The following is a 55,484-nucleotide window of genomic DNA, read 5'->3' on the forward strand; positions in this document are numbered from 1 at the left end:
CGTCGACCTAACCGCAATCGATGAACAAACAGACATACCAGTCATCAAAAGCTGGATAACCGAAGACGGACACGTCATCTCAACAATCGGACACCAGCAAACATTCATCGAATTCGGAATCGTATAACAAAATGAATACAATAAAGAAGAAAACATGCGGCGTCATAATAACATATAACCCCAACATTAAAATTTTACATAAACTCATTGCCTCAATCAAAAGCCAAGTAGATTTTCTACTAATAATAGACAATGGCTCAGATGAAGATCTTAAAGATATTTCAAACGAGAATAATATCACATTTATTCCACTGAGTGAAAATTTTGGAATTGCACACGCTCAGAACGTTGGTATCAAACGAGCCCGTGACTACTGTGCAAACTACGTTCTTCTGCTTGATCAAGATAGTATTCCCGCCCCGGATATGGTAGAGCGGCTTATGAGAGCAGCGGAAAAACTGGAGGCAGAAGGCCAGAAAGTTGCAGCCGTTGGGCCGTCCTACAGCGACGTGCGTCAAGGAGAGATTCCGTCTTTTGTTTATCTAAAAGGCCTTTCGCTACATCGCCGCGCCTGTTCTGATCCTGAAGCAACAGTTCCAGTCGACTTTCTGATTGCTTCGGGCAGCCTTCTCCCCATGCCCAGCCTTGATTTGATCGGCGGGATGGCTGAAGAGCTCTTCATTGACTATGTCGACATTGAGTGGGGGTTACGGGCGGCCAAACTCGGTTTTTCCTCCTTTGGGGTCTGCAACGCGCATATGGAACATGCCTTGGGAGACGACTGGATACCCTATAAGGGCCGGAAAATTCCCCTTCACAGTCCTCTGCGCCACTACTACCACATGCGCAATGCAATCTGGCTGGCGCGCCAGTCCTGGATCTCCCGGGCCTGGACCACCGTTTTGATATGGCGCGTGATCCGCCAGTTCGCATTTTTCTCCCTGTTCGCTCCACAGGGCTACCGACATGCCCAGATGATGGCCATAGGCCTCTGGCACGGTATTGGCGGCCGCATGGGGAGAAAGTGAATGACTGTGTCCAGTCCGGCAGAGGGTCTCAGTCCAAAACCGCTGCTAACCATCTCGATTGTAACCTACCAACCCGACATACCCGTGTTGCGGAAAACCTTTGAGACACTTGAACGCGCCTTGAGGCACTTCGACAGTCAAAGCGTCAGGATTTTCATCATCCAGAATTCAGAACACGATGCGGTAAGACGGGCTGCCGCTGAGGCAATGAATGGCTATCCATATGAGCTGATCTCCGGCCATGGCAATATTGGGTTTGGCCGTGCCCATAACCTTGTTTTGCAGCGGACTGGTCATTTTCATCTGGTCCTGAATCCGGACATCGAGATGGAGCACACAGCACTAAGCTATGCCACAGAGTTTCTCCTGACAAATCCGGACTGCGGTCTCCTGACACCGGAAGCGAAAGGACTGGATGGAGAACGCCAGTATCTATGCAAACAATATCCGCCTCTATTTGACCTGCTCCTGAGGGGCTTTGCGCCCAAATTCATAAAATCGCTCTTTTCGGAACGCCTGGCACGGTATGAGATGCGAAGAGAGACATCAGAAAGCATTTTTTGGGATCCACCAATTGTTAGCGGATGCTTCATGTTCTTTAGAGGTGATGTATTCAGAAATGTAAATGGATTCGATCCAGATTATTTTCTCTATTTCGAAGATTTCGATTTATCATTAAGAACAGCGCAAATAGCACGGATTGCTTACGTGCCGCATGTGAAAATTTCTCATGCTGGTGGTCATGCAGCAAGAAAAGGTCTATGGCACATCAAGCTTTTCGTAAAATCAGCGAAGATATTCTATAAAAAGCACGGATTACGTATTATTTAGACCTAGTGAATAGAATCTAATTTTCCTTGTGCTTGTCCAATATTTTCAGTTTCAGAAAAGCCGCCGCACATGCCAATAGGTCGATACGTTGCTGCGGCGAGGATCAGCCTCGATTTGACTTCAGACCTGCAAGAACGAAAGCCCCGCCGGCAAAGAACACGAGGATCACCGCCATGCCTGCCGCCTGACTGGCGGTGGCTGTGGTGACAAGCGCGACGGCCAGCGGGGCAAGGAAGCTGGTCACCTTGCCCGACAGCGCAAGAAGGCCGAAGAACTGGCCCTGACGGCCCTCCGGTGCCAGATGCACCAGAAGGCTGCGCGCCGCCGACTGCAACGGTCCCGCCAGCGCGCCGATACAGCCACCGAGCACGAGGAACATCAGATCCGGCAGGGACCCGAACAGGGCGCCGGGGGCGGCAGGCGTTACATCGAAGACGAAGAACACCGTGTCCCGGTCCACCGAAACAAGGCCGAGGCCGCACAGGATGAGACCGCCAAGCGCCCCCAGAATGACCTTGCGCGAACCGATAAGGTCGTCCAGCCAGCCGCCGGTCAGCGCGCCGATGGTGCCGGTGATGGTGAGCAGGATGCCGAAGGTGCCGATCTGGATCGTGCCCCAGCCGAGCACACCGGCCGCATAAATGCCACCAAAGGCAAACAGCGCCACCAGCCCGTCGTTGTAAAGCATGTTGGCGATGAGGAACCGCGCCATGCCGGGCACCTGCCGCACGTCTGCAAGGCTGCGGCGCAGGGAAGCAAGGCCCTGCCGGACAGCGGCCCTCACCCCCATGCGGCGCGGCTCATCGGGCGTGAAAAGGAACATCGGCAGCACGAAGACGAGGAACCACAGCGCCGAGAACGGCCCCGACGCCCTGTCCCCCTCGCGCGCGGCCGGATCAAGCCCGAACAGTGGGTCCGCACCCAGCAGGGTCTTGCCCGTTTCCGGATTGGCCGCCATGAAGCCGAGCACGATGACGAGGCTGACGAGCCCGCCCAGATAGCCGACCGCCCAGCCTGCGCCCGACAGGCGTCCGAGCCTGTCACGCGCCACCAGCGAGCCCATCATGGAATTGTTGAAGACCGTGGCGAACTCGATCGCGAGCGTGCCCAGCGCATAGCCCGCCAGCGCCACGGCAATGCCGTAGCCGGTACCGGGAACGGCCCACCACAGGGCAAGGCAGGACAGCACGTAAGGCACGGCCAGAGCCGCGATCCAGGGCTTGCGTGCCCCGCCTGCATCGGCAACGCAGCCAAGGAACGGGGCGAGCAGCGCAATGGCAAGCCCCGCCGCCGAGGTGGCATAGCCCCAGAGGGCCTGCCCTTCCGCCGGGGTGGCGGCAAGGGCGGAGGCAAAATAGGGCGCGAAGACGAAGGTCGTCACCAGTGTGAAGAAGGGCTGGGCTGCCCAGTCGAACAGAACCCAGCCAGCGACGCCGGCAGCCCCTGCCTTCCGCCCTGCGATGCTCATCAAGCGGCTCAGTAGTCGCCGAGCTTGATATCCGGGGTGTAATCGCCCGGCACTTCCTTGGTCACGGCCTGGCCGCAGACGACGATGCCGCGGGTGGCGTCAAAGGTCAGCTGCGGCGCACCGGCCAGCTCCCAGCCCTTGTTGAGGGCCTGCGTGACGCGGTGGCAGAACTGGCTGTCATCGGGGCCGGTGATGAAGCGGTAGAGTTTCATGGCAATCTTTCCAGGAACAAGAACTGCTCCGGCATATCATTCCTGCGCAGATGCCGCCATGGCCTTGGCGATGGCCAGCACCCTCAGCCCCATGTCCGCATGCAGCCGCTCGACCATCTTGCCGTCGATCTGGATCGCCCCCTTGCTGGCATTTTCCGGCAGGGCGAAGGCATCGTTGATCTTCTGCGCCCAGGCGATTTCCGCCTCCGAGGGCGAAAAGGCAGCGTGACAAGCGTCGATCTGCTTGGGGTGGATCAGCGTCTTGCCGTCCATGCCCATCTCCGCCCCTTGCGCGCATTCGGCGGCAAAACCGTCCAGATCGTTGAAATCGTTGTAGACACCGTCAAGGATATCAAGCCCGCCCGCCCTTGCTGCGGCCACGCAGGTCATCAGCCAGGGCATCATCACGGCCCGGCCCGGCAGCAGGCGGGCGCGGGTTTCCTTGGCCAGATCATTGGTGCCCATGACGAAGCAGGTGAGGCGTGTTTCCGGGTCCCGTCCCGCCGAGGCAATGCTGGCCGCATGCAGCATGGCGAGCGGCGTTTCCATCATCGCCCAGAGTTTCACGGAGGCAGGAGCACCTGCCAGCTTCAGCCGGTGCGCCACACGTTCCACATCCGCAAGGGACGAAACCTTGGGCAGGAGGATGGCATCGGGGGCTGCGGCAATTGCCGCCTCCAGATCCGCCTCGCCCCATTGGGTATCGAGGCCGTTGATGCGGATCACCGCCTCGCGCCCTGCAAAGGCACCGGCCGCCACGGCCTCGCAGACCTGCTGGCGGGCGGCTTCCTTGGCATCGGGCGCCACGGCATCTTCCAGATCCAGCAGCAGGCAATCCACGCCGAGGCTGCGCGCCTTTTCCAATGCCCGTCCGTTGGAACCGGGCATGTAGAGCGCCGAGCGGCGGGGCTTGAAGCTTGCGGTCACGGGCGGTCCTCCTGCGGGTCTTTGCGGCACTGCGTTTCTGCAGTGCAAAAGCTAGACGGTGGCAGCCGCTTTTTCCACTCGCCTTTCGGCGGGTATCTCCCGGGTATCTTTTGGGGGCTCTCAGGTGCAGCAGCGCAGAGCCGCCCAAAATAAAACCCGGCGAAAACGCCGGGTTCACACATGCCAGAGCTGCCGCGTCCAGTAAGACAGCAGATTGACCGCTCAGGCTGACAGGCGGCGCTGTTCGCGGACGACGCCGTGGATGGCGTCACGCACGGCCTGACGGATATCGGCCAGCGAGAAGGGCTTGGTGATGACATCATGCACCAGCTCGTCGAGGCCGTTGGCCCGTTCACGCTGGTCGGCAAAACCGGTCATCAGCAGGATCGGCAGGCTCGGCCAGTCGCGGGCGGTGGCCAGCGCCAGGGCGATGCCATCCATCACCGGCATCTTGATGTCGGACAGCAGCAGATCGAAGCTGCCTCTCTCGCGGACAAGCGTTTCCAGCGCCGCTCCGCCATCTTCTGAGGCGCAGACGGTGTGGCCATCCAGTTCAAGGGCGCGTTTCACAAAGCTGCGAACCGCCTCGTCATCTTCCGTCAGAAGAATCCGGGCCATATCACACTCCCGTTGTTTCGCGAGGGGGTGTAGCCTCTTCCCCGGCCACATACCCGATGAAGGGCAACTGCCGCCAGGCGTGCCCCATGTCCATCCCGTAACCCACCACAAACTTGTCCGGACAATTAAAGCCCACATAGTCAGCCTGAATATCGGCCTTTCTGTGATACGGTTTGTCCAGCAGTGCGGCGACTTTGACCGAACGCGCGCCCCTTTCAAGAAGCCTGTCCTTGGCGAACTTCAGGGTACGTCCGGATTCCAAAATATCATCCGCCAGTATGATATCGCGATCCTTAACAAGACTTTCAACGTCACGCAGAACCTGAACATTTCCAGAGCTTACGGTCCCTGCCCCGTAGCTGGATAAATGCATGAACTCCATTTCGAGTTCCAGGCCGGCACGGTGCATGGCACGCACCAGGTCGGCGGCAAAGATGAAGCTGCCCTTGAGCACAGCCACGACCAGCAGCTGATGCGGACGGGAAGAAGCCACTTCGCTGGCAAGGCTTTCGACCCGTGCGGCGATCTCGGCTTCATCGTAAAGGGTATGGATCACCGGCTTCATCTTGTTGCTTCTGCTGCTTGTCCTGAGCGGCGGTCCACAAAGCGGACCTGAATATCTGCGGCGTCTGCGGGAGGATCTGTCAGCCTGGTCCTGAAGCGCGTGTTCGCGCCCGGCTCCAATGCCACCGCACGCGGTTCGAGGGTCCAGGCGTAAATCTCCTGCTGATCCTCGCTTCGCAGCGACAGGCGCACCGCGGGTACTGCGGCAGGCTGTTCCGATACGCTCTGGATTGTCCCCTCGACAACCAGAACGATGGTCCCCTCGTCGACTTCCCTGAATGTTCTCAAATCACGGAACTCAAGTCCGCGCAAGTTCACCGGAAGTCCCATCATGTCGAACAGACTGGCAAGGTCCGGAACGTGTTTGACCACGAACTGGCGGTTCGTGAAGATGAGCGCGCTGAATCCCGCCGCTGCAAGAAAGATCAAAAGGCCGCCGGTCCGGCGCAGGTTGTTCACCGTCACGTGACGGGTCAGGAATGACCAGTCGCGCTCCCGCCTGGGTTTTTTCGTGTTAACCTTGATCTTCTTACGCTTGGCAAGGGACTCGATGTCAATCGTACGGCGAGCATTTTCCTCCTCGTCCGTTTCATCATTTGCATCGGAGGCCACTACATCTGGGTATTCCGGCGGCGCATCTCTACCAGTCTTTGATTTACCCTGAGTATCCACAGATCCTTTGGCAGGTTCGGGCTCCTCGTCCTCAAACGCGCGCCCCTTGGCAAGGGCTTCTTCCTCCGTGGCATCCTCCACCCATGCCGCTTCATCCTCGTCCTCGTCTGTCTCCGGCTCATCCTCGATGGCCATGGCAGGCTTTGCTGCCGCCTTTGCAGCGCCTCCGGATGAGGCAGCCGGGGAAGCAGGCGCGGGGATATCTTCCTTGCGCGGGCTGATGAACCAGCGGTTTCCGCAGCGCGCGCATTTCACGCTACGCCCTTCCGGGCCAACCATTTCCGGCTTGATGTCATAGGAGGTATCGCAGTCCGGACAGGTGATCTTCATGTTTGGGAGACCCTCGCTCCACGGCCTCACGGGGCCTTGATGGTGCCATCCATGACGCGGATGATAGCAGTCCGGTGCTGAATTGGGGGGAAGACCTGCGTCAGAGCTCCCCCAATTCTGGTCCAGAGGACATTCATATGTTTAATGAAGCGTTAAAGGGATGGCTCTAGGGTGAGCGCCGTCCACGGAGGTTTTGCGTGATCCGTTTCGAGAACGTCGGGCTGAGATACGGCATGGGGCCGGAAATCTTGCGCGACCTGACATTCAGCATCGAGCCGCAGTCGTTTCAGTTCCTGACCGGGCCCTCCGGCGCGGGCAAGACAACGCTGATCCGCTTGCTGTTTCTGTCGCTGCGGCCCACGCGCGGCCTCATTCGCGTGTTCAACCGGGACATGGCGACCATCGCCAAGAAGGAACTGCCGGAGCTGCGCCGCCGTATCGGCGTGGTGTTTCAGGATTTCCGTCTGCTGGACCATCTGACGACTTACGAGAATGTCGCCCTGCCGCTGCGCGTTCTGGGCAAGGAAGAAGCGAGCTACCGCTCGGACGTGGTGGAACTGCTGAAATGGGTGGGCCTTGGCGAGCGCATGCATGTGCTGCCGCCGGTTCTCTCGGGCGGTGAAAAGCAGCGCGCGGCCATCGCACGGGCACTGATCACCCGGCCGGACATGCTGCTGGCGGATGAGCCGACGGGAAACGTCGACCCTCCCCTTGCCCGCAGGCTGTTGCGGTTGTTCATTGAACTCAACAGGCTTGGCACATCCGTCGTGATTGCCACCCACGACATCACCCTGCTTGAACAGGTCGAGGCGCGCCGGATGGTTCTGGCGGACGGGCGCCTGTCCATTTTTGACTGAGGGCATGGGGAAGGCACCGCGCATGGCATCCAAGGCCCCGCCACCAAAGAAGACCGGCACAAAGGCGCCGCAACAGCAGAAGAGCCGGCCCAAGCTGCCGCGCCCTTCGCTGAAGCTGTCCCTGCGCGGCAAGGCCAAAGCTGCGGCAGGCGGGCAGGACGCACGCCTGCGGCCGTCAGCGGCCATCGTCCCGTCCCAGTCCGTGGCCGGACGTGCCCTGACGCTCGTCGTCGCCATCATGAGTTTTCTGGCCTGCCTCACCGTCGGCTCCGTCTCTGTCGTCTGGGAGGCGGCGCACGACTGGAGCAATGACCTCGTGCGGGAAGTGACCGTGCAGATCCGCCCCGCTGACGGGGTCGACATGCTGCGCGAGATCGACAAGGCCGTGGCGCTGACGCAGGAGTTTCCCGGCATCGGCACGGTGCGCGCCCTGTCGGACGAGGAAACCCGCCAGCTGCTGCAACCCTGGCTCGGCGCAGGCCTTGACCTCGAAACGCTGCCCGTGCCGCGCCTGATCCAGGTGACGGTCAGCAGTCCGCAGGAGCTGGATCTTCCGGCGCTGAAGCAGTCGATCGAACAGAACGTGCGCGGCGCCAGCCTTGACGATCACAGCATCTGGACCTCCCGCCTTGCCGCCATGGCCGGGGCTGTGGTGGCCGGGGGCTTCGGCATCCTGGCACTGGTGCTGTTTTCCATGGTGCTCAGCGTGATCTTCGCCACCCGTGCGGCCATGGCCGGAAACCGCGACGTTGTGTCCGTGCTGCATTTCGTCGGCGCCAGTGACGGCTTCATCGCCCGCGAGTTCCAGCGCCACTTCCTCGTGCTGGGTCTCAAGGGGGGAATAGCCGGCGGGCTTGCCGCTTCCTTCTGCTTCATTCTGCTCGAAGTCTTCACCCGGCAAACATCCGGCATGGCCGGTGCCGACCAGATGTCGGCGCTGTTCGGCTCCGTGGCGGTCGGCACGCCGGGCTACTTCGGAGTGGTCGGCATTGTCTTCATCGTCGCCGTGCTGACGGCGCTGACCTCCGGCCTTGCAGTCAAATCCCACCTTGCCAAAATCGACTAGCTGCAACATCCATCCAAGAAACAGCGGAATTGGTCTATAATCTTCGCACGATGAAACCTGCGCCTTCGGACAAACAGCCTGATGCTGCCGCCCCTGCACCGGTCCCGGAGGACCGGGTGCGGGCTGAGGCTTTGCTGGCTGCGTCCGGGGAGCGGGCAAGTCACGAGCCAGATCAGACCCTTGCGCCCGAAGCCGGACAGCCGGCAGGAGAGCCGGCCGGGGAACAGGCAGAGCAGCAGCCAGGGCCTGCGCCGCAGGCTCCGCAGACGCGCCGCCGGGGCTACAAACGCTGGCTGGCGCTGAAGGTACTGGGGATTGCCGCTGCGCTGGTGTGCCTGTGGCTGCTCATATCCTTCATCCGCTTCACCGTCGATGTGGTCACCATCGATCAGCCGGAAGACCCGCGTGCCGATGCCATCGTCGTGCTGACCGGCGGCCAGGAGCGGATCGAGACCGCCGTCCAGCTTCTGCAGCAGGGCCGCGCCCAGCGCCTGCTCATCTCCGGCGTCTATCCGGCCACCACCGCACGCCAGCTGCGGCTGCGCACGGAGGCCGAACGCGACCTCTTCAACTGCTGCATCGACCTCGACAAGAAGGCGCTCAACACCATCGGCAATGCCAGCGAAGCCGCCATCTGGGCCAAGACGAACGGCTATGCCTCGCTCGTGCTCGTCACCAGTGCCTATCACATGCCGCGTGCCGAGATGGAGCTGAACGCGGTCATGCCGGATCTGGTGGTCATTCCCTATCCAGTGTTCGCGGGCGACTTCAATGTGGAGCGATGGTACGCGGAGCCGCGGACCTTACGTCTTCTCCTGAGGGAATTTGTGAAGTATACCCTCGCGCGGCTGCGGGTGAGCACGCTGGGTGTCTCGGCTGCGGGCTGAGGGCCTGAACCCGGCCACACCGCTCAGTCTGCCCGGCTTCCAGCCCGTTCCTGTCTCCAGTCCGGTTTCCTGATGATCTATCTGCGCTCGCTTCTCTTCCAGATTGCCTTCTATCTGCTGACACTGGTCCAGATGGTGATCTACAGCCCCTTCGTCTTTCTGGCCCCGCGCCGGATCGCCTGGGTGGTGGTGCCAGTCTGGGCGAAGGTCAATCTGGCGCTGCTGCGCTGGATCGCCGGACTCAAGGTGGAGTACCGGGGCGTTGAGAACATCCCGCAGGGCGGCTTTCTGGTGGCATCCAAGCATCAGTCCGCCTGGGAGACCTTCGCTCTCATCCCGTTCTTTCCGGACCCGACCTACATTCTGAAGCGCGAGCTGCGCTGGATCCCGATCTTCGGCTGGTACACGGCCAAGATGAAGCAGATCCCCATCAACCGGGGCAAACGCTCTGCGGCACTCGCCGCCATGATGGCAGCCGCGCGCGAGGCGATTGGCGAAGGCCGCCAGATCCTCATCTTCCCGGAAGGCACGCGCCGTCCGGCTGGTGCCGAACCGTCCTACAAATACGGCATTTCCCATCTCTACCGGGATCTGGCCTGCCCGGTGCTGCCGGTGGCGCTCAATGCAGGGCTTTACTGGCCGCGCAAGGGTTTCCTCATTCATCCGGGCACGGTGATTGTCGAGTTCCTGCCCGCCATCGAGCCTGGCCTTGAGCCGGCCGTGTTTTTTGAGACGCTGACCGGGCAGATCGAAACCGCGTCCAACCGCCTCATCGAGGAAGCCCGGCAGGCTGAGCGGCCCTCGCCGGTGTTGAAGACCATTCCGCCGCGCGCGGCCTGATCAGGGGAAAGCCCCGGCAGGCTCAGGCCATTTACCTCAGCCGCTGGGCCAGCCAGGACACGCGGGCATCATGGATGCCCAGCTCTTCCAGATGGCTCGCCGTGTTCAGCACATATTCCGGATTGGCGCCGGATTGGCCCACAGCCCCTTCCACCAGCTCCAGCTGACGCTCCAGCGGCAGCACACCCGCATATTGCGGGTGCTGCCGGTCAACAAGATAGGTGAGTGCAGTGGCATTGGTGCCATCGGCAAAGCGCACCGGGCGCAGGGCTTCCAGATAGACCATGGTCGCCTGTTCGCGGGCGCGCAGATATTCGATCGTGCCGTCCCGGTCCTGTTCCCGGACGCGGAAGGCCATGCCCCGGCAGGCGCCGCCCCGGTCCAGCCCGAAAACGAGGCCGGGCCGCTCCGGCGTGCCCCGGTGCACCCAGGAATAGACGCAGAGCGAGCGGTGGGCACCGTGCAGCAGCGCCGGACGCTTCTCCTCAAACGGGAAACCGGGCTTCCAGATGAGAGAGCCGTAGCCAAAAACCCACAAATCGCCCATATCGGTCACGATACCTTGTTTTGCCTGAGCCGCGCACTTAGCAATGCGCCGGGCAAGTTTCAATGGCCGTGCTGCAAGTGGACTGCGGCACCAGAGGACAGACATGACCGAACCGACTTCCGCGCCGCGCAAATCTTCCAGCCGCAAGTTCATCTATCTCGCCGGAGCCGTGGTGCTTGTGGCCGGTGGATGGAGTGCGGCCTGGGTTGCGGCCCGCAGCTTCGTCAACAGCCAGATTGATGCCGCCCTGCAGACTGCAGCGGCCATGGGCTTCGAGATCGCCTGCAGCGAGCGCGGCCTCGGCGGCTATCCGTTCCGCTTCGAGCTGACCTGCAAGGACTTTGCCCTGCGCACGCCGGTGGGCCATTTCGTCAGTGTCGCCGAGCTGCGCGCCGTCGCGCTTGCCTATAATCCGCAGCACATGATCATCGAGGCGGACAGCCCGATGGCCTCCTTTGCGCCCGGCGACGGCCCGATCCAGGAAGGCACATGGGACAGCCTGCGCGCCAGCCTGCGCTTCAGCGGTACAAGCCTGCGCCAGCTGGATGGGGTGATCGCAGCCCCTCGTTTCTTTGCGTCCGAGAACCCCGATGCAGGTGAAGTGTCTCTGGCAGGCGGAGAATTGCACCTGCGCCCCAATCCGGCACAGCCGGACGATCTGGATCTGGCCGTCAGCTTCAAGGGCCTGAAGGTGACGGCGGAGGATCAGCCCGGTGACGGCAGCTTCATCGGCCAGATTTCCGGCGGCGCACCACTGCTGTCAGGCACCGTGCCGCAAGGCCTGTTCGCCAGCACGAACGGCCAGCCGGCGCTGATCGTCAGCGCCCTGAAACTCACCACCGGCAGCACCAGCCTCAACACCACCGGTCAGATCCGGCTGGAAACCAACGGCACCCTCTCAGGCGAGTTGCCGCTGACAGCGGTGGAACCCGATGGCATCAAGGCCGTTCTTGCCCCCTTCTTCCCCTCCGATTCCGGTTTCCCCGAAGCGCTGCAGGGCGCCGTCATCAGCTTCGGCAAGGCAACGCAAGTGGATGGCAAGGCGGCGGTGGAAGCAAAGGTGCAGCTCACCAACGGCTCCGCCCGCATCGGCATCCTGCCGTTCGCACAGATCGACCCCGTGTATTGAGGGGGCAGACGTCAGGAGGATAAGGCCTTTGCGCCGTCATCCCGGCCGAGCAGCGCGAGAGCCGGGACCGGTGAGCCCGGGTCTCCCGGCTGTCATACCAAACACCTCAAATGCTTGCGCATCACCAATCAGCACCCCGGCTCACCGGTCCCGGATCGCGCACGCGCGTCCGGGATGACGATGGAGGGGTTGGATATGCAATCGCAATCCAGCTGCTGCGTCAGGCCGACGCCAGCCGGTCGATGGCGATGATGTAGCTCTTGTGATGATCGGGCTCGGCGATCTGGTCATAGAGGGCGAGTGCAGGAGCGTTCTTGCTCGGCACGATCCAGCGCAGCTGCAGCCAGCCCCGGCTCTGGCCCTCGGTGACGAGGGTCTGGATCATCTTGCGGGCAATGCCCTTCTGGCGGAACTCGGGGCGCACGTAGATGTGGTCCATCTGGCCGGAGCGCAGGCCCGTGATCAGTTCCGGCAGATCGAAGAAGACCGCAAAGCCGACAAGCTGCCCGTCCACGAAGGCGCCGATCACTTCGGCGGAGCGGTCACCCAGAATACGCTCGGCATAAAACTGGTCCGGACGGCGCGGGGCGCCGCGCTTGAGGGCCTGGGCATTTTCAGCAATCAGGGGCGCAAGGTGCAGGGCATCGTCGGGGCCAAGAGCCTTGATGTCGAGCTTGGTCAATTCGGTCTCCGCTATGGATCGGATCATCGTTACATGCGCAACATGTCCCGAACCGGCGGGACGATCAAGCACCTGATGAGGCGGCATAACCAGCCCATGGGCGCTTGAGCCTTGTGAAAGCTGTTACAGCTGCACAATGCACGCAGATGAGGCATGCCTGTCCTTGCGCCACCTCAAGGACTATGCATTTCTGTCATGGCCAGACCTGCCGCACCATTTCCTCAGGATGCCATGACCGACCAAGCCGCCCGCTTCCGCGCCACACTCATTGGCCTCACGGCCGTGCTCATGTGGGCCACTCTTGGCGTCTTCGGCGCCGGGTCCGGGGCGGTGCCGCCATTCCTGCTCAATGCACTCTGCTTCGGTCTGTCGGGTCTTCTCGCCTGCCTTTGGCTCGCCTTTCGCGGAAAGCTCTCCGCCCTGCGCCAGCCGCTGAAGGTCTGGGCCTTCGGCACCGTGGGGCTATTCGGCTTTCACTTCTTCTATTTCACCGCAATCCGCAACGCGCCGCCTGTCGATGCCAATCTCATCAACTACACCTGGCCGCTGCTGATCGTGGTGTTTTCCGCCCTGCTGCCGGGTGAGAAGCTGAAGCTGCATCACGTCCTGGGGACCGTGCTCGGCCTCGGCGGCGCGGCGCTGCTGGTCAGCAAGGGAGAGGGCCTCAGCCTCGATCCCGCCTTTGCCCTCGGCTATGGCGCGGCGGTCGCCTCTTCCCTGTTCTGGTCCACCTATTCGGTGCTCTCCCGCCGCCTGGGCGAGGTGCCGACGGAAGCAGTGGCCGGTTTCTGCCTGATGACGGCGCTGCTGTCCGCCATCTGCCATCTGGTGCTGGAAGACACCGTCTGGCCCTCCGGCACGGTGGAATGGGCCAGCGTCGTGGCGCTTGGCCTGCTGCCGGTCGGCCTTGCCTTCTTCACCTGGGACATTGGCGTCAAGCGCGGCGACATTCAGGTTCTGGGCGCGGCCGCCTATTCGGCCCCGCTCCTCTCGACGCTGCTGCTCATCGCCTTCGGCTTCGGCACCTTCACCTGGATCGTCGGCGCCGCCTGCATTCTGATCACCATCGGCGCGGTCATCGCGGCAAAGGACATGATCTTCAAGCGCGCTGCAGGCTGAGGAACGGGGCTGAAGAACCGGGGCGCACATCCGCCCCCCGGCACCCGTCAATAGCTGCGCAGCAGCCGCTCCAGATAGTCGAGTTCCAGTCTCGGGCGGGCCGGATCGGAAAAGCGGCGGCGCAGTTCTTCCAGAATGCGGCGGGCGCGCTGCACGTCGATCTCGTCCGGCACCTTCACCTGACTGCCAAGATCCGGCCCCTGATTGCGGCGCGGACGGCCGAGCGGGTCCGTATCCATGGGCGAGCGCTGGCTCATGCCCTGCCCTTCGCCCATGCCCATCATCTGCTCGCCCAGCTGCTGGGCGCCGCGGCGCAATGCGTCGAGGGCATCACCCTGCTGGCCAACCGCCTGATCGCCCTGTCCCTGCCCGAGCGACCGCTGGGCCTGTCCCATGGCGTCGCCCGCCTCGCCCAGTCCCTCGTTCTGCGACAGGCCGTTGCGCTCCATCTGCTCCATCAGCTGCTGCAACTGCTGGGCCAGATCGCCCTGGCCCTGCTGCAGCTGGTCAAGCAGGTTGCGCAGCTGCTCTTCGGTCATCTGCTGGCCCTGCCCGCCATTCTGGCCGCCCTGCTGATCCCCTTCGCCCTGCTGCCGTTCGCCGTTCTGACCGTTCTGGCCCTGCTGCTGTTGCTGCTGGTTGAAGCGGTGGGTCTGGTCCATCAGCTCCTGCTGGCGCTGGATCATCTGGCCAAGCTGGTTCAGCATCTCCATCATTTCGTTGGTGAGGCCGTCAGGCGCCATCTGCGGGCGGCCGGTCTGCAGGTTCTCCAGCATGCGCTGCATCTGCGCCAGAAGATCACGGGCTGCATCGCGCGAGCCGCTGCGTGCCAGTTCCTCGATACGCCGCAGCATCTCGTCGAGATCGCGCGTGCTCAGGCTTTGCTGATTGGGATTGAACGGCTGCATGGCCTGCGGGTTCTGGCGCAGCTGCTCGGTCAGCGCCTGCATGTATTCCTGCAAGGCCTGCCGCAGCTCCTGTGTCAGGCGGGCAATCTCCTCATCGGATGCCCCCTCTTCCAGCGCCTTGCGCAAAGCCTCCTGCGCATCGCGCAGGGCGCGCTCGGCCATGGAGAGGTCGCCATCCTCGATGGAGAGCGCCAGATCCCACAGCAGCGGCAGCAGCTCCTTCAGCTGCTCGTCGCTGCGGGCGGCCACCAGATTGCGGTAGGCGAAGGCAAGGCCAAGATGCACACGCGGCTGCACATCAAAGGCCTCGGGCGCCAGCAGCAGCGCATCGAAAGCATCGATCACCCGCAGCTGGGAATTGGCATCCAGCGCCAGATCCCGGCGCTGCTCCACCACGGCCCTGGCCAGCGGCTTGGAAAAGCGGCGCTGCGGCAGGGTGAAAACCGCCGGTTCCGACGTGCCCGTCTGCCCCGCCTCATCGCGGGCAATCAGGGTCAGCAGCACCTCGGAACCCGCCCAGGGATGAGACGTCAGGTCGCGGATCGTCTCGCCGGGCTTGGCCGAGCCGGGTGCCTGCGGCGGAACGGACAGGGGAAACTGCGGCGCCTCGACCAGCGGGCGCGGCTCTTCATTGGTGTCGGACGCTTTCGGCGCGGGCTCGATCTGTGCCTCTGCGCCGGTCACCCTGTAATCGTCCTGCGCCAGATAGCTGAGCTTCAGCGCACCGCTGAGCTGGGCTTCCGGATCATCCAGCAGGCGGATGGTGGGCGGCAGATCCGGCTGCACGTCAAACGGCCAGGTGGCAATGACGGTGCCGCCCTGTTGCAGCGCATAGGAGCCGCTTTCGGAAAGCGTCAGCCGCTGCTCTTCAACACCGGTGTTCTGGGATGCTGCGGCCTCATCCTCCTGCGCCGGAGTGACCACCTCGCCGTCCTTGTAAATGGCAAGGCCGGACGTACCCTGCGCCCGCAGGGTCAGCACGCTGCCGGCCGGAACCTTCAGCGGCACGGAAGGATCGCGCAGGGCAGCGCTCTCCCCGGTGAGATAGATGGGCGCGCGGGCCGTGTAGAGCGGCGGTGTCACCCAGGCATCAATACGGCTGGCAACCTCCTGCAAATCGAGCGGCGAGGTGAAAGCCGAGCCAAGCCGGTTCAGTCTCGTGCCGTCCTGTGTGACCGCAAATCCGGTCACCAGCAGCATCAGGGCAACCACGCGCAGCGCATAGGGATCGCGGCGGAAGGCTTGCGGGTGGGCAAGGCCGGAGCGCATGGAGCGCAGCGCTTCGGCCATGCGGCGCTTGTGCATCTCCCACAGGGCCAGCGTTTCCGGGCTGGCACTGCCGGGCGGCAGGTCATCCTCGATCGCCGTGAGCGGCCTGTGGGAGTGTCCGCTGACCAGTTCCACCCGGTGCAGGGCATCCTGACGGCTGGGCCAGCGCAGGCCCAGGAGCGGGCGCAGCGACCAGAGGAATGCCCCGGCAAGAGCCGCCACCAGCACAAGCCGCAGCCAGACCGGCACGACGAGCCAGGTCCCGACCAGCGAGAGACCGGCAAACAGGGCAAGGAGAATGAAAGGCAGATAGAGCGCGGGCCAGAGCCGTTCCCAGAACAGCGCAACGCGGCTGCGCCAGACCACGGCCTTGAGACGCTTGTCCACCGCCGCCCGCGTCAGATCCTGCGGCAGAGACAGTCTGTCGCTATCCGTCACGGCAATCTCCTGCCCGGATGGAAACGTGCGCTCAACTGGGTCCTGTTCCGCCAAACCGTATCTCTCCGCGTTCAGCCCTCAACCCCGCAGTATCCTAGAGTGGGGCAAAGCGGGTCTGACGGCAACCCGCCCCAGTGATCAAGGGCGATCAAATCCGCCGTGATCGTCTTGCCCGCGTCAAAGCCAGTCCGGCATCCTGTCCAGTCCCAGCAGGTCCTCATAGGACGGGCGCGGGCGGATCACGGCATATTGCGAGCCGTTCACAAGCACTTCGGGTACCAGAAGGCGGGTATTGTAGCTGGAGGATTGTGTCGCGCCGTAGGCACCGGCTGTATAAACGGCCAGCAGATCCCCCGCCTTCACCTCCGGCAGATCGCGGCCCAGGGCGAGATAGTCCCCCGTTTCGCACACCGGGCCCACCACATCGGCAATGATTCGCCCGCTGTCTGCGGCCGGTTCCACCACCGGTCCAACCTCGTGCCAGGCATCATACAGCGTCGGCCGGATCAGATCGTTCATGGCCGCATCGACAATGACGAAGGACTTGTCCTCGCCCTTCTTCACATAGATCACCCGGGTGACCAGAATGCCGGCATTGCCCGCAATCAGGCGGCCGGGCTCGAAAATCACCTGACAGTCCAGCCGCTCCACATGTTTGCGCACGACAGCGGCATAGTCATCCGGGTGCGGCGGCGGGGTGTTGTCAAACACATAGGGCACGCCCAGGCCGCCGCCGAGATCGACGTGATCAATCTCATGCCCGTCGGAACGCAGCTGCGCCACAAGCTCGCCAAGCCTTGAGAAAGCTGCATCGAAAGGCTCCAGCTCGGTGATCTGCGAGCCGATATGCATGTCGATGCCGCTGACCTTGATGCCCGGCAGGCGCGCGGCCACCGCATAGGCCTCGCGGGCGCGCTTCCAGGGAATGCCGAACTTGTTCTCCGACTTGCCGGTGGAGATCTTGGCGTGGGTGCGGGCGTCCACATCCGGATTGATGCGCAGCGACACCCGCGCCGTCTTGCCCAGCCCTTGCGCCACACGCGAGAGCTGGATCAGCTCCGGCTCGGATTCCACGTTGAAACAGAAGATGCCCTGCTCAAGGCCAAAGGCATGCTCGGCTTCGGTCTTGCCGACGCCGGAGAACATGATGCGCTCCGGCGGCGTGCCTGCGGCCAGCGCCCGGCGGGCTTCGCCTTCCGAAACCACATCCATGCCTGCGCCAAGCCGGGCCAGCGTGCGCAGCACAGCGAGATTGGAATTGGCCTTCACCGCGAAGCAGACCAGGGACGGAATGCCTTGCAGCGCCTGCGCAAACACACGGTAGTGGCGCTCCAGCGTTGCCGTCGAATAGCAGTAGAACGGCGTGCCAACGGCTTCCGCCATGGCAGTCAGGCTGACATCCTCCGCATGGAGAACGCCGTTTTTCATCTCGAAATGATGCATGGCAAATCCCGGAACACCGCAGGCAGCACGCCCTTACGGCAGAAGCATCAGGCCAGCTGAGCGGCGGCCAGATGCGGCATGACCTCGATCGCAGCCGCAGGACGCGGCTTTTCAAGGGAGCCGCGGCGGCCACAGGCCGAAACGGCCAGACCAAGGCAGAGAATGCAGGTGGCAGCAGTCAGAAAGCGGCGGTTCTTCAGCATGTCGGACCTCATTGCATGAAACATCTCAGGTGCGATGTCGTCGCACGCCTTCCGGCGCGCGGCAAGCCCCGCGCCGGATGCAAGTGCGGGCGCCCAGACCGCAAGAGACAGGCGCCCGCACCGGTTCCTCAGCCCTTGGCCAGCTGCTTCAGCCAGCGGCGGGCCTGCTTGCGCACATTGGCCGGAGCCGTGCCGCCGTAGCTGGTGCGGCTCTTCACCGACTTGTCGACGGTCAGCACGGAATAGATCTCGCGGGTGATGCGCGGCTCGATTTCCTGCATCACGGCCAGCGGCACCTTTTCAAGCTCAACGCTTTCGGCAACCGCATAGCCGACGATCTTGCCGGTGACGTGATGCGCATCGCGGAAGGGCATGCCGAGCACGCGCACCAGCCAGTCGGCCAGATCCGTTGCGGTGGAGTAGCCGGAGCCTGCGGCCTTCTTCAGGCGCTTCACCTGCGGCTCCATGTCCCGCACCATGCCGGTCATGGCGGCAAGCGCCAGCGACAGGGACGGCAGCGCGTCGAAGGCCTGTTCCTTGTCTTCCTGCATGTCCTTGGAATAGGCGAGCGGCAGGCCCTTCATCATCACCAGCAGCGCCATCATGCCGCCGTAGATGCGGCCCGTCTTGGCGCGCACCAGTTCGGCTGCATCCGGGTTCTTCTTCTGCGGCATGATCGAGGAGCCGGTCGAGAACTTGTCCGACAGCTTGATGAAGCCGAACTGAGCCGAACACCACAGTACGATTTCCTCGGCAAAGCGCGACAGATGCATCGAGCAGATGGACGCAGCGGAAAGCGCCTCGATGACGAAGTCGCGGTCGGACACGCCGTCGAGCGAATTGGCCATCGGCCGGTCGAAGCCAAGCGCCTTGGCCGTCGCCTCCCGGTCAATCGGGAAGGACGTGCCGGCCAGCGCCGCAGAGCCCAGCGGAGACTCGTTCATGCGCTTGCGCGCATCGGCAAAGCGGCTGCGGTCGCGGGCAAACATCTCCACATAGGCCATCATGTGGTGGCCGAAAGTGACCGGCTGAGCCGACTGGAGATGGGTGAAGCCCGGCATCACGTCGGCGGCGTGGGTCTCGGCCTTTTCGGCCAGCGCCACCAGCAGCTCGGCCAGCTGGCCATCGAGCGTATCGAGCGTATCGCGCACCCACAGACGGAAATCGGTCGCAACCTGGTCATTGCGCGAACGGGCGGTGTGCAGGCGTCCGGCCGGCGCACCGATCAGCTCGGCAAGGCGCGCCTCGATGTTCATGTGGATGTCTTCAAGGGCGCGGGAAAAGGTGAACTTGCCCGTCTCGATCTCTGACAGGATCGTGTCGAGACCGTGAACGATCTTTTCTGCATCCTCGCCCGCGACAATCTGCTGCGCGGCCAGCATGCGGACATGGGCCTTGGAACCCTCTATATCCTGCTTGTATAGCTTCTGATCGAAGCCGATGGACGCGTTGATCTCTTCCATGATCGCGTCCGGGCCTTCGGCGAAACGGCCGCCCCACATGCGGTTGCTCATATGACTGCCTCTTGATAGACGCCCCGGAGAGGTGCCCTTGCCAGGTGAAGAAGACATGAAGCCGACAAGACAGACCCGCTCCGGTTACAGACGTCCGCTGGTTGCGGTCGCTGCGGCCGGTCTGCTTTCAGCCATTGCGGCGGTATACGTGATTGGCAGCCCCGGTGGCAACACAAGCGCAGGGAAAAGCTGCCAGGCCTCGCTGGCAGCAGCCTCTGCGGCCAAGCCCTTTGCCCGGGGTGATGTCGCCGCCTTCCTGCCCGCGCAGAAGCCGCTCGACCTCAGGAGCCTGAAATTCAAGGGACCGAACGGCGAGGACGTCAGCATTGCGCAATTCACCGGCAAGACGGTCCTGCTGAACCTCTGGGCCACCTGGTGCGCCCCCTGCCGCAAGGAAATGCCCGCGCTGGACCGGCTGGCGCAGGCCCGCAACGGCGATGATTTCGCGGTGGTCACGGTGAACCTCGACCGGGGCGGTCCTGAAAAGCCCAAGGCCTTCCTTGACGAAATCGGCGTTGCCTCGCTCACCTATTATTCGGATGCGTCGAACGCGGTGTTCCAGGACCTGCGCAGCAAGGCCCGCGCCACCGGCCTGCCGACAACGATCCTCGCCGGACCCGACGGCTGCGAGATCGGCACCATGTACGGCCCGGCTGAATGGGACCATGAGGACGCGCTGCAGCTGATTGATGCGGCACGGGCAAAGGCGCCAGGGCAGACTACGGGCCAGAGTACGGGCCAGACGGCAGGATAAGCGGCAGGTGGGTGGTTGCGGAAACAGCCCTCAAAAAGACAAAGCCCCGCCGGAGCGGGGCCATGGATCTGCTGATGAGGCCGTCCACCGTCAGGCGGTGATGTCCACCGCATTGCCGAGACCGGGAATCTTGCGGCTTTCGCGCTGCTCTTCCTGGCGGGACGTCTCCTGCACGGTCTCGCGGCGCTCTTCCGTCTGACGTTCTGCGGCCTGACGCTCAACCCGGGCTGTTTCCTGCGCAGCCCTGGCGGAATAATCAGGACGCACGCCCGACGCAGCGAGGTCAGCCGATGCAGTTCCGGAAATTGCAACCATAACTCAAGCCCTTTCCAGTTGATGCCTGCGCCAGCCGGAGCCCGGAGAATGCCGGGATCAGACCGTCACATCGACGCGGTTGCCCATGCCAAGGACGGCACGGCGCGCGATGCGATCAGCATCATCACTCAATTGCTCTGCGCGGTTCGCCTTCCTGTCCGCTTCGCGGTTCACCGCTTCGGCCAGCATGGCGCTGCGCCGGGCGTTGAATTCCTCGAACCGTTCAGTGCGGCGTTCCGAGAGGTTTTTCTCCTCTCTCAGCGCAGAGGCTGGAACACCGCGGTAGCTTTCGATCTCCGCCATGTGAACCTCCATCGTGAGCATCGGCCGGCGAACGGCCAGATAGCTGGAATGCCACGAAGGATAAGATAGGCCATGGAGCCAAAGCAAACATTACAACGAATCAGGCAAATTATCTAAAATTTTATTAAAAAATCGAATTACGCTAGGTTAGATTAGAAATAGCTCAATAAAATCAGCCACCCCGAATTCATAAATTAACTATTGATTAACCATAGACTCAAGGTGCCAAAATATTACGAAAGCCCTACCCTGAATTTCGTCAGATGATTTTATCAGAGGAAAACTTGGTAAACGGCCGCAAGGCTGCAGCCTGCACCGGGCTTGGCCCGTGCTCGCACCAGCGGAATGAAGCGAATCTGAAGGTGGTCAGACGGTAACGTCCACGAAACCGCCAGTCCCTGCGGCAAGCGGTGCAGACCCTGAACCGGAAGAGGCCGCCTGATCCAGCATGGCGACAACGGCCTGATCCGGCTGCATCGACATCTTCAGCATTTTGGCCTGAAGCTGCTGCTGGGTCTGGGCCTGTGTTGCCCCGACAAGCGCGGCTGCGATGGATGCGCTGCTCATGGATCTGCCTCTCTTCGAGACCGGCAGTGTCGCCGCAGAAAGTTAATGTGGCGTTAATAGTTTTCAGGAGTTTTCCCGCCACAGCGCCTTGCGCTGTAGCTTTCCGGAAGGCGTGCGCGGCAGATCCGGAACAAGGCGGTAGACCTTGGGCCGCTTGTATTCCGCCAGCCGCTCCACCACGAAGGCGGCGACAGCATCTGCGTCCAGCGCTGCGCCCTCCCGCGGCACAAGAAAGGCCGTAACAAGGCTGATACCATTGGCGGCCGGCACCGCCGTCACAGCCACATCCGCCACGTCCGGATGGCTGGCAATGACGCGCTCCACCTCTTCCGGCGCAACGCGGTAGCCGAAGGCATTCATCACATCGTCGGCCCGGCCCTCATACCAGAGATAGCCATCCGCATCCTGCCGGGCGCGGTCGCCGGTCAGAAACCAGCTGCCGCGCATCACCTCCGCCGTATCCTGCGGCCGCCGCCAGTAGCCCAGCATCAGGCCCGGATCATCACGCGAGACGGCCAAGAGGCCTGTTTCACCAAGGGGCAGCGGCGTATCGCCGCCCTCCTCCGGCAGAATGGCGATGGAGCGACCGGCCTGCGGCTTGCCGGGGCTGCCGGGCCGCGTGGGCACCTGCGGGCCGCTGGAGACATAGGTGGAAATCTCGCTCATGCCCAGCGCCTCATAGAGCGGCCGGCCGCTGCGGCGGGTCCACTCCTCATGCAGGGCTGCGGGAAGCGCCTCGCCGGCCGTCAGCCCATGGCGCAGGCGCGGGAAGCGGCGGGGTTCAACATCGCCGTATTTCAGGATCCGCCGGTAAAGACTGGGCACCGCCGCAAACAGCGTGGCGCCCGTGGCCTCCAGCAGATCCGGCCAGACATGCGGATCGCGCGGACCATCATAGACAATGCTGGTGGCGCCATTGGCCCAGGGGTCCATCAGGCCAACGCCGAGGGTGTAGGTCCAGTTGAAGGCGCCTGCATGCAGCAGCCGGTCCTGCGCGGAGATCCCGTACCAGCCCTGATCCATGGGCCTGCGGCCAGAAGCGGCGCGCTGTGCGTGCAGCACGCCCTTGGGGCGGCCACTGGTGCCGGAGGTGTAGACGATGAAGGCCGGATCGTCCGGCTGCGTGTCCGCAAATGCGCCCTGCGGCGCGCCTTTAAGCGCGGCGATGCCCTCCGGCCCGATGAAGCGCACCCCATCACGCGGCTGCGGCAGCGGCGTTGCCCCGTCGTGAATGACGGCAACAGCCCCGCTGTCGGCCAGCAGCATGTCGCATTCCGGCCCGGTCAGCAGCGCGGAGCTGGGCACCGGCACGAAACCGGCGGCAATGGCACCAAAGAAGAAAAGCGGAAAATCGCTGGAATGGCCGATGCGCAGGAGGATGCGGTCGCCCCGCATCAAGCCTTCGCCCGCAAGTCCGCCTGCAACAGACAGCACGCTTGCGGTGAGATCGCCGTAGGTCCAGCGTTCCAGCAGCGCCCCGCCCGGCCCCACCACCTCCAGCGCCACCGCGCCCGGATCGGGCGCAGCGCGGGTTAGGCAGTAGCGGGCGAGGTTCATGCCGCCGTCAGCGGGTCGGAACCGGCGTTTCGCCGCGATAGTCGTAGAAGCCGCGGCGCGTCTTGCGGCCAAGCCAGCCGGCCTCGACATATTTCACCAGCAGCGGGCACGGGCGGTATTTGCTGTCGGCGAGGCCCTCATAGAGCACCTGCATGATGGACAGACAGGTGTCGAGGCCGATGAAGTCCGCCAGCTGCAGCGGGCCCATCGGATGGTTGGCGCCAAGGCGCATGGCCGTGTCGATGGATTCCACCGAGCCAACGCCCTCATAGAGCGTGTAGATGGCTTCGTTGATCATCGGCAGCAGGATGCGGTTGACCATGAAGGCCGGGAAATCCTCGGCCACGGCCGTGGTCTTGCCCAGACGCGCGACGAAAGCCTTGGCGGCCTCGAAGGTCTCGTCTTCGGTGGCAATGCCGCGCACCAGCTCCACCAGCTCCATGATCGGAACCGGGTTCATGAAGTGGATGCCGATGAAACGCTCCGGCCGGTCGGTCGAGGCGGCAAGGCGGGTGATCGAGATGGACGAGGTGTTGGTCGCCAGCATCGCTTCGGGCTTCAGCACCGGGCAGAGCTGGGAGAAGATCTTGCGCTTGACCTGCTCGTTCTCGATGGCGGATTCGATGACAAGGTCCACATCGGCCAGCATGTCCAGGTTTTCCGCACCATGCAGCCGGTCGAGAGCTGCGGAGCGGTCTTCCTCGGAAATCTGGCCTTTGGACACCTGACGGGCCATGTTGCCGTTGATCGACGCCAGACCGGATTCGATCCGGTCGCGGGACAGGTCGTTCAGATAGACCTGATATCCGGCCACAGCGCAGACATGGGCAATTCCGCTGCCCATCTGGCCCGAACCGATCACACCGACTTTCTTGATCTCGACCACCATCGTCTCATCCGATCCTGTTGCAGGCCGTGCGGTACATGCACGCAAACCGCGCTATTCTTTACAAGGTTCATCGCATCGGGCAAGGACCACGGCCATAAAACCGGATCATACCTTCTGCCTGAACCTTCAAAAACAGTTCAGGCTGCCGGGATGTCCTCAGCAGCCTGAACCTCTTGATGTGCCATCAGGCCTTTTCGAGTTCCGCCTTCAGCTGCGGCAGGATTTCGAAAAGATCGCCGACAAGGCCGTAGTCCGCCACCTGGAAGATCGGGGCCTCCTCGTCCTTGTTGATGGCGACGATGACCTTGGAGTCCTTCATGCCGGCCAGATGCTGGATGGCGCCGGAGATACCGCAGGCGATGTAGAGCTGCGGGGCAACCACCTTGCCGGTCTGGCCAACCTGCCAGTCGTTCGGGGCATAGCCTGCATCGACCGCGGCGCGCGAGGCACCGACAGCCGCGCCCAGAGCATCCGCCACCGGCATGATGACTTCCTGGAACTTCTCCGAAGAGCCCAGCGCACGGCCGCCCGAGATGATGATCTTGGCCGAAGCCAGTTCCGGACGGTCGGAGCGGGACAGCTCCTCGCCGGCGAAGCTGGAGAGGCCGCCGTCCGCAGGAGCTGCCACGTCCTCAATGGCCGCCGAACCGCCCTCGCCTGCAGCGGCGAAGGAGGCGGTGCGCACGGTGATCACCTTCTTGGCATCGCCCGACTTGACGGTCTGGATGGCGTTGCCGGCATAGATCGGACGCTCGAAGGTCTCGCCGTCGATGACGGCGGTCACGTCGGAGATCTGCATCACGTCGAGCAGGGCTGCAACGCGCGGCAGGATGTTCTTGCCGCTGGCGGTGGAGGCGGCAACGATGGCATCGTAGCTTCCGGCCAGCGAAACGATCAGGTCTGCCACCGGTTCGGCCAGCTGATGGGCGACGGCGCCGCCTTCAGCCACCAGAACCTTGGCAACGCCGGCAAGCTTGGCCGCAGCCTCAGCGGCAGAGCGGGCGCCCTCACCGGCCACCAGCACATGCACATCACCGCCGAGCTTCACTGCAGCGGTCAGGGCCTTGCCGGTTGCATCGTTCAGGGCAGCATTGGCATGTTCGGCCACAAGAAGTGTCGTCATGGGTGTTTATCCTCCTGTGACGGGTCCTCAGAGGACGCCGGCCTCGTTCTTCAGCTTGGACACAAGCTCGGACACCGAGCCAACCTTCACGCCCGCCTGGCGGGATGCCGGCTCGACCGTCTTCAGCACGGTCAGGCGCGGAGCGACGTCAACGCCGAAGTCTTCCGGGGTCTTCTCGTCGATCGGCTTCTTCTTCGCCTTCATGATGTTCGGCAGGGACGCATAGCGCGGCTCGTTGAGGCGCAGGTCCGTGGTGACGATGGCCGGAAGCTTCAGCGTCACGGTCTGCAGGCCGCCATCCACTTCGCGGGTCACATCCACGCTGCCGTCACCGACGCTGACCTTGGAAGCAAAGGTGCCCTGGCCCCAGCCGAGCAGCGCCGCCAGCATCTGGCCGGTCTGGTTGCAGTCGTCGTCGATGGCCTGCTTGCCGAGGATCACGAGACCCGGCTCTTCGGCTTCCACGACCTTCTTGAGGATCTTGGCAACGGCCAGCGGCTCCACCGTGGCATCGGTCTTCACCAGAATGCCGCGGTCGGCGCCCATGGCCAGCGCGGTGCGCAGGGTTTCGGTGGCCTGAGCCGGCCCGATGGACACCACCACCACTTCCGTCGCCTTGCCCGCTTCCTTGAGGCGCAGGGCCTCTTCAACGGAAATCTCGTCGAAGGGGTTCATCGACATCTTCACATTGGCCAGCTCGACGCCGGAACCATCCGGTTTCACGCGAACCTTGACGTTGTAGTCGATCACCCGCTTTACGGGCACAAGGATTTTCATGGGTCTTATCCTCCCGCTTCGGCGGCTTTTTTGCCGCACTGCGTCAACAGGTCGAGCCGGCTTAACATCCCGCGAAGAAAATGGCGGGTTTCAGCCAATACTTGCATTCGGCGCGCGACGGTAAACACCCGGACGCCGGGTGTCAACGATGGCGCTACGGAAGGTCCGCCCAGTTCTTGCTGCAACGCAAAGGCTTGGGCAAACCTCATCTGCGTCCGGCCTCCATATCCCGGTCGAACAATCTCACGCCCGGACGGCGCATCACCAGCACAAGAACGGCACCGGCCATAATGCCTCCGGCATGGGCCACCCAGGCCACCTGGCTCTTCTGGAACAGGAAGAGGCTGGCGATCTGCACGATGATCCAGCCGCCCAGCAGCCACAGGGCCGGCAGGCGCAAGGGGATGCGCCCCATGAACAGCACCCAGACCCGCACCCGTGGGTGCAGCATGAGATAGGCCGAAACAATGCCCGACACCGCACCGGACGCGCCGATCAGCGGCACATCCGAAGCCGGATCCAGCAGCGCGAAGGCAAGCCCGCCTGCCGCCGCGCACAGGAGATAGAAGGCAAGGAACTTCACATGCCCCATGGCGTCTTCAACGTTGTCGCCGAAGACCCAGAGAAACAGCATGTTCCCCGCCAGATGCATGACGTCGGCATGCAGGAAGGCATAGCTGACGAGCGACACCTTGGCGGGCAGGACGATCAGCTCCGGCGCCAGATCCTTCGTGTCGAAGAACACGGACGGGATCAGCCCGTAGGAATAGGCGCTGGCAATGGCCGCATCGCCAAAGCCCCCGCCCTGAATGAGCAGATAGACCAGCACATTGGCGAGGATCAGCGACCACGTGACCACGGGCTTCAGCACGTGGCGCAAGGGGTTATGGTCGTAGAGGGGAAAGAACATCCGGCTCTGCCTGATCCTGTTTTCTCTTACGCCAGGTCTTGAGATGCTGACGCATCAAGCCCTGAATTGCTCAAACGCCGCACGGGCTTGGACCCTATTCCGATGAGTCCAGCTCATCGGAACAGGGTCTTACCGGTTCTTGCCGGGCACCCAGAGCACGTCGCCTGCGCCCTTGTCATTCAGATACCGGGACGCGACAAAAAAGAAGTCGGACAAACGGTTCATATAGCGCGTGGCCGCCGGGTTGATTCGTTCCTCCGCCGCCAGATGCACCATCAGCCGTTCAGCCCGGCGCGACACGGTACGGGCCAGATGCAGATAGGTGGCCGCAGGCGTGCCGCCGGGCAGGACAAAAGAGCGCAGCGGCTTCAGATCCGCATTCAGAAGATCGATGGCATTTTCCAGCGCGGTCACCTGCGCATCGGTGATGCGCAGGGGCTCATAGCCCAGATCCTTGTCCGTTTCCGGCGTCGCCAGATCGGCGCCGAGGTCGAACAGATCGTTCTGGATGCGGCCCAGAATGGCGTCCACCTCAGCATCCACACCCGCAAGCGCGAGGCGGACGAGGCCAACCACCGAATTGGTTTCGTCCACCGTGCCATAGGCTTCGATGCGCAGGTCATACTTCGGGCGCCGTTCGCCCGAGCCCAGCGCCGTCGTGCCGTCATCACCGGTCTTCGTGTAGATCTTGTTCAGAACAACCATGCTGCAATGCCTCCCGGGCGCTCATGTCTTGAAGCCGCGCTCAGACGCGCTTCAGGCGCGCGTCAGGGCTTGGACCCAAGAAAATAGAGCGCCGCCATGATGATGACGATAGCGAGAAACTGCAGGCCAACGCGCCAGCGCATCAGCTGTTGCGAGCGGTTGGACGAACCGCCGCGCATCATGTTCCAGAGCCCGAGCAGCAGCACGACTGCCACCGCGCCAACGGCCACGGGAACCAGATAATAAAAGAAACTGCCCATTTCCTGTACCCCTCAGGCGGCAGGATGCCCGCCGCCGCTGTGCCCCGTTTACGCAGACCTGCGCAAGGGGGATGATCTCACTCTTCCCCGTCCGCCGCCTTCATCAGCACCCTGTCGAGGGCGCGCGTGGTCAGGAAGCGGCGGGCGATGTTCATCCAGATGGTGGGCTTGGTCACCCGGTAGCGTGCCCTGGGACGGCTGGCCTCGATGGCATGCACCAGCTTCTCAACCACGGACTCCGGCGGAAGTTTCCAGGGGCCCGGCTCGCCGTTTTCCATCCGTTTCAGCCGCCGCTCATAGGTGGCGTGATGCGGCGAGGCCATCATGCCTTCCTTGCCGATCCAGTGATGGAAGTTTGCCAGCGCATTTTCGGTAAAGCGCGTGTCAATCGGCCCCGGCTCGATCAGGCTGACATGGATGCCCGTGCCGTGCAGCTCCTGCCGCAGCGTGTCGGAATAGGCCTCCAGCGCGAATTTGGACGCCGTATAGGCGCCCCGGTATTTCATGGCGATGAAGCCAAGGATGGACGAGCATTGCACAATGCGCCCTGCTCCCTGGCCCCGCATCACCGGGATGACCTGCCGCGTCAGATCGTGCCAGCCGAAGAAATTCGCCTGAAACAACGCCCGCAAGGCCTCGACGGGGAGATCCTCCACCGCGCAGGGCACGGCATAGGCGCCGTTGTTGAACAGCGCATCAAGCCGCCCGCCGGTCTTCGCCAGCACGCTGTCCAGCCCGGCATGAATGGTTTCGGGCCGCTCATAATCCATGAGCACCGCCTCGAACCCTTGTGCGGCCAGGGCTTCCACGTCCTCCGGCTTGCGCGCGGCCGGAAAAACCCGCCAGTTGCGCCCCCGCAGCAGCCGGGCAGAGGCTGCGCCAATGCCGCTGGAGCAGCCCGTGATCAGGATGGTGCGCGGGCCAGCTTCGGCACCGGCAGACACTGTTGCCGTCATCTTCCCCCCAGATGCCCAGTTATCCCTGATGCCCGCTCAGATCGCTTCGCCGGTCAGCAACCGGGGCGCAGGCCCGGCAAAACCGGCGGCCTCGCGGATGAACATGCCCTTGAGCTTCGGCAGCCGGTCCACCAGACCGAGGCCAAAGTCCCGGATGCCGCGCACCACATCAAGATCGTTGGAGAACAGCCGGTTCAGCACGTCGGTGACAACGCCCATCTGGAACGTGTCGAACCGGCGCCAGCGCTGATAGCGCTCCAGCACGTCGAGACCGCCGATATCCTGCCCCAGACGCCGGGCTTCGACGATGACTTCCGCCAGCGCCGCAACGTCCTTGAAACCGAGGTTGAGCCCCTGCCCGGCAATCGGGTGAATGCCATGGGCAGCGTCGCCGGCAAGGGCAATGCGCGGGCGGACGAAATCACGCGCCAGCGTCAGGCCCAGCGGATAGGCATGGCGCGGGCCATCCAGTTCCAGCTTGCCCAGGTGGTGTCCGAAGCGGCGCTCCAGCTCCAGCTCGAAGGTGAAATCATCAGCGCGTACAAGCCGGTCCGCATCGCCCGTGCGCTCTGTCCAGACCAGCGACGAGCGGTTGCCCGGCAGCGGCAGAATGGCGAAAGGCCCGGCGGGGAGAAAATGCTCTTCCGCCCGGCCATTGTGCGGCCGCTCGTGCTTCACCGTGGTGACGATGCCCGACTGGCCGTAGGACCAGTGCACCGTGCGGATGCCCGCAAGATCGCGCAGGCGCGAGCGCACGCCGTCGGCTGCCACCAGAAGCTTGGCCCTGATGCGCCCGCCGCTGGCCAGCGCCACGCTGACATGATCCCCCGCCTGATGAAAATCGCGCGCCGTATCGGGCGCATGGAACCGCACGCCCAGCGCCAGCGCCGCCTTGTAAAGCGCCGGCAGCATGGCACCGTTCGGGATCATGTGCGCGAAGGGCTCGTCACCCTGGGCGCTGCCGGTCTCGCCCGCAAAGGTCAGGAACACCGGACGCACCGTGTCACGCAGCTTGCTGTCGGTGACGATCATCTCGTTGATCGGCTGGGCGGTGGCGCGGATCTCATCCCAGATGCCGAGCTGGTCCAGCATGCGGCAAGCCGCCGCAGCGATGGCGGACGCGCGCGGATCCCTGGCAAGGCTGTCCATGGGCTTGGGATCGACGACGGCCACTTCCATCGACGGATCCGCCTGCTTGAGCGCCAGGGCGAGGGACAGGCCGACATATCCGCCGCCGGCGATCACCACATCGGCCGCACTCTCCTGAGCAGGACTGTCAGCGGCTTGGGACTCGCGCATCTTCATCTCCTTCATCGCCCGGCCGTTTCGCAAGCGCTGCGCAACAATTCCGGGCTGTCTTCCCTTTGGTCAGCATTGACACGGACCGGACACCGCGTCCAATCAGGCATTCACGGACGGTGCGCCACGGGTGCATCCCATGCACTCATTTAGCCCCATGCGCTCATTTAGCAAGGAATGCGGCAATGAACACGGCCATCAACTCACTTTTGTCCATTCTTGACCTCGAACAGCTGGAACACAACCTGTTCCGTGGCCGCAGCCCCCAGGCGGGCTGGCAGCGGGTCTATGGCGGACAGGTGATCGGCCAGGCGCTCGTCGCCGCCTCGCGCACCGTGGTGGAAGAGCGGCACATCCATTCCCTGCACGGCTATTTCCTGCGGCCCGGCGATCCGGCGGTGCCGATCATCTATGACGTGGACCGCATTCGCGACGGCGGCAGCTTCACCACGCGCCGCGTTGTGGCGATCCAGCACGGACAGGCGATCTTCTCCATGTCCGCCTCCTTCCAGACGCTGGAGGACGGGCTTGAGCATCAGATCGACATGCCGGACGTGCCGATGCCGGAAGACCTGCCCAGCGAGCAGGACCTGAAGGAGAAGTTTCTGAAGGTGGCGCCGGAAAACGTGCGCCGCTACTGGGAACGGGAACGCCCGATCGAACTGCGTCCTGTCGATCTCACACACTATTTCAGCGAGAAGAAGCTGGCGCCGCAGCAATATGTCTGGGTCCGCGCCACCAGCCCCCTGCCGGACGAAACCCGCATCCACCAGTGCGTTCTGGCCTATGCCTCGGACATGACGCTGCTGGATACTTCGCTCTTTCCCCATGGCAAATCGGTGTTCAGCCCGCAGATCCAGGCCGCCAGCCTTGACCATTCCATGTGGTTCCACCGGCCGTTCCGGGCCGATGACTGGCTGCTCTACGCCACCGACGCGCCCTCTTCCTCAGGCGGGCGCGGCATGAACCGCGGCCTGCTCTATGACCGCAGCGGCCACCTCATCGCCTCAACCGCCCAGGAAGGCCTGATCCGGCTGAAGCGCAGCTAAGGTGATTAAAACAGTGGCGTCTGCACAGCGCCACAGCTTGCAGAACAATGCAGAAAAAGAACGCATCTTTTCTGGCTTGCAAGGAGTGAAAGACGTTTCAATCCGGCCGCAGCGCCCCCCTCCCCCTTGAGGGGCTACTGCATACACATCGTGCTGGAAGACGAAGACAGATCAGGAAAGCCTGAAATCTGGCCGCTCTGGCACAGCGTTTCAGCCCCCCTCCCCCTTGTGGGGAGGGGTTAGGGGTGGGGGGGAAAAGTCTCTCCGGCTGGCAGAATGTCCATTGATTGTGGGCAGATGCTCCTCATGATGCCTCATCAGGAAAAGATCCATTTTTCAAATCTTTGCAGGCTCAGAGCCCCCCACCCCTTACCCCTCCCCACCAGGGGGAGGGGGGCGGAGAGGCCCTGCCAAAGATCAGATGCATCAATGTGGGCAGTGTCCGGACCTAATGTGTGAAGCCAGTAGCTCAAGGGGGGAGAGGAGTTGGAGCCTCACTGACAGTCCCTGTAAACACTGCCCCCACGAGCGGGAGGGGCCTGAAAGCGCCGTAACGGAGAGACCAGCCCCCGTCTTTTACCTCACCCCGGCTTGAAGCCGGAGATGGCCAGCGGGTTGTCCATCATGGCCTGAGCGTCCGGCGTGTCGCTGACCATGGCGCCGGTGAAGGCATCGAACAGGCGGCGGACGAAGCCCTCGGCCAGATCATAGGTGATGAAGACCAGCCGTGTGCGCCGGTCGCCGTCCGGCCAGCCTGCCAGCGTGACCGGCGGATGGAACACATGCTGCACCCCGTGAATGACCACGGGCCGGTTCGGGTCTTCGGCGATCTGGATGATGCCCTTCACCCGCAAGAGCTTCGGCCCATGGGCGGAGCGCAGCAGATCAAGGAACATTTCCAGCGCCGAGGCAGGCACCGGGCGGTTCGCGGTCAGGGTGAAGGCACGGATCTTGTCGTCGTGACGGTTCACATCGTGATGATGGTGCCCATGATCGTGGTGATGGCCGTGGGCGTGGTCATGTCCGTGATGGTGATGCCCGTGAGCTTCATAGGCCTCCGCATTCAGCCAGCGCGCCACATCGGGGATCTTGGTGGCGGGATCATAGAGCCCGGCATTGAACAGATGCGCGGCATCGGCCTCGCCCTTCTGCCCGTTGAGAAGCTGCGCACCGGGATTGAGCGCCTTGAGACGCGCCGTCAGATCCGAAAGCACAGCAGCTCCCGCATCGCCTTCAAGAAGATCGGTCTTGGTCAGCACCAGACGGTCGGCCACGGCAGCCTGACGCAGCGCCTCCTGATGGGCATCGAGCGTCGCTGAGCCGTTGACCGCATCCACCAGCGTGACGACACTGTCCAGCCGGTAGCGCAGCATCAGATAGGGATGCAGCATCACCGTGTGCAGGATGGGCGCCGGATCAGCCAGACCGGTCGTTTCGATGACCACCCGCGCCAGACGCTCCATGCGGCCGTTATCAAGCCGCCGCAGCAGGTCTTCCAGCGTGTTGATCAGATCCCCCCGGATGGTGCAGCACAGGCAGCCGGAGGAGAGTTCCAGAATACCCTCGCTCGACTGGTCCACCAGCAGATGGTCAAGCCCGACGTCGCCGAATTCGTTGATGATGACGGCCGTATCCGCCATCGCCGGATCCTTGAGAATGCGGTTCAGCAGCGTCGTCTTGCCCGCCCCCAGAAAGCCCGTGATGATGGACAGGGGAATGGGCGGCTTCGGGCCGCGCTGCGGCTGTGCAGCGCCATCCTGAGCTTCGGTCATCTTGAATATCCTTCGCGCAGCTCTGCGTCAGTTGCCGCTCTTGGCTCTGGGGACGGCGGAAGCCGGCACATTGCCGTTGAAGAGGGAGCCAAAGGCCGGGGTGGTCTGGGCCGCACCCTGTGCCGCGCCCGGGACAACCACGGAAGGCCTGAGATCCAGCGGCTTGGACGCAGGAAGACGGACGGAGGGCAGCTCAGCGGCCACCGTGGCGGCAGCTGCCGCCGCCGGGGCGATGGCCGCAGCAGCAGGGACAGAGCCTGGTGCAAGGCCCGTGCGCACGGTGATGGGCGCATAGGCCACCAGCTCGGTGCCGACCGTGCGGTCGAGGATCATGTTCCAGTCAACCTTGCCGGATTTGGACGAAAATTCCGCGCCCTCTTCCCCCGGTTCCGCATCGCCTGAGGGAACCGCAATGACCGGACGGCCCTCGCCCGTGGACTGGAACATCACCGCAGAGCGGGTCTTGCCCGCAGCTTGGCGGATGTCGTAGCGGGCCAGAATCTGTTCCGGTCCGAGCTTCGGGTTGCGCTTGCAATAGCCATCCGCCGGAAGCCCTGCGCCGCTCGGCGGCAGGGTGGAGACATGCTGGCCGCGCCCGCCAAGGCGGAAACCGCGGTCGATCACCTCACGGGTAAAGGCCGTGCGCTCCAGCCCGGAGCCCGCGCCCAGCACGACGGCAATGACGGTGCGGCCGTTGCGCGTGGCGGAGGCAGCAACATTATAGCCCGAATTGCAGATGTAGCCGGTCTTCAGCCCGTCGGCGCCAGCCACACGCTGCAGGAACTCGCGGTTGGCGGAGCGCAGCGTCTGCTTGCCGAACTTCAGACCCGGATGACGGTAGTACTTGTGGGCATCGGGAAACTCGCGCTTCAGCGCCATCGCCAGGATCGCCAGATCGGCAGCGGAGGAGACCTGCCGGTTGTCGGGAAGCCCATGCGGATTGACGAAATGGGTGCTGCGCATGCCAAGGCGGCGCGCTTCCGCATTCATCATCGCAATGAAATTCTCTTCGGTGCCGCCAACGGTCTCGCCAATCGCCACCGCCAGATCATTCGCGGACTTGACCATCAGCATGGTGAGCGCCGTTTCCAGCGTCAGCTGCGTGCCCACCTTGAAGCCCATCTTGCTGGGCGGCTGGGCGAGGGAATTGGCCGACTGGGTGACCGGACTGTCCAGCTGCAGCCGCCCCTCGCGCAGGGCGCGGAGCGTGACATAGGCGGTCATCATCTTGGTCAGCGACGCCGGATACCAGGGCCGGGTCGCCTCATGCTCTTCCAGCACGGTGCCCGTGGCTGCATCGATCACCAGATAGGGACCAATGTCCGCTTTGGCAGGAACGGCCAGCCCGCACAGGGACAGCCAGCCGGAAATGGCAGCAAGGCCCAGCAGGCGCTTGTCAATCAATCGCGAAAACACGACACCCTCGTCATCCGAATGCCCCGGATCAGCCCCGGAACGCAGCCCCCACTTCTCCATACCCGATCAAGGTTAAGGAATGCAAAGCCTCGACACGGGGATGTGAAAGGCCGTGAGCAAATAGATTGCATGCGTTCTGGGCATTTGCCTGATTTTTGCACATTTTGAGATCAAGTCCAAACATCACAGGCACGGGCGCACAAGGCGCAGGCACATGGCCCCGGCTTTGCTAGTGTCTCCCTTCGGGGCCGGAACCGGCTTACGGGAGCACCCTTGCGCAAGACCGCGCTCCCGGCACAAGATCAGACAATGCCCCGAAGGGCGCGGGGATGGAGAAAACGGTCAGCATGCGGGCGGAAACGGGCATCGAAGGCGGCGGAGCAGGCAGCGGGATTTCCCTGCCCGCGATGCAGCGTGCCCGTGGCACGGCGCGCGTCTCCTTTGCCCTGCGTGATGGCCAGACCCGCCTGGATGGGCTTTATCAATCGGGCTCCGCCAAGATCCGCCTGCCGAAGGTTTACGACAGCGTGCCGCTGGCCGTTCTGCTGAACACCTCGGGCGGCATCACCGGCGGCGACCGTCTCAGCTACACCGGACACCTCGCCGCAGGAACCCGCGCCATCCTCACCTCGCAGACCGCCGAGCGCGCCTATCGCAGCTCCGGCGGCACGGGCGAAGTGCTGAACAGCCTGTCCGCAGAAGACGGCGCGCATCTGGAATGGCTGCCGCAGGAACTGATCCTTTTCGAGGCCAGCGCCCTTTCCCGCAAGATGGATGTGCGGCTGGAAGGCTCTGCGAGGTTTACGGGCCTGGAAATGGTGGTGCTTGGCCGCAAGGCCATGGGCGAGAGCGTGAAGACCCTTTCCTTCCGCGACCAGTGGCGCATCTGGCGCGGCGGACGGCTCACCTTTGCCGACAATCTCGCCATCGGGCCGGACACGCAGATGCTGGACGGCCTCGCCACCGCTGCAGGCGGCTGCGCCTTTGCCACCTTCATCGACAGCGGACCGGATGCGGAAGGCGGCCTTGCCCGCGCGCGCCGCTGTCTGGAACAGATCACCCCCGAGGGCGGCCCCTTGCGCGGCGGTGTCAGCGCCTGGAACGGCCAGCTCGTGGCCCGCTTCGTCAGTGCAGACAGCCGCAGCCTGCGCGATGGTCTCATCACCTTTCTTGAAACCTGCCGGCAGGCCCCCCTGCCCCGCCTCTGGTCCTGCTGAGCAGACCAGGGCCACATAACGGAGGACCCACGTGAACCTGACCCCGCGCGAAAAGGACAAGCTGCTGATTTCCATGGCCGCCATGGTGGCCCGGCGGCGGCTGGAGCGAGGCGTGAAGCTGAACCATCCCGAAGCCATCGCCCTGATCAGCGATTTCGTCGTCGAAGGCGCCCGCGACGGGCGCACCGTGGCCGAGCTGATGGAAGCCGGCGCCCATGTCCTCACCCGCGACCAGGTGATGCCGGGCATTGCCGAAATGATCCATGACGTGCAGGTGGAAGCCACCTTCCCCGATGGCACCAAGCTCGTCACCGTCCACCAACCGATCCGCTAAGGCAGCATGAACAGGCTTTTTTCTGAGACTGGACTGTTCAGCCCCTGCGCCGGGTCCGGCACCCGCTCCTCTCCCCCCTTGAGGGGGAGATGCCCCCGGCAGGGGGCAGAGGGGGGTCTGGGCCACTCAGAACATACAAGAGGCGTGCCGTGTTGAGGCGCTGCCCACCCTCTGTCTGCTGACGCAGACATCTCCCCCTCAAGGGGGGAGAGGGGCGCTACAGCGTTTTTAGAGTTTGGCTTTCCGTCCCGGACGAAGGCCACAAGGAGATGAAACGATGATCCCTGGAGAGATTTTTCCCGCTGATGGCGAGATCGAGCTGAATGCCGGGGCGCCGGTGACCGAGCTGGAAGTCGCCAACACCGGCGACCGGCCCGTGCAGGTGGGCAGCCATTATCATTTTGCCGAAACCAATCCGGCGCTCGCCTTTGACCGGGAGGCGGCACGCGGCCAGCGGCTGGATATTCCGGCGGGCACCGCCGTGCGCTTCGAGCCGGGCCAGACCCGCAAGGTGCGGCTGGTACCCTTCACCGGGGACCGCACGGTCTATGGCTTCAACCAGAAGGTCATGGGACCGCTCTGACAACCCGAGATGCTGCGCCTGTCCCTGACGCCCTGTTTTCACACGTGATTTTCGAGGTTCTCCCATGTCCTTCAAGATGCCCCGCGCCGCCTATGCGGACATGTTCGGCCCCACCACCGGCGACCGGCTGCGTCTGGCCGACACGGATCTGATCATCGAGGTGGAGAAGGACTTCACCATCTATGGCGAGGAAGTGAAATTCGGCGGCGGCAAGGTGATCCGTGACGGCATGGGCCAGTCGCAGCATCCCCGCTCCGCCGGTGCGGTGGATACGGTGATCACCAATGTGCTGATCATCGACCACTGGGGCATAGTGAAAGCCGACGTGGGCCTGAAGGACGGGCGGATCTCCGGCATCGGCAAGGCCGGCAACCCGGATGTGCAGCCGGGCGTCACCATCATCGTCGGGCCGGGAACGGAAGTGATTGCCGGGGAAGGCCGGATCCTCACCGCCGGGGCACTCGACGTTCACATCCACTACATCTGCCCGCAACAGATCGACGAGGCGCTGATGTCCGGCGTCACCACCATGCTGGGCGGCGGCACGGGACCGGCGACAGGCACCAACGCCACCACCTGCACCCCCGGCCCCTGGCATCTGGCGCGGATGCTGCAGGCGGCCGACAGTTTCCCGATGAACCTCGCCTTTGCCGGCAAGGGCAATGCCTCGCTGCCGGCCGCCCTCGAAGAGCAGATCCTGGCAGGCGCCTGCGCTCTCAAGCTGCACGAGGACTGGGGCACGACACCGGCGGCCATCGACACCTGCCTGTCCGTGGCGGACGAGTATGATGTGCAGGTGATGATCCACACGGACACGCTGAACGAAAGCGGCTTTGTCGAGAACACCAAGGCCGCCTTCAAGGGCCGCACCATCCATGCCTTCCACACGGAAGGCGCAGGCGGCGGCCATGCGCCGGACATCATCAAGGTGGTGGGTGAGGCGAATGTCATCCCCTCCTCCACCAACCCGACCCGGCCCTATACGAAGAACACCATCGATGAGCATCTCGACATGCTGATGGTCTGCCACCACCTCGACCCGTCGATCCCCGAGGACGTGGCCTTTGCCGAAAGCCGCATCCGGCGCGAAACCATTGCGGCAGAGGATATCCTGCATGACATGGGCGCCATGTCGATCATCTCCTCCGACAGCCAGGCCATGGGCCGCGTCGGCGAAATCCTGATCCGCACCTTCCAGACGGCGCACAAGATGCGGGTGCAGCGCGGCCGCCTGCCCGAGGAGACGGGTGAGAACGACAACATGCGCGTGAAGCGCTACATCGCCAAGGTGACGATCAACCCGGCCATCGCCCACGGGCTGGACGAGCATATCGGCTCGGTCGAGGTCGGCAAGCTGGCGGATCTTGTGCTCTGGTCTCCTGCCTTCTTCGGCGTGAAGCCCGACATGATCCTGAAGCTCGGCACGATTGCCGCAGCGCCCATGGGCGATCCAAACGCCTCCATCCCGACACCGCAGCCGGTGCATTACCGGCCCATGTTCGGCGCCTTCGGCAAGGCAATGACGGCGAGCCGCGTCACCTTCGTTTCAAAGGCTGCACATGACCATGGCATCAAGGACCGGCTTGAGCTGGACAGCCTTGTCCTGCCGGTGAAGAACACCCGCGGCGGCATTTCCAAGCGCTCGATGATCCACAACAGCGCCCTGCCCCATGTCGAAGTTCATCCCGAGACCTATGAAGTGCGGGCGGATGGCGAGCTGCTGACCTGCGAACCGGCAGAGGTTCTGCCCATGGCCCAGCGCTATTTCCTGTTCTGACACAAAATGTTGCGCGCGCAAAAAGCGCGCCGCGGAGACCCTCACATGAGCACACCCTTGCGCGCAGGTCTCGTCCGGCCGGCCGGCACCTGGCCGGACTGGTCGCTGGACACCATCACCCTGGGCGGCGAAGACCGGCACCGGCGCCGGGCGCTGCTAACAACGGATGGCGGCACCAGTTTCCTGCTGGATCTTCCCGAGGCCGTCTGGCTGCGCCATGGCGACGGGCTGCAGCTGGAGGACGGCCGGATCATCAAGGTTCAGGCGGCGCCGGAGGCTGTTACCGACATCACCGCGCCCTCACCGGCCGCCTTGATGCGGATCGCCTGGCATCTGGGCAACCGCCACCTGCCGACGCAGTTGATGGACGGGACCTTGCGCATCCTGCATGACCACGTGATCGAGGACATGGTGGTCCGCCTGGGCGGAACCATCACCCATGCGATGGCGCCCTTCGACCCGGAAGGCGGCGCCTATGGCCAAGGCCGCACGCACGGGCATGATCATGGGCATGGCCATTCTCATGACGGGCACTCGCATGAAGGACATGAGCATTCGCATAGCCACAGCCACTCGCATAGTCATGCACACGGGCATTCTCATGCTCATGGCCACTCGCATTCCCATGAGCATGATCACCCGTCCGGTGGCGGGCACGGCCGTTGAGCGCTGACATCCACCCTGATTCATGTGAAACACCCCTGCTGATGCCGGGGCTGGCAGAGCTTTACCGGCTGCAGGCCTTCTTCTCGCCGGCCTTTCCAGTGGGGGCCTTCACCTACAGCCACGGGCTGGAACAGGTGATCGAGGATGGCGAAGTGAAGGATGCCGCAAGCCTGCGCCTCTGGCTTTCCGGCATTCTGCGTCATGGTTCCGGCCGGACGGATGGCATCCTGCTGGCGCAAGGCTGGCGCGCCGCCATGGCAGGCGATGCGGCTCACCTGCGCGAGCTGGCCGCCCTTGGCCTTGCCCTCTGCCCCTCGCGCGAGCGGTATGTCGAGACAAGCGCCCAAGGCACCGCCTTTCTGGCAACTGTCCGCAATGCCTGGGGCCACGGTCTGCCGGGCGCTGCCCCGGCGGCGACCGCGTTCCAGGACCTGGCACAAGACGGTGCAGCGGCGGAACCATGGCCCTATCCGGTTGCCGCCGGGCTTGCGCTCGCCGCGTCCGGCGTGCCGCTGGACGTGGGCCTTGCCGCCTATCTCCATGCCTTTGCCGCCAACATCATTTCCGCCGCGGTGCGCGCCGTGCCCTTGGGCCAGACCGATGGCCAGCGGGCGCTGGCGGGGCTGATGCCTCAGGTTCTTGAGACAGCCCAGACCGCCGCAGCCAGCGGGATCGAGGGGCTTGGCAGCTGCACCTTCATCGCGGACATTGCGTCCATGCGTCACGAAACCCAGTACACAAGGCTGTTCCGCACATGACTTCTCCCAACGGACCCTTGCGCGTCGGCATCGGCGGCCCGGTCGGCGCCGGCAAGACAACGATCACCGGCCAGCTCTGCAAGGCCCTGCGCGACCGCTATTCCATCGCCGTCATCACCAACGACATCTACACCAGCGAGGATGCCGAGGCGCTGATGCGGGCGCAGGCGCTGCCGAGCGAGCGGATCCGCGGCGTCGAAACCGGCGGCTGCCCGCACACGGCCATCCGCGAGGACGCCTCCATCAATCTGGCCGCCGTGCAAGACCTCACCCGCGCCTTCCCCGATCTCGACCTGATCCTGATCGAGTCCGGCGGCGACAATCTGGCAGCCACCTTTTCGCCCGAACTCGCCGACCTGACGCTCTATGTGATCGATGTGGCCGCCGGTGAGGACATTCCCCGCAAGGGCGGGCCCGGCATCACCCGCTCGGACCTGCTCATCATCAACAAGACCGAGCTTGCCCCTTATGTGGAGGTGAGCCTTGACGTGCTGGAACGGGATGCCGCCCGCATGCGCAGGACGCGGCCCTTCGTCTTTGCCAATGCCAAGACCGGCAAGGGCATTGCGGATGTGGCGGAATTCATCATCCGCGCGGGCGGATTGCCGCAAGCCTGATACCAGCCAGCTGGCGCGCGATCAGGTCTCGCGCCAGAAATCCGGGCTGAACACCAGCAGTCCGCCGATGAGCTCCAGCCGGCCAAGGATCATCTGGAAGCCGAGCAGCCATTTGGCACTGTCGGGCAGCTGGCTGAAGGTACCGGACGGGCCGATCAGCGGCCCGATGCCGGGGCCCACATTCGCCTGCGCTGTAATCGAGGCGCTGATGGCGGTTTCAAGATCAAGGCCGATCATGGCGTAAATGACAGCGAAGACACCGAATGTGCCCGCATAGAGAATGGAGAAGACGAAAACACCTTCCATGACGCTGGGACTGACCGGCGCCCCGGAGAACCGCGGCTCGATGATGCGGTGCGGATGAACCGCGCGCTTCAGCAGAGCACGGATCGAGCTGAGCAGGATCTGGATCCGGAAGATCTTGAACCCGCCCGAGGTGGAACCGGAGCAGCCGCCAACAAAGGTCAGCAGGAAGAACAGCACGATGGCGAAGTTGCCCCAGGCCAGATAATCGGTGCTGGCATAGCCTGTGGTCGTGATCACCGAGACAACGTTGAACATGGCATGGGTGAAAAGCGCAAAGGGCTCAGCTTCGACCCGATCACGGACAGCAACGAAAAGGACAAAGCTGACCACCAGGATCAACAGAAGAAAGAAGCGCACCTGCTGCGGATGGGGTGACTCGCGCCGTTCAGCGAGCTTGATGAGATAGAGAAACGGCAGGCTCGACAGGGTCATGAAGACAATGGCGATCCAGAGAATTGCCATGCTGCTGAACTGGGCGATCGAGCTGTCCGATGTGGAGAACCCGCCGGTAGACACCGTCGTCAGCGCATGAGCCAGCGCGTTGAAGGCCGACATTCCGGCAAGATAGTAGAGCAGTCCGCAAAAGACCGTCAGCAGAAGATAGAGCGACAGAAGCCGGAGAATGAAGGGCTCGATCCGGCCATAGGGCTTGCTGGTCTTTTCCGATGATTCGATGGCGAAGAGCTGCGATCCACCGACCCTGAGGCCCGGCAGCAGCCAGATGCCGATCACGACGATGCCGATGCCGCCGATCCACTGCAGCAGGCTGCGCCAGAGCAGGATGCCCGGCGGCATATTGTCGAGGCCGGTGAGGACCGTGGAACCTGTTGTCGTCAGACCCGAAGCTGCTTCGAAGAATGCCTCGGCCATGGTCAGGCCGATGCCGCTTGCATAAAGCGGAATGGCCCCGGCGAAGCTGAAGGCAAGCCAGGCCGCATTGACGAAAATGAAGGTTTCGCGCGGCCGGAACTTGAATTCCTGCCGGTCCAGTGCCGCGGAGATCAGTGCGCCGATGCACACCAGAATGGTGGCAGAGGTCGCAAAGACGACCCAGTCCGGATTGCCTTCGATCAGATCGGCAATCGCGGGCGGGATCATGAACAGGGCAACGATGATCAGCAGTCGGCCAATCGGCAGGATTACAGCGCGAAAATCCATCGTGTCTCTTTCGCCGGACAGGCCCTCACGAGCCTGGAAAGGCTCTGATGACCAGCCGGACAGGCCAGCGGACCGGCATCGGGAAGCTGTGCCCTTCCCCATGCCTGACGCGCATGTTCCCTGTTCCGGCGGCGATTTCAAGCCTCCCCCGCCGCAAGACCTGTGCGGAGACCAGTGTGCCGGCCGGCCAACCCTCCTGCCTCAGCCGTTGAACACGGCGGCGATCTTGTTGCCGGAGGGATCACGCAGATAGGCTGCATACCAGTCGGGTCCGTAATGCGGCCGTGGCCCGGCGGCCCCCTCATCCGTGCCCCCATGCGCCATGGCTGCGGCATAGAAGGCATCTACGTCCTGCGGCGAGGCAGCAGGAAAAGCGGCCATCGTGCCATTTCCGGCCGAAGCCGGTTCACCGTTGAAGGGCTCGCAGATCCACACGGTGACCCCTTCGCCCTTGCCATCCTTCGAATATCCCTGCCAGCCGGGAAACTGCGCATGGGAAGCCCAGCCAACCGTTGCCAGAACCGCATCATAAAAGGCGATGGAAGCAGCAAGGTCACGCGTGCCGAGGGTGATGTAGAAATTCATGATTGCCTCCCGATGAAACTGTCCGGACCTTACGCCTTCAACAGGAACAAATAAAGAACATTTAGTCTGGAGCGCGCGGAAATTCGCGCCAGTGCCCGGCTTTCCTTGACTCGCTTGCCGTTTCCGCTGTATGTCCGGCGCACTTCACGAAAGTGACGCCAGACATGATCAGCCGACCGGGACCCGCAAAGGTATAAAGAGCGCCCGGAGGTCAACACCCGGCAGCGCGATGCGCCCCCGGGTGTCAAACTGCTTTGCGCAAGGTTTCCTTGGCTCAAGGCTGGAGATCGGAACAGCGGCACCTTAGATGGAGGGGCACCGGCACGAGCGCCGGGGGCCGGACCGCAACACGAAAGGACGAGCGCCATGTTTGAAAGTCTGTCGGAGCGCCTCAGTGGCATTCTCGACAAGCTCACCGGCCGTGGTGCGCTGTCGGAGGCCGATGTCAACGAGGCCATGCGTGAGGTCCGCCGCGCGCTGATCGAGGCCGATGTTGCCCTTCCCGTGGTCCGCTCCTTCACCGACAAGGTGCGCAGCCGTGCCGTCGGCGCCGATGTGGTCAAGTCGATCACCCCAGGCCAGATGGTCATCAAGATCGTCCACGACCAGCTTGTGGAAATGCTCGGCTCCGACGCCGATCCGATCGACATCAACGCCCCCGCCCCCGTCGCCATCATGATGGTCGGCCTGCAGGGCTCGGGCAAGACGACGACCACCGCCAAGATCGCCCGCCGCCTGACCCTGCGCGACAAGCGCAAGGTGCTGATGGCCTCGCTCGACACCCGCCGCCCGGCGGCGCAGGAGCAGCTGAAGGTTCTCGGCGAGCAGAACAGCGTCGATACCCTGCCGATCGTTGCCGGTCAGGGCCCGGTCGAGATTGCCCGCCGCGCCATTCAGGCCGCGCGCCTCGGCGGCTATGACGTGGTCATGCTCGACACCGCCGGCCGCGTTCACATCGATGAATCGCTGATGCTGGAGATGGCCGAGGTCAAGGCCGCCGCCAATCCGCATGAAATCCTGCTGGTCGCCGATTCCCTCACCGGCCAGGACGCGGTGAACCTTGCAACCAGCTTTGACGAGCGCGTCGGCATCACCGGCATCGTGCTGACCCGTATGGACGGCGACGGCCGAGGTGGTGCGGCCCTGTCCATGCGCGCCGTCACCGGCAAGCCGGTGAAGCTGATCGGCACGGGCGAAAAGTCTGACGCCCTTGAGGATTTCCATCCCCGCCGCATCGCCGACCGCATCCTCGGCATGGGCGACATCGTCTCGCTGGTGGAAAAGGCTGCCGAGGCCATCGACGCGGAAAAGGCCGCGAAGATGGCGGCCAAGCTCCAGAAGGGCAATTTCGATCTGGAAGATCTGGCCGACCAGCTGAAGCAGATGGAAAAGCTTGGCGGCATGTCCGGCATGATGAGCATGCTGCCGGGCATCTCGAAGTTCAAGAAGCAGATGGATGCGGCGAATATCGACGAGCGCATGTTCAAGCGCCAGATCGCCATCATCCAGTCCATGACCCCCGTGGAGCGGCGCAAGCCCGATATCCTCAAGGCCAGCCGCAAGAAGCGCATTGCCTCTGGTTCGGGCGTGGATGTGGCCGAGGTCAACAAGCTGCTGAAAATGCACCGCCAGATGGCCGACGTCATGAAAATGATGGGCAAGAACAAGGGCATGCTTGGCAAGATGATGGGTGCCCTCGGCGGCAGCATGGCTGGCGGCATGCCCAATATCGATCCGAAGCAGCTGGAGGAACTGGCCAAGAGCGGCAAGATCCCCGGCGCTGGTGACCTGCTGAAGGGCCTGCCGGATGGCGGCGCGGGCGGCATGCCGGGCGGTGTTCCTGGCGGCCTGCCTCCCGGTCTTGGCGGCATGGGCGGCCTGCCGAAGCTTCCCGGTCTTGGTGGCCTCGGCGGCATGGGCGGTTTCCCCGGCCTTGGAGGAAAGGGCAAGAAGCGATGAACGATCTGCACAAGACCGCCGCCGGCACCCTGCTCGGCGAAAGCCCCGCCATGACGGAGCTGCGCGCCCTGCGCGCCTCGATCGACAATATCGATGCCGCGCTGATCCACATGCTGGCCGAGCGCTTCAAGTGCACCCAGAAGGTGGGCCACCTCAAGGCCACTCATGCGCTGCCGGCCGCTGATCCGGCGCGCGAACAGATTCAGATCGAGCGGCTGCGGCGCCTTGCCGCCGATGCCAATCTCGATCCTGACTTTGCCGAGAAATTCCTGGCGTTCATCGTCAAGGAAGTCATCCGGCATCACGAAGCCATTGCCGCCTCGAACGGCAACTGAACAACTGGAGAAACTCAAATGGCTACGAAAATCCGCCTCGCCCGTGGTGGCGCCAAGAAGCGTCCTTACTACCGCATCGTCGTCGCTGACGTCCGCGCTCCGCGTGACGGCCGCTTCATCGAGAAGGTCGGCTCCTACAACCCGATGGTTGCCAAGGATTCCGCAGAGCGCGTCGTGCTCGACATCGACCGCGTCAAGCACTGGCTCGCCAATGGCGCAACGCCGACCGACCGCGTCGCCCGCTTCCTGGACGAAGCCGGCCTCATGAAGCGTGAAGCCCGCAGCAACCCGAAGAAGGCCGAGATGGGCAAGAAGGCTGCCGAGAAGGTTGCCGCTGCCAAGAAGAAGGCCGAAGAAGCAGCCGCTGCTGCGGCTGAAGCTTCCGAGTAATGCAAACTGCGGGCAGCGCCATGCGTGACATCAGCCTTGGGACACAGGAAGCCCGGCAATGACGAAAGCTCCTGAAAACAAGGTTCTGATGGCCGTGATTGGTGCTGCCCACGGCATTCGCGGGGAAGTGCGGGTCAAGCCCTTTGGCGATGACCCGCTCTCCTTCACGGATTATGGCGTTCTGGAAACCGCCGACGGCTCGCGCCGCTTCACCGTTTCCAAAGCCCGCGTGCAGAAAACCGTCGTCGTCACCAAATTCAAGGAGATCGGCGACCGCAACGCGGCCGAAGCCCTCAACGGGCTGGAACTCTACATCCCGCGCGACCGCCTGCCCGAGACGGAAGAAGACGAGTTCTACCATTCGGACCTGATCGGCATGGATGCCGTGGATGTGGACGGAAACCCCGTCGGCAAGGTGGTGATGGTTCAGAATTTCGGCGCCGGTGACCTTCTGGAACTGCGTCCCGCCAGAGGCCGTTCCTTCTACATTCCCTTCACACGGGATTTCGTGCCCGAAATCAGCATGGCCGATCGCCGGATCGTTACCGCCATTCCGGACGGTTACCTGTCCGAGACACCGCGCGATGACGGGCATGACGACGCCCGCAAGGGCTGAAGCTCTCCGAAGCTGGCCGTTTCGCCTGCTTGCCCCTCTGCGTCGATCTTCCGGCTTTCCATGCGCCACAGGGCAATGGCGGCAACGACCAGCACCACGCCGGTCCCATTGGCCACCGCGTCCAGCAGCGATGCATCGCGGCCGGGAATGAACATCTGCACCCATTCGCCAGCGAAGCCCAGCGCCAGCGATGAGATTGCCGAAATCCGCAGCCGGCAGCAGAAGAAGGCGTGGATCGAAAGCGTCAGCAAGCCGAAGAATCCGACATGCAGCATCTTGTCATAAGGGTGCTGCAGGCCATGATTGAAGATCACCCCGGTCAGCAGGCCGAACAGGCACAAGGCCGCCAGAGGCAGCACGCGGCTGAGCGAAATGTCGATGTAGTCCCGGTCGGCATAATAGGCAATGACGTGCGGCAGGCGGAAACGGATGCGGGGCAAGGCAAACTCCGGTCTTGAGAGCCCCAGTCTCGGGCGGCAGGTGTTAAGGCCGGCTTGCCCGCCGGCACAAACCTGCGGGCATGGTTGACACTCCCTTGCCGGAAAGCGGGAAAGACTGCCACCGTTGCAAAGCCGGGCGTTTCATCGCATAGCAGCCGCAGGAATTGCGTCCCGCAGAACAGGAAACCGCGATGAGCTTTGCCGCGACCGTGCTGACCCTTTACCCGGAGATGTTTCCCGGCCCGCTCGGCGTCAGCCTGTCGGGACGGGCGCTGAAGGAGGGCACCTGGTCGCTGGAAGCCCGGCAGATCCGCGATCACGCCACGGACAAGCACCGCTCCGTCGATGACACGCCGGCCGGCGGCGGGGCCGGCATGGTGCTGCGGGCGGACATTCTGGCCGCGGCCATCGACGCCGCCACCCTGCCCTGCGACACCCGCCCGCGCCTGCTGATGAGCCCGCGCGGGAAGCCTCTGACGCAAAAGCGGGTGCGGGAACTGGCAGCCGGTCCCGGCGCCATCATCATCTGCGGGCGGTTCGAAGGCATCGATCAGCGCGTCATCGATGCCCGCCAGCTCGAAGAGGTATCCATCGGGGATTACATCCTCTCTGGCGGCGAAATTGCCGCCATCACCGTGCTGGATGCCATCGTCCGGCTTTTGCCGGGCGTAATGGGCAATCAGGAGAGCGGCGAAACCGAGAGCTTCGAAACGGGACTTCTGGAGCATCCGCACTACACAAGGCCGGCCGAATTCGAAGGCATGACCATTCCCGAGGTTCTGACCTCCGGCAATCACCGCAAGATCAACGAATGGCGCAAGGCGGAGGCCGAGCGGCTGACGCGGGAGCGGCGGCCCGATCTCTGGGCAGCCCATCAGGCGAAGGACTGACGCAGCTTTTCGGCCGGTTTTTCCAGATTCCGCATGACAAGGCGGCGGTCTTCCTGTAAGGAGCCAGCCGTTGTGGCCGGTTCTGTGCGCCGCGCATTGCTTTTGCGCGATCCTGCGGACAGCCGGGTATCTCCAACATGGCCCGAAGACGGTGAACCCGTCCTTTCCACTTCACGTGGGCTGGACGCTCTGGCTGTCTTTGAAAACTGACAAGGGAAATATGCCATGAACCTGATCGAACAGCTGAACGCGGAAGAAAAGGCAAAGGTTGAAGCCGTCCGCAAGCTCCCCGAATTTTCTCCGGGCGACACCATCAAGGTCAACGTCAAGGTGACCGAAGGCAACCGCACCCGTACCCAGGCTTACGAAGGTGTCTGCATCGCCCGTTCCGGCGGCAGCATCAACGAGAGCTTCACCGTGCGCAAGATCTCCTACGGTGAAGGCGTGGAGCGCGTGTTCCCGGCCTGCTCGCCGATGATCGAGAGCGTTGAAGTTGTCCGCCGCGGCAAGGTCCGCCGCGCCAAGCTCTACTACCTGCGCGACCGCCGCGGCAAGTCGGCCCGTATCGTCGAGGCCACCAACGTCCGCGCCAAGCGCCTCAACGAAGAAGCCCGCGCTGAAGTCGTTGCTGCCAAGGCCGCTGCTGCTGCCGAGAAGGCTGCCGCCGCCGAGGCCGCTGCTGCTGCAGCCGCTGCTGCCGCTGCTTCCGCCGAATAAGAACGGCGCTGCATCGCAGATTTTCGAAAGGCGGTCTTCGGGCCGCCTTTCTTTTTGCCAGCTTGCAAGCCCCACGGCGCAGCGCCACTTGAACAAAGCTCAAGAGTGGCGGACTGCGAAGCATATTGACCCCCATGATGCTTCGGGGCATTGAAGAGGCAAGACCGGAACAGGCTGGAAACGGCCAATCCGTGCAAGGGACAAGGGGCAGAACCGCCACGGCGGATGATCAAGGCCCCGCCCGGTTTCAGGAGACACCCCGATGACCAAGCCGAGAACGCTCTACGACAAGATCTGGGATGACCATGTGGTCGACACCCAGGAAGACGGCACCTGCCTGCTCTACATCGACCGCCACCTCGTGCACGAAGTGACGAGCCCGCAGGCGTTCGAAGGCCTGCGCATGACGGGCCGCAAGGTGCGCCGTCCGGAGAAGACGCTGGCCGTCGTCGATCACAACGTGCCGACGACCGACCGCAGCCATGGCATCGATGATCCGGAATCCGCGCTCCAGGTGCAGACGCTGGCAGACAACGCGGCTGAATTCGGCATCGAATATTACAGCGAGCTGGATCACCGCCAGGGCGTCGTTCACATCGTCGGCCCCGAGCAGGGCTTCACCCTGCCCGGCATGACCATCGTCTGCGGCGACAGCCACACCTCCACCCACGGCGCTTTCGGCGCGCTGGCCCACGGCATCGGCACCTCTGAAGTGGAACACGTTCTGGCCACCCAGACGCTGATCCAGAAGAAGGCCAAGAACATGCTCGTCCAGGTGGACGGCAAGCTGCCGGAAGGCGTCACCGCCAAGGACATCATTCTCGCCATCATCGGCGAGATCGGCACCGCCGGCGGTACCGGCTACGTCATGGAATATGCGGGCGAAGCCATCCGCTCGCTGTCCATGGAAGGCCGCATGACCATCTGCAACATGTCGATCGAAGGCGGCGCCCGTGCCGGCCTGATCGCGCCGGATGAAACGACCTTTGCCTATATACAGGGCCGTCCGAAGTCTCCGAAGGGCGAAGCGCTGGAGCGTGCGATTTCCTACTGGAAGACGCTGCACACCGACGAAGGCGCGCATTTCGACAAGGTGGTGAAGCTCGACGCTGCCAACCTGCCGCCCATCGTCACCTGGGGCTCCTCCCCCGAAGACGTGATCTCCGTGACCGGCGTGGTGCCGAACCCGGACGACATCGCCGACGAGAACACCCGCAAGTCCAAGTGGCGCGCGCTGGAATACATGGGCCTGACGCCGGGCACGAAGATGACCGACATTCCGGTCGACGTTGTCTTCATCGGCTCCTGCACCAACGGCCGCATCGAGGATCTGCGCGCGGCCGCAGCCATGATCGGCAACGGCAAGGTGAAGGACGGCGTCAAGGCCATGGTCGTTCCGGGCTCCGGCCTCGTGAAGGAACAGGCGGAAGCCGAAGGCCTCGACAAGGTGTTCAAGGCGGCTGGCTTTGAATGGCGTGAGCCGGGCTGCTCCATGTGCCTTGCCATGAACGCCGACAAGCTGCAGCCGGGCGAGCGCTGCGCCTCGACCTCGAACCGCAACTTCGAAGGCCGTCAGGGCTTCAAGGGCCGCACCCATCTGGTCTCCCCGGCCATGGCCGCAGCGGCAGCCATTGCGGGCCATTTCGTCGACATCCGCGAGTGGCAGAAGCCCTGATTCGCTTCACCTGGAAACATGTGGACGGGCGCCCTCTGCGGCGCCCGTTTCTTTTTGGCCAAAATCCTTTCCCGGCTTTACCCTTGAAGCGCGAAGTCTTTTTGATTTCAGAGAGTTGATGGTCAGATGGAGCGCAGTAGGGCAGCTTCTCCATCTTCGGCACTGCGGCGCTTTTACAGGCTTCACAAGAGTGTCACACCGGCACTACTATATGTCTCGCATGTAGAGGTAGAACCCGGCATCGGGTCTGCGGTGCCGGTACCTTGAGAGACAAGGAGCCGAAGGTGACGATAGCCGTACCATCGGGCGCCCATCCGGCCTTGGTGCTGAATGCGGACTACAGGCCCTTAAGTTATTACCCCCTGTCGCTGTGGTCGTGGCAGGACACCATCAAGGCTGTGTTCCTCGACCGGGTGAACATCGTGTCGGAATACGAGACCACGGTTCGAAGTCCGAGTTTCGAGTTCCGATTACCCAGCGTGGTTTCCCTCAAGACCTTCGTCAAACCGTCGCGCCACCCGGCCTTCACCCGTTTCAACGTTTTCCTGCGCGACAGATTCCAGTGTCAGTATTGCGGCTCCCGCGAGGATCTGACCTTCGATCACCTGATCCCGCGCTGCCGCGGCGGCCAGACCACCTGGGAAAACGTGATCACCGCCTGCTCACCCTGCAATCTGCGCAAGTCGAACAAGTCCTGCGAACAACTGGACATGTGGCCGATGCACATGCCGTTCCGGCCCTCCATCCAGGATCTGCACAACAACGGCCGGGGCTTTCCGCCAAACTATCTGCACGAAAGCTGGCTCGACTTCCTGTACTGGGATACGGAGCTGGAACCGTAAACAGATAATAACCGTCCCTGCGCAAACTGCTTAAACACTCATAAACCAAGGTTCGATTTTCGATCCGAATTGACTATAATTTTAGTGTTGCGCAATGGATTCCGATGAATATGAACTCCAGAAAACCTTTGGAGTTCACCCATGTGCAGATCCAGGATCCGCCAGCTTCTGCGGAAGATGCGCCAGTTCGGCCGGAAGAAGGATGGCTCCATCCTGCCCCTGGCGGCCTTCCTGATCGTCATCATGATCGTCATCGCCGGCTCCGGCGCCGATTATGGCCGTGCCGTTATCGTCCGCAGCGCAGTTGCAAATGCGCTGGACGCCGCCGTTCTGAGCGTCGCCCGCCAGCTTTCAACCACCGTACTGACCGAAAGCCAGATCAGGTCATCGCTGGAATCTGCATTCAATGCCAATCTGACATCGACAGGCGTCGACAAGGTCCGGCTGGCAAATCTCAGCTACACGCTTGATCCGGCGGAGGGCATCATCACCGCCAATGTCACCGGAACGATCGATACCTATTTCATCTCCATCGGCGGCATCGGCCCCGAGACGATACCGGTACGTTCCTCTTCGCAATCCACCTATTCCAGGTTCGACGTGGAGCTGTCGCTGATCGTTGACGTTACAGGATCCATGTCGGAAGACATGGATGCGCTGAAATCAGCAGCAAACAGTGTGGTTGACATTCTGCTGGCCGATCAGACCAGCAATTCCCTGTCAAAGGTTCGCATTTCGCTTGTTCCCTATAGCCAGGGTGTCAATCTCGGCAGTTACGCCAAGACCGTCACAAATGGTGCTGCCCTCGGCGCCAATTGCGTAACGGAACGCATGGGCCCTCAGCAATTTACCGATGCAGCCTATAATTATAACGGCACAAACTCAGAGTTCTTCGGCGGTGGCTCCAACGCCTGCTCCTCCGGCTCATCACTGCTGCCCCTGACCAGTTCCGCAAACAACTTGAAAACAGCCATCAAGAATCTGGTTGCCAGCGGCGGCACTGCGGGCCAGACCGGCATCGCCTGGGGCTGGTACACGCTGTCGCCAAACTGGTCCAACCTCTGGCCATCCGCCAGTGCACCAAGCGCCTATAACAGCAACAAGGTCAAGAAGATCGCGCTCATCATGACGGATGGCGACTTCAACGATTTCTATGACAAGACAATTCTAACGCGAAGTCAGTGCCAGTATAGATCCGGATATATCTGGCCTAGCAGTTATCAAGGCTGGAATAACCACGACACAAGGCCAGGATACTATTGGCTATTCGAGACGGTGAAGAATGGATGCAGCTGGTCTGCCAGTCAGTACTGGCAGGGTCAATATTTCCATTCTGCCACTTATAATGATGAACCCTCCGTTAGGGCTCGAAAATTCTGCGATGCCATGAAGGCGAAGAACATCACGATCTATACGGTTCTTTTCCAGAACACCTCGGGCTCACTGCCGTCATCGGAAAGGCTGATGAAATACTGCGCCACCAGCGAGGCCACCACCTATTTCAAGGCGACAGACAGCAAGACCCTGATCAACGCCTTCTCGAACATCGCGCGGCAGATCCAGTCGATCTATCTGTCCAAGTGAGCCCCCGACCACGGGAAAGGGCATGGCTGAAGACAAAGGGCCCGCAACGCGGGCCCTTGATGCTTTCATGGTAGGGATCGAGTCCACCGGAGGGGATCAGGCCCGGTTCTGGCGGTTCTCGATCAGGTCATCCACCACCGCAGGATCGGCCAAAGTGGACGTGTCGCCCAGGTTCTCGAAGCTGTCCTCGGCGATCTTGCGCAGAATGCGGCGCATGATCTTGCCGGAGCGGGTCTTCGGCAAGCCGGGGGCAAACTGGATGAGGTCGGGCGAGGCAATCGGGCCGATCTCCTTGCGCACATGCGCCACCAGTTCCTTGCGCAGCGCCTCGCTGGGTTCCTCGCCCGCCATCAGCGTGACATAGGCATAGATGCCCTGCCCCTTGATGTCGTGCGGATAGCCGACGACAGCCGCCTCAGAGACCTTGGGATGGGCCACCAGCGCGCTTTCCACCTCGGCGGTACCCATCCGGTGGCCGGAGACGTTGATCACGTCATCGACGCGCCCCGTGATCCAGTAATAGCCATCCGCATCGCGGCGGCAGCCATCCCCGGTGAAATACATGCCCTTGTAGGTGGAGAAATAGGTCTGCACGAAACGCTCATGGTCACCATAGACCGTGCGCATCTGGCCGGGCCAGCTGTCGAGGATGACGAGATTGCCCTCCGTCGCCCCGTCCAGAATGTTGCCTTCCGCATCGACCACCGCCGGCTGGACCCCGAAGAAGGGCCGCGTCGCCGAACCCGGCTTCAGCGGCGTTGCGCCCGGCAGCGGCGTGATCAGAATGCCGCCGGTTTCCGTCTGCCACCAGGTGTCGACGATCGGGCAGCGCTTGTCCCCGACCACGTTGTAATACCACATCCAGGCTTCCGGATTGATCGGCTCACCGACCGAGCCCAAAAGGCGCAGGCTTTCGCGCGAGGTGCGGGTGACATGCTCGTCCCCTGCCCCCATCAGCGAACGGATCGCCGTCGGCGCGGTGTAGAAGATATTGACCTTGTGCTTGTCCACCACGTCCCAGAAACGGCCTGCGTTCGGATAGGTCGGAATGCCTTCGAACATCAGCGTCGTCGCGCCATTGGCGAGCGGACCATAGACGATGTAGCTGTGGCCGGTGACCCAGCCCACATCCGCCGTGCACCAGTAGACATCGCCGTCGTGATAGTCGAAGACATATTGATGTGTCATCGAAGCATAGACGAGATAGCCGCCGCTGGTGTGCAACACGCCCTTGGGGCTGCCGGTGGAGCCTGAGGTGTAGAGGATGAACAGCGGATCTTCCGCATTCATCTCCGCCGGGGTGTTTTCGGCAGAAACTTTGGCCGCTTCCTCGTGATACCAGACATCGCGGCCACCGGTCATGGCAACGGCGCCGCCCGTGCGCTTCACCACGATCATCGTTTCCACCGGCGCCTTGTCGGCCGCCCGGTCGGCATTGAGCTTCAGCGGCACGGTGCGGCCGCCACGCAGGCCTTCGTCGGCCGTGATCAGGCAGGTGGACTGGCAGTCGGCAATGCGCTGCGCCAGGCTGTCCGGCGAGAAGCCGCCGAAGACGATGGAATGGACCGCGCCAATGCGGGCGCAGGCCAGCATCGCATAGGCCGCTTCCGGGATCATCGGCAGGTAGATGGTCACCCGGTCGCCCTTCTTCACCCCATGGGCCAGCAGCACATTGGCGAAGGTGCAGACCTCGCGGTGCAGGTCCTTGTAGGTGATGATCTTATGGTCCGCCGGATCATCACCTTCCCAGATGATCGCCGGCTGATCGCCGCGCGTCTCCAGATGCCGGTCGATGCAGTTGGCCGAGACGTTCAGCGTGCCGTCCTCGAACCATTTGATCGAGACATTATGCGGGTCGTAAGAGGTGTTCTTGACCTTGCTGAAGGGCTTGATCCAGTCGATGCGCTTGCCGTGCTCCCCCCAGAAGCCTGCAGGATCATCAACCGATTTCCGGTACATTTCCAGATATTTGGCGTTATCGGCGAGCGCACGCGATGCGACTTCGGCCGGAACCGGAAAAACGTTATCCGACATGCCTTCCTCCCAGGATGAAACAGGCGGGCATGCTCTTGGCGGCAGCCCGCATTCCGGGCGCATTATGCTGCCGGGATGCAGGCAGGTCTATACGGGATCGCTCGAACTTTCGTAGAGTCTGCCGTGACTTGCATCGGAACTGCTACATAATGCCGGGATTGCTGCGGCAGAATCCGTTTAACCTCTGCCTCCAAAGATGGCCGAACCGACGCGCACATGGGTGGCGCCGAAGGAAACAGCAATCTCATAGTCGGACGACATGCCCATGGAAAGCTGCGTCAACCCATTGCGGCGGGCGATCTTTTCCAGCAGCGCGAAATGCGGGCCGGGCGCCTCATCCACGGGCGGGATGCACATCAGGCCAATCACGTTCAGGCCCATCTCTGCCCGGCACAGGCGGATGAAGTCATCGGTCTCCTTCGGCGCGATGCCGGCCTTTTGCGGCTCTTCCCCGGTGTTGACCTGAATGAAGCATGGCAGGTCCCTGCCCTGTGCCGTCATTTCGGCCTTCAGTGCCCGGGCGATCTTCTCCCGGTCGATGGTGTGGATCACGTCGAAGGTGGCAACCGCCTCCTTCGCCTTGTTGGACTGCAGCGGACCGATGAGATGCAGTTCGATGCCGGGATAGTCCGTCCGCAGCTGCGGCCACTTGCCCATGGCTTCCTGCACCCGGTTTTCGCCGAAGACGCGCTGGCCTGCGTCCAGCACCGGGCGGATATCTTCCGCCTCGAAGGTCTTGGACACGGCCACTAGGCAGACGCTGCCTGCCTCCCGGCCATGCGCGGCCTCCGCCTCGCGGATACCGGAGAGCACATCGTTGAGCTGGGCGGCGGCGCTGTGAGCCATGTCATGATCCTGATCGCAAGGGAAACGGGCCGAAGAATGCCAATCCGGCCATGGTATAGGGCGCGGGCAAGGCCGGTTTCAAGAGTTGAGCCGGGCCATGGCCTGACGCGCCTGCGAAATAAGCCGCTTTTCCTGCCAACCGTGTTGACCCATGAGGGAATTTCTGGTGACAGTCCCGCAGACATGTTTTTGGTTTGTGCGCCGCCTCCCGGCGCGCAGACATCTGGTTTGCGCGCTCTCCCGCGCGTGAATTTACGGTTTGCGCGCTGACCGCGCGCGGGGTCTTGGTTCATGCGCCCTGAGGCGCAGGGGTTGAAACGGCGGAATTGATGGCAACGGAACGCTATAACGCGCGCGAAGTGGAAGCGCGCTGGCAGAAGCTCTGGGATGAGAAGGACGTGTTCAAGACGTCCAACGACGATCCGCGCGAGAAATACTACGTGCTGGAGATGTTCCCCTATCCGTCCGGCCGCATCCACATGGGCCATGTGCGCAACTATGCCATGGGCGATGTGGTTGCCCGCTACAAGCGCGCCAGAGGCTTCAACGTTCTGCACCCGATGGGCTGGGACGCCTTCGGCATGCCGGCCGAAAACGCCGCCATGCAGAACAACGTCCATCCCAAGGACTGGACCTACGAAAACATCGCCTTCATGCGCGGCCAGCTCAAGATCATGGGCCTGTCGCTGGACTGGAGCCGCGAGTTCGCCACCTGCGACGTGGAATATTACACCCAGCAGCAGCGCCTGTTCCTGAAGTTCCTCGAGGCCGGTCTCGTCTACCGCAAGAAGTCCAAGGTCAACTGGGACCCGGTCGACATGACCGTGCTGGCCAACGAACAGGTGATCGACGGCCGCGGCTGGCGCTCCGGTGCTCTGGTCGAGCAGCGCGAGCTGACACAGTGGTTCTTCAAGATCACCGATTATTCCGAGGATCTGCTGGAAGCGATCG

At 63.0% G+C, this 55,484-nt stretch carries 58 protein-coding genes (1 of these 58 running past the window's edge); 27 read left to right on the forward strand and 31 right to left on the reverse strand.

The window, feature by feature from the left end:
* The first annotated feature begins 131 nt into the window (after positions 1-131).
* Entirely contained in the window at positions 132-1,028 is an 897-nt protein-coding gene (locus tag IF10I1_RS18565; RefSeq protein WP_186391358.1) for a glycosyltransferase family 2 protein, read from the forward strand.
* Positions 1,029-1,859: a glycosyltransferase family 2 protein gene (locus tag IF10I1_RS18570; RefSeq protein WP_186391359.1), complete on the forward strand. Its 831-nt coding sequence runs from the start codon at positions 1,029-1,031 to the stop codon at positions 1,857-1,859.
* A 103-nt stretch (positions 1,860-1,962) separates the two neighbouring features.
* Here the strand turns inward: IF10I1_RS18570 and IF10I1_RS18575 are convergent, their stop codons facing one another.
* From IF10I1_RS18575 to IF10I1_RS18600, 6 genes are all read right to left on the reverse strand, one after another.
* Positions 1,963-3,327, reverse strand: coding sequence for an MFS transporter (locus tag IF10I1_RS18575; protein ID WP_186391360.1), 1,365 nt, complete (start codon positions 3,325-3,327; stop codon positions 1,963-1,965).
* 8 nt (positions 3,328-3,335) lie between these two features.
* Positions 3,336-3,539 (reverse strand): DUF1737 domain-containing protein, encoded by a 204-nt coding sequence (locus IF10I1_RS18580; protein WP_050474080.1) that lies wholly within the window; start codon positions 3,537-3,539, stop codon positions 3,336-3,338.
* Between the two features lie 36 nt (positions 3,540-3,575).
* Positions 3,576-4,466 carry a CoA ester lyase gene (locus IF10I1_RS18585; protein WP_256387632.1) on the reverse strand — a complete coding sequence of 297 codons (891 nt, stop codon included), beginning with the start codon at positions 4,464-4,466 and terminating at the stop codon, positions 3,576-3,578.
* Between the two features lie 222 nt (positions 4,467-4,688).
* Positions 4,689-5,084 carry a response regulator gene (locus IF10I1_RS18590; RefSeq protein WP_019964371.1) on the reverse strand — a complete coding sequence of 132 codons (396 nt, stop codon included), beginning with the start codon at positions 5,082-5,084 and terminating at the stop codon, positions 4,689-4,691.
* A gap of 1 nt (position 5,085) precedes the next feature.
* Entirely contained in the window at positions 5,086-5,649 is a 564-nt protein-coding gene (gene hpt / locus IF10I1_RS18595) for a hypoxanthine phosphoribosyltransferase (RefSeq protein WP_186391361.1), read from the reverse strand.
* Positions 5,646-6,650 carry a zinc-ribbon domain-containing protein gene (locus IF10I1_RS18600; RefSeq protein WP_186391362.1) on the reverse strand — a complete coding sequence of 335 codons (1,005 nt, stop codon included), beginning with the start codon at positions 6,648-6,650 and terminating at the stop codon, positions 5,646-5,648. The genes hpt and IF10I1_RS18600 overlap by 4 nt, the downstream gene beginning before the upstream one ends.
* A gap of 197 nt (positions 6,651-6,847) precedes the next feature.
* On the opposite strand from IF10I1_RS18600, the gene ftsE reads away from it, so the two are divergent.
* The 4 genes from ftsE to IF10I1_RS18620 all read left to right on the forward strand — a co-directional run bounded on the left by ftsE (position 6,848) and on the right by IF10I1_RS18620 (position 10,300).
* On the forward strand, positions 6,848-7,507 hold the full coding sequence (ftsE, locus tag IF10I1_RS18605; RefSeq protein ID WP_072242530.1) for a cell division ATP-binding protein FtsE: 660 nt from the start codon (positions 6,848-6,850) through the stop codon (positions 7,505-7,507).
* Between the two features lie 22 nt (positions 7,508-7,529).
* Positions 7,530-8,573, forward strand: coding sequence for an ABC transporter permease (locus IF10I1_RS18610; RefSeq protein WP_186391363.1), 1,044 nt, complete (start codon positions 7,530-7,532; stop codon positions 8,571-8,573).
* Between the two features lie 116 nt (positions 8,574-8,689).
* The gene (locus IF10I1_RS18615; RefSeq protein WP_208977274.1) at positions 8,690-9,460 is read left to right on the forward strand and encodes a YdcF family protein; all 771 of its coding nucleotides are present in this window, start codon (positions 8,690-8,692) and stop codon (positions 9,458-9,460) included.
* A gap of 69 nt (positions 9,461-9,529) precedes the next feature.
* Positions 9,530-10,300 carry a lysophospholipid acyltransferase family protein gene (locus tag IF10I1_RS18620; protein ID WP_371328546.1) on the forward strand — a complete coding sequence of 257 codons (771 nt, stop codon included), beginning with the start codon at positions 9,530-9,532 and terminating at the stop codon, positions 10,298-10,300.
* Positions 10,301-10,331: 31 nt separating this feature from the next.
* Here IF10I1_RS18620 and IF10I1_RS18625 read toward each other — a convergent pair whose 3' ends face one another.
* Positions 10,332-10,847 carry a gamma-glutamylcyclotransferase gene (locus IF10I1_RS18625; RefSeq protein ID WP_186391617.1) on the reverse strand — a complete coding sequence of 172 codons (516 nt, stop codon included), beginning with the start codon at positions 10,845-10,847 and terminating at the stop codon, positions 10,332-10,334.
* Positions 10,848-10,950: 103 nt separating this feature from the next.
* Between IF10I1_RS18625 and IF10I1_RS18630 the strand changes: the two genes are divergently transcribed.
* A complete protein-coding gene (locus IF10I1_RS18630; protein ID WP_186391365.1) occupies positions 10,951-11,976 on the forward strand; it encodes a DUF2125 domain-containing protein in 1,026 nt (341 codons plus the stop codon).
* 220 nt (positions 11,977-12,196) lie between these two features.
* Here IF10I1_RS18630 and IF10I1_RS18635 read toward each other — a convergent pair whose 3' ends face one another.
* Positions 12,197-12,685: a GNAT family N-acetyltransferase gene (locus IF10I1_RS18635; protein ID WP_123195813.1), complete on the reverse strand. Its 489-nt coding sequence runs from the start codon at positions 12,683-12,685 to the stop codon at positions 12,197-12,199.
* 204 nt (positions 12,686-12,889) lie between these two features.
* On the opposite strand from IF10I1_RS18635, the gene IF10I1_RS18640 reads away from it, so the two are divergent.
* Positions 12,890-13,777 (forward strand): DMT family transporter, encoded by an 888-nt coding sequence (locus tag IF10I1_RS18640; RefSeq protein WP_186391366.1) that lies wholly within the window; start codon positions 12,890-12,892, stop codon positions 13,775-13,777.
* A 47-nt stretch (positions 13,778-13,824) separates the two neighbouring features.
* Here IF10I1_RS18640 and IF10I1_RS18645 read toward each other — a convergent pair whose 3' ends face one another.
* The 4 genes from IF10I1_RS18645 to argH form a co-directional block, all read right to left on the reverse strand.
* Positions 13,825-16,392, reverse strand: a complete 2,568-nt coding sequence (locus IF10I1_RS18645; RefSeq protein ID WP_208977275.1) for a TIGR02302 family protein — start codon at positions 16,390-16,392, stop codon at positions 13,825-13,827.
* A gap of 177 nt (positions 16,393-16,569) precedes the next feature.
* Positions 16,570-17,835, reverse strand: a complete 1,266-nt coding sequence (gene lysA, locus IF10I1_RS18650) for a diaminopimelate decarboxylase (RefSeq protein ID WP_186391368.1) — start codon at positions 17,833-17,835, stop codon at positions 16,570-16,572.
* 47 nt (positions 17,836-17,882) lie between these two features.
* A complete protein-coding gene (locus IF10I1_RS18655) occupies positions 17,883-18,038 on the reverse strand; it encodes a hypothetical protein (RefSeq protein ID WP_186391369.1) in 156 nt (51 codons plus the stop codon).
* 128 nt (positions 18,039-18,166) lie between these two features.
* Positions 18,167-19,552 (reverse strand): argininosuccinate lyase, encoded by a 1,386-nt coding sequence (gene argH / locus IF10I1_RS18660; protein ID WP_122522564.1) that lies wholly within the window; start codon positions 19,550-19,552, stop codon positions 18,167-18,169.
* Positions 19,553-19,607: 55 nt separating this feature from the next.
* Between argH and IF10I1_RS18665 the strand changes: the two genes are divergently transcribed.
* Positions 19,608-20,306, forward strand: a complete 699-nt coding sequence (locus tag IF10I1_RS18665) for a TlpA disulfide reductase family protein (protein WP_186391370.1) — start codon at positions 19,608-19,610, stop codon at positions 20,304-20,306.
* A gap of 90 nt (positions 20,307-20,396) precedes the next feature.
* Here the strand turns inward: IF10I1_RS18665 and IF10I1_RS18670 are convergent, their stop codons facing one another.
* The 12 genes from IF10I1_RS18670 to IF10I1_RS18725 all read right to left on the reverse strand — a co-directional run bounded on the left by IF10I1_RS18670 (position 20,397) and on the right by IF10I1_RS18725 (position 29,967).
* Entirely contained in the window at positions 20,397-20,621 is a 225-nt protein-coding gene (locus IF10I1_RS18670; protein WP_050474069.1) for a hypothetical protein, read from the reverse strand.
* Between the two features lie 57 nt (positions 20,622-20,678).
* Positions 20,679-20,924, reverse strand: coding sequence for a hypothetical protein (locus IF10I1_RS18675; RefSeq protein WP_152967571.1), 246 nt, complete (start codon positions 20,922-20,924; stop codon positions 20,679-20,681).
* 366 nt (positions 20,925-21,290) lie between these two features.
* Entirely contained in the window at positions 21,291-21,491 is a 201-nt protein-coding gene (locus IF10I1_RS18680; protein WP_050474067.1) for a hypothetical protein, read from the reverse strand.
* 63 nt (positions 21,492-21,554) lie between these two features.
* The gene (locus IF10I1_RS18685) at positions 21,555-23,048 is read right to left on the reverse strand and encodes a class I adenylate-forming enzyme family protein (RefSeq protein WP_186391371.1); all 1,494 of its coding nucleotides are present in this window, start codon (positions 23,046-23,048) and stop codon (positions 21,555-21,557) included.
* Positions 23,049-23,055: 7 nt separating this feature from the next.
* The gene (locus tag IF10I1_RS18690; RefSeq protein ID WP_050474065.1) at positions 23,056-23,937 is read right to left on the reverse strand and encodes a 3-hydroxybutyryl-CoA dehydrogenase; all 882 of its coding nucleotides are present in this window, start codon (positions 23,935-23,937) and stop codon (positions 23,056-23,058) included.
* 184 nt (positions 23,938-24,121) lie between these two features.
* Positions 24,122-25,060 (reverse strand): electron transfer flavoprotein subunit alpha/FixB family protein, encoded by a 939-nt coding sequence (locus IF10I1_RS18695; protein ID WP_186391373.1) that lies wholly within the window; start codon positions 25,058-25,060, stop codon positions 24,122-24,124.
* 27 nt (positions 25,061-25,087) lie between these two features.
* Positions 25,088-25,837 (reverse strand): electron transfer flavoprotein subunit beta/FixA family protein, encoded by a 750-nt coding sequence (locus tag IF10I1_RS18700; protein ID WP_050474063.1) that lies wholly within the window; start codon positions 25,835-25,837, stop codon positions 25,088-25,090.
* A gap of 205 nt (positions 25,838-26,042) precedes the next feature.
* A complete protein-coding gene (locus IF10I1_RS18705; protein WP_050474062.1) occupies positions 26,043-26,747 on the reverse strand; it encodes a rhomboid family intramembrane serine protease in 705 nt (234 codons plus the stop codon).
* 129 nt (positions 26,748-26,876) lie between these two features.
* Positions 26,877-27,452: a cob(I)yrinic acid a,c-diamide adenosyltransferase gene (locus IF10I1_RS18710; RefSeq protein ID WP_050474061.1), complete on the reverse strand. Its 576-nt coding sequence runs from the start codon at positions 27,450-27,452 to the stop codon at positions 26,877-26,879.
* Positions 27,453-27,514: 62 nt separating this feature from the next.
* On the reverse strand, positions 27,515-27,712 hold the full coding sequence (locus tag IF10I1_RS18715; protein WP_050474060.1) for a twin transmembrane helix small protein: 198 nt from the start codon (positions 27,710-27,712) through the stop codon (positions 27,515-27,517).
* Between the two features lie 77 nt (positions 27,713-27,789).
* Positions 27,790-28,668 (reverse strand): SDR family oxidoreductase, encoded by an 879-nt coding sequence (locus IF10I1_RS18720; protein WP_186391375.1) that lies wholly within the window; start codon positions 28,666-28,668, stop codon positions 27,790-27,792.
* Positions 28,669-28,704: 36 nt separating this feature from the next.
* Positions 28,705-29,967, reverse strand: a complete 1,263-nt coding sequence (locus IF10I1_RS18725; protein WP_058900587.1) for a ubiquinone biosynthesis hydroxylase — start codon at positions 29,965-29,967, stop codon at positions 28,705-28,707.
* Positions 29,968-30,152: 185 nt separating this feature from the next.
* Between IF10I1_RS18725 and tesB the strand changes: the two genes are divergently transcribed.
* Complete coding sequence (tesB, locus tag IF10I1_RS18730; RefSeq protein WP_094462540.1) at positions 30,153-31,016, forward strand: acyl-CoA thioesterase II; 864 nt, start codon at positions 30,153-30,155, stop codon at positions 31,014-31,016.
* 581 nt (positions 31,017-31,597) lie between these two features.
* Here tesB and IF10I1_RS18735 read toward each other — a convergent pair.
* Both IF10I1_RS18735 and IF10I1_RS18740 read right to left on the reverse strand, forming a co-directional pair.
* Entirely contained in the window at positions 31,598-32,788 is a 1,191-nt protein-coding gene (locus IF10I1_RS18735) for a GTP-binding protein (protein ID WP_186391376.1), read from the reverse strand.
* Positions 32,789-32,815: 27 nt separating this feature from the next.
* A complete protein-coding gene (locus tag IF10I1_RS18740; protein ID WP_186391377.1) occupies positions 32,816-34,264 on the reverse strand; it encodes a D-alanyl-D-alanine carboxypeptidase family protein in 1,449 nt (482 codons plus the stop codon).
* A 287-nt stretch (positions 34,265-34,551) separates the two neighbouring features.
* Here IF10I1_RS18740 and IF10I1_RS18745 point away from each other — a divergent pair, with 287 nt between their 5' ends.
* From IF10I1_RS18745 to ureG, 7 genes are all read left to right on the forward strand, one after another.
* Complete coding sequence (locus tag IF10I1_RS18745; RefSeq protein WP_058900586.1) at positions 34,552-35,421, forward strand: urease accessory protein UreD; 870 nt, start codon at positions 34,552-34,554, stop codon at positions 35,419-35,421.
* A gap of 31 nt (positions 35,422-35,452) precedes the next feature.
* The gene (locus IF10I1_RS18750; RefSeq protein WP_019964339.1) at positions 35,453-35,755 is read left to right on the forward strand and encodes an urease subunit gamma; all 303 of its coding nucleotides are present in this window, start codon (positions 35,453-35,455) and stop codon (positions 35,753-35,755) included.
* Positions 35,756-36,032: 277 nt separating this feature from the next.
* Positions 36,033-36,338, forward strand: a complete 306-nt coding sequence (locus tag IF10I1_RS18755) for an urease subunit beta (RefSeq protein ID WP_050474055.1) — start codon at positions 36,033-36,035, stop codon at positions 36,336-36,338.
* 64 nt (positions 36,339-36,402) lie between these two features.
* A complete protein-coding gene (gene ureC / locus IF10I1_RS18760) occupies positions 36,403-38,115 on the forward strand; it encodes an urease subunit alpha (protein WP_050474054.1) in 1,713 nt (570 codons plus the stop codon).
* Between the two features lie 45 nt (positions 38,116-38,160).
* On the forward strand, positions 38,161-38,781 hold the full coding sequence (gene ureE / locus IF10I1_RS18765) for an urease accessory protein UreE (RefSeq protein ID WP_186391378.1): 621 nt from the start codon (positions 38,161-38,163) through the stop codon (positions 38,779-38,781).
* A gap of 41 nt (positions 38,782-38,822) precedes the next feature.
* Positions 38,823-39,539: an urease accessory protein UreF gene (locus tag IF10I1_RS18770; protein ID WP_186391379.1), complete on the forward strand. Its 717-nt coding sequence runs from the start codon at positions 38,823-38,825 to the stop codon at positions 39,537-39,539.
* A complete protein-coding gene (gene ureG, locus IF10I1_RS18775) occupies positions 39,536-40,156 on the forward strand; it encodes an urease accessory protein UreG (RefSeq protein ID WP_186391380.1) in 621 nt (206 codons plus the stop codon). The genes IF10I1_RS18770 and ureG overlap by 4 nt, the downstream gene beginning before the upstream one ends.
* Before the next feature lie 21 nt (positions 40,157-40,177).
* Here ureG and IF10I1_RS18780 read toward each other — a convergent pair whose 3' ends face one another.
* The gene (locus IF10I1_RS18780) at positions 40,178-41,620 is read right to left on the reverse strand and encodes a TrkH family potassium uptake protein (RefSeq protein ID WP_186391381.1); all 1,443 of its coding nucleotides are present in this window, start codon (positions 41,618-41,620) and stop codon (positions 40,178-40,180) included.
* A gap of 201 nt (positions 41,621-41,821) precedes the next feature.
* On the reverse strand, positions 41,822-42,205 hold the full coding sequence (locus IF10I1_RS18785) for a VOC family protein (protein WP_186391382.1): 384 nt from the start codon (positions 42,203-42,205) through the stop codon (positions 41,822-41,824).
* 366 nt (positions 42,206-42,571) lie between these two features.
* On the opposite strand from IF10I1_RS18785, the gene ffh reads away from it, so the two are divergent.
* The 4 genes from ffh to rimM are packed head-to-tail and all read left to right on the forward strand — an operon-like array spanning position 42,572 to position 45,505.
* On the forward strand, positions 42,572-44,164 hold the full coding sequence (gene ffh, locus IF10I1_RS18790; RefSeq protein WP_186391383.1) for a signal recognition particle protein: 1,593 nt from the start codon (positions 42,572-42,574) through the stop codon (positions 44,162-44,164).
* A gap of 50 nt (positions 44,165-44,214) precedes the next feature.
* Positions 44,215-44,499 (forward strand): chorismate mutase, encoded by a 285-nt coding sequence (locus tag IF10I1_RS18795; RefSeq protein WP_094462857.1) that lies wholly within the window; start codon positions 44,215-44,217, stop codon positions 44,497-44,499.
* Positions 44,500-44,517: 18 nt separating this feature from the next.
* On the forward strand, positions 44,518-44,889 hold the full coding sequence (gene rpsP, locus IF10I1_RS18800) for a 30S ribosomal protein S16 (RefSeq protein ID WP_050474047.1): 372 nt from the start codon (positions 44,518-44,520) through the stop codon (positions 44,887-44,889).
* A gap of 58 nt (positions 44,890-44,947) precedes the next feature.
* On the forward strand, positions 44,948-45,505 hold the full coding sequence (gene rimM / locus IF10I1_RS18805) for a ribosome maturation factor RimM (RefSeq protein WP_186415172.1): 558 nt from the start codon (positions 44,948-44,950) through the stop codon (positions 45,503-45,505).
* Here rimM and IF10I1_RS18810 read toward each other — a convergent pair.
* Positions 45,451-45,945 carry a VanZ family protein gene (locus IF10I1_RS18810; protein ID WP_186415173.1) on the reverse strand — a complete coding sequence of 165 codons (495 nt, stop codon included), beginning with the start codon at positions 45,943-45,945 and terminating at the stop codon, positions 45,451-45,453. The genes rimM and IF10I1_RS18810 overlap by 55 nt on opposite strands.
* Before the next feature lie 191 nt (positions 45,946-46,136).
* On the opposite strand from IF10I1_RS18810, the gene trmD reads away from it, so the two are divergent.
* From trmD to IF10I1_RS18835, 5 genes are all read left to right on the forward strand, one after another.
* Entirely contained in the window at positions 46,137-46,835 is a 699-nt protein-coding gene (gene trmD / locus IF10I1_RS18815) for a tRNA (guanosine(37)-N1)-methyltransferase TrmD (protein WP_186415174.1), read from the forward strand.
* A gap of 225 nt (positions 46,836-47,060) precedes the next feature.
* Positions 47,061-47,552, forward strand: a complete 492-nt coding sequence (gene rplS, locus IF10I1_RS18820; protein WP_094462549.1) for a 50S ribosomal protein L19 — start codon at positions 47,061-47,063, stop codon at positions 47,550-47,552.
* Positions 47,553-47,814: 262 nt separating this feature from the next.
* A complete protein-coding gene (gene leuC, locus IF10I1_RS18825) occupies positions 47,815-49,227 on the forward strand; it encodes a 3-isopropylmalate dehydratase large subunit (protein WP_122522533.1) in 1,413 nt (470 codons plus the stop codon).
* Between the two features lie 284 nt (positions 49,228-49,511).
* Positions 49,512-50,069 (forward strand): HNH endonuclease, encoded by a 558-nt coding sequence (locus IF10I1_RS18830; RefSeq protein ID WP_050474041.1) that lies wholly within the window; start codon positions 49,512-49,514, stop codon positions 50,067-50,069.
* 141 nt (positions 50,070-50,210) lie between these two features.
* On the forward strand, positions 50,211-51,653 hold the full coding sequence (locus IF10I1_RS18835) for a TadE/TadG family type IV pilus assembly protein (RefSeq protein WP_186391390.1): 1,443 nt from the start codon (positions 50,211-50,213) through the stop codon (positions 51,651-51,653).
* Positions 51,654-51,749: 96 nt separating this feature from the next.
* Here IF10I1_RS18835 and acs read toward each other — a convergent pair whose 3' ends face one another.
* Positions 51,750-53,687, reverse strand: coding sequence for an acetate--CoA ligase (acs, locus tag IF10I1_RS18840; RefSeq protein ID WP_186424607.1), 1,938 nt, complete (start codon positions 53,685-53,687; stop codon positions 51,750-51,752).
* A 177-nt stretch (positions 53,688-53,864) separates the two neighbouring features.
* Complete coding sequence (locus IF10I1_RS18845; protein WP_186391392.1) at positions 53,865-54,533, reverse strand: YggS family pyridoxal phosphate-dependent enzyme; 669 nt, start codon at positions 54,531-54,533, stop codon at positions 53,865-53,867.
* Positions 54,534-54,862: 329 nt separating this feature from the next.
* Here IF10I1_RS18845 and leuS point away from each other — a divergent pair, with 329 nt between their 5' ends.
* A protein-coding gene (gene leuS, locus IF10I1_RS18850; protein ID WP_186391393.1) for a leucine--tRNA ligase crosses the window boundary here: on the forward strand, positions 54,863-55,484 show its 5' portion. It continues 1,985 nt past the right edge of the window; only the first 622 of its 2,607 coding nucleotides appear in the window; its start codon is at positions 54,863-54,865; its stop codon lies beyond the right edge, outside the window.

The sequence above is a fragment of the Pannonibacter sp. I15F10I1 genome (genome assembly GCF_900185665.1).
Lineage (GTDB): Bacteria > Pseudomonadota > Alphaproteobacteria > Rhizobiales > Stappiaceae > Pannonibacter > Pannonibacter indicus.

What these genes read in the sequence shown, in the direction of transcription:
- IF10I1_RS18640 (WP_186391366.1), top strand. Translation starts at nt 12,890, where the DNA reads ATGACCGACCAAGCCGCCCGCTTCCGCGCCACACTCATTGGCCTCACG.
- IF10I1_RS18570 (WP_186391359.1), top strand. Translation starts at nt 1,029, where the DNA reads ATGACTGTGTCCAGTCCGGCAGAGGGTCTCAGTCCAAAACCGCTGCTA.
- hpt (WP_186391361.1), bottom strand. Translation starts at nt 5,649, where the DNA reads ATGAAGCCGGTGATCCATACCCTTTACGATGAAGCCGAGATCGCCGCA.
- IF10I1_RS18630 (WP_186391365.1), top strand. Translation starts at nt 10,951, where the DNA reads ATGACCGAACCGACTTCCGCGCCGCGCAAATCTTCCAGCCGCAAGTTC.
- ureE (WP_186391378.1), top strand. Translation starts at nt 38,161, where the DNA reads ATGAGCACACCCTTGCGCGCAGGTCTCGTCCGGCCGGCCGGCACCTGG.
- IF10I1_RS18610 (WP_186391363.1), top strand. Translation starts at nt 7,530, where the DNA reads ATGGCATCCAAGGCCCCGCCACCAAAGAAGACCGGCACAAAGGCGCCG.
- IF10I1_RS18755 (WP_050474055.1), top strand. Translation starts at nt 36,033, where the DNA reads ATGATCCCTGGAGAGATTTTTCCCGCTGATGGCGAGATCGAGCTGAAT.
- rpsP (WP_050474047.1), top strand. Translation starts at nt 44,518, where the DNA reads ATGGCTACGAAAATCCGCCTCGCCCGTGGTGGCGCCAAGAAGCGTCCT.
- tesB (WP_094462540.1), top strand. Translation starts at nt 30,153, where the DNA reads ATGAACACGGCCATCAACTCACTTTTGTCCATTCTTGACCTCGAACAG.
- IF10I1_RS18705 (WP_050474062.1), bottom strand. Translation starts at nt 26,747, where the DNA reads ATGTTCTTTCCCCTCTACGACCATAACCCCTTGCGCCACGTGCTGAAG.
- ureC (WP_050474054.1), top strand. Translation starts at nt 36,403, where the DNA reads ATGTCCTTCAAGATGCCCCGCGCCGCCTATGCGGACATGTTCGGCCCC.
- IF10I1_RS18655 (WP_186391369.1), bottom strand. Translation starts at nt 18,038, where the DNA reads ATGCTGAAGAACCGCCGCTTTCTGACTGCTGCCACCTGCATTCTCTGC.
- trmD (WP_186415174.1), top strand. Translation starts at nt 46,137, where the DNA reads ATGAGCTTTGCCGCGACCGTGCTGACCCTTTACCCGGAGATGTTTCCC.
- leuC (WP_122522533.1), top strand. Translation starts at nt 47,815, where the DNA reads ATGACCAAGCCGAGAACGCTCTACGACAAGATCTGGGATGACCATGTG.
- IF10I1_RS18665 (WP_186391370.1), top strand. Translation starts at nt 19,608, where the DNA reads ATGAAGCCGACAAGACAGACCCGCTCCGGTTACAGACGTCCGCTGGTT.
- lysA (WP_186391368.1), bottom strand. Translation starts at nt 17,835, where the DNA reads ATGCATCATTTCGAGATGAAAAACGGCGTTCTCCATGCGGAGGATGTC.
- IF10I1_RS18580 (WP_050474080.1), bottom strand. Translation starts at nt 3,539, where the DNA reads ATGAAACTCTACCGCTTCATCACCGGCCCCGATGACAGCCAGTTCTGC.
- IF10I1_RS18735 (WP_186391376.1), bottom strand. Translation starts at nt 32,788, where the DNA reads ATGACCGAAGCTCAGGATGGCGCTGCACAGCCGCAGCGCGGCCCGAAG.
- IF10I1_RS18565 (WP_186391358.1), top strand. Translation starts at nt 132, where the DNA reads ATGAATACAATAAAGAAGAAAACATGCGGCGTCATAATAACATATAAC.
- IF10I1_RS18745 (WP_058900586.1), top strand. Translation starts at nt 34,552, where the DNA reads ATGCGGGCGGAAACGGGCATCGAAGGCGGCGGAGCAGGCAGCGGGATT.
- IF10I1_RS18670 (WP_050474069.1), bottom strand. Translation starts at nt 20,621, where the DNA reads ATGGTTGCAATTTCCGGAACTGCATCGGCTGACCTCGCTGCGTCGGGC.
- IF10I1_RS18700 (WP_050474063.1), bottom strand. Translation starts at nt 25,837, where the DNA reads ATGAAAATCCTTGTGCCCGTAAAGCGGGTGATCGACTACAACGTCAAG.
- IF10I1_RS18635 (WP_123195813.1), bottom strand. Translation starts at nt 12,685, where the DNA reads ATGATCCGATCCATAGCGGAGACCGAATTGACCAAGCTCGACATCAAG.
- IF10I1_RS18575 (WP_186391360.1), bottom strand. Translation starts at nt 3,327, where the DNA reads ATGAGCATCGCAGGGCGGAAGGCAGGGGCTGCCGGCGTCGCTGGCTGG.
- IF10I1_RS18600 (WP_186391362.1), bottom strand. Translation starts at nt 6,650, where the DNA reads ATGAAGATCACCTGTCCGGACTGCGATACCTCCTATGACATCAAGCCG.
- IF10I1_RS18675 (WP_152967571.1), bottom strand. Translation starts at nt 20,924, where the DNA reads ATGGCGGAGATCGAAAGCTACCGCGGTGTTCCAGCCTCTGCGCTGAGA.
- argH (WP_122522564.1), bottom strand. Translation starts at nt 19,552, where the DNA reads ATGAGCAACCGCATGTGGGGCGGCCGTTTCGCCGAAGGCCCGGACGCG.
- IF10I1_RS18795 (WP_094462857.1), top strand. Translation starts at nt 44,215, where the DNA reads ATGACGGAGCTGCGCGCCCTGCGCGCCTCGATCGACAATATCGATGCC.
- IF10I1_RS18835 (WP_186391390.1), top strand. Translation starts at nt 50,211, where the DNA reads ATGTGCAGATCCAGGATCCGCCAGCTTCTGCGGAAGATGCGCCAGTTC.
- IF10I1_RS18725 (WP_058900587.1), bottom strand. Translation starts at nt 29,967, where the DNA reads ATGCGCGAGTCCCAAGCCGCTGACAGTCCTGCTCAGGAGAGTGCGGCC.
- IF10I1_RS18625 (WP_186391617.1), bottom strand. Translation starts at nt 10,847, where the DNA reads ATGGGCGATTTGTGGGTTTTTGGCTACGGCTCTCTCATCTGGAAGCCC.
- IF10I1_RS18785 (WP_186391382.1), bottom strand. Translation starts at nt 42,205, where the DNA reads ATGAATTTCTACATCACCCTCGGCACGCGTGACCTTGCTGCTTCCATC.
- ffh (WP_186391383.1), top strand. Translation starts at nt 42,572, where the DNA reads ATGTTTGAAAGTCTGTCGGAGCGCCTCAGTGGCATTCTCGACAAGCTC.
- rplS (WP_094462549.1), top strand. Translation starts at nt 47,061, where the DNA reads ATGAACCTGATCGAACAGCTGAACGCGGAAGAAAAGGCAAAGGTTGAA.
- IF10I1_RS18740 (WP_186391377.1), bottom strand. Translation starts at nt 34,264, where the DNA reads ATGGAGAAGTGGGGGCTGCGTTCCGGGGCTGATCCGGGGCATTCGGAT.
- IF10I1_RS18715 (WP_050474060.1), bottom strand. Translation starts at nt 27,712, where the DNA reads ATGGGCAGTTTCTTTTATTATCTGGTTCCCGTGGCCGTTGGCGCGGTG.
- IF10I1_RS18680 (WP_050474067.1), bottom strand. Translation starts at nt 21,491, where the DNA reads ATGAGCAGCGCATCCATCGCAGCCGCGCTTGTCGGGGCAACACAGGCC.
- acs (WP_186424607.1), bottom strand. Translation starts at nt 53,687, where the DNA reads ATGTCGGATAACGTTTTTCCGGTTCCGGCCGAAGTCGCATCGCGTGCG.
- IF10I1_RS18770 (WP_186391379.1), top strand. Translation starts at nt 38,823, where the DNA reads ATGCCGGGGCTGGCAGAGCTTTACCGGCTGCAGGCCTTCTTCTCGCCG.
- IF10I1_RS18720 (WP_186391375.1), bottom strand. Translation starts at nt 28,668, where the DNA reads ATGACGGCAACAGTGTCTGCCGGTGCCGAAGCTGGCCCGCGCACCATC.
- rimM (WP_186415172.1), top strand. Translation starts at nt 44,948, where the DNA reads ATGACGAAAGCTCCTGAAAACAAGGTTCTGATGGCCGTGATTGGTGCT.
- IF10I1_RS18690 (WP_050474065.1), bottom strand. Translation starts at nt 23,937, where the DNA reads ATGGTGGTCGAGATCAAGAAAGTCGGTGTGATCGGTTCGGGCCAGATG.
- ureG (WP_186391380.1), top strand. Translation starts at nt 39,536, where the DNA reads ATGACTTCTCCCAACGGACCCTTGCGCGTCGGCATCGGCGGCCCGGTC.
- IF10I1_RS18695 (WP_186391373.1), bottom strand. Translation starts at nt 25,060, where the DNA reads ATGACGACACTTCTTGTGGCCGAACATGCCAATGCTGCCCTGAACGAT.
- IF10I1_RS18685 (WP_186391371.1), bottom strand. Translation starts at nt 23,048, where the DNA reads ATGAACCTCGCCCGCTACTGCCTAACCCGCGCTGCGCCCGATCCGGGC.
- IF10I1_RS18710 (WP_050474061.1), bottom strand. Translation starts at nt 27,452, where the DNA reads ATGGTTGTTCTGAACAAGATCTACACGAAGACCGGTGATGACGGCACG.
- IF10I1_RS18845 (WP_186391392.1), bottom strand. Translation starts at nt 54,533, where the DNA reads ATGGCTCACAGCGCCGCCGCCCAGCTCAACGATGTGCTCTCCGGTATC.
- IF10I1_RS18780 (WP_186391381.1), bottom strand. Translation starts at nt 41,620, where the DNA reads ATGGATTTTCGCGCTGTAATCCTGCCGATTGGCCGACTGCTGATCATC.
- IF10I1_RS18590 (WP_019964371.1), bottom strand. Translation starts at nt 5,084, where the DNA reads ATGGCCCGGATTCTTCTGACGGAAGATGACGAGGCGGTTCGCAGCTTT.